We start from the raw sequence: 57,671 nt of genomic DNA on the forward strand, positions 1-57,671 counted from the left end.
GTTTGAGTTGGTCACAACCTTGCCTAGATACTGATAGAGATAGATGAGTTTTTTGCTTTGAGTAAGCGCTGAATTGACATTTTTGAGTTGCTGATAAATGTATTCTTGAACGGCAATTACTTGTGCAGTTTTGTTTTTAATATCGTCATACAACTGTTTTTGCTTTTCATAAGAATTTAAAAATGCTTGTTCGCTTCCCATTCTTACCGCATGATCTTTTGTCATTTGTGCAAAAAGCTTGTCATTGAATACTATTTGTTGGCTTTTGATTAAAATTCCAAAAAATGTCAATAATCCAAAGGTTACTATTTTTTTGCTCATTACTTTATTATTTTCTTAGTAAGGTATTCACGAAATGTATTCATCGACTGAAAGGAGATAATCTTCGATTTCATTTCTAAAAAGATTTAATATTTTTCATAATGCTTTCTACCACTTGTTTATCTCTGTTGACATAATATTGGAAAGCCCTTTTGTTGCGTAATACTTTGGCTTTGATATCTCTGATTTTTAAGAGCATATGGGTAGAATTTCTGCTAAGTGTTTTGACTTCACCCAATGCGTAATCCAATAAAATTTTGCGTTCTGATTTTTCCATTTGATTAATAGCTCCATAAGAAATCACTATTCCCATGATTAACCGTGTTACCATTTGCAAATCGTCCACAAACTGTACTTGGGATGGCAATACTGCAATAATGGAATAAGGAGCTGAATTGATTTCATTGATAATGTCTGTCTGATTTTGAGTAATTTTATTAACTTCTCTACTCATTGCTATTCCCGTAGGAATTGCCTGAATGGCAAATGAAACAATCCTCAATCTGTCTTGAACTTTAGTGACTTTGTCTTTAAAGTTGTTCCATTGGGTTCTATTGGCGGTTTCTATGGTAGCATTGGCTGTTTGTTTTTGCCTCATTTCTTTTTGCCTTTCATTTTCTTTCATTGTCGCATTAATCTCAAGATTCATCATTGGAAAGGAAACATTTTCCTGCTGCCAAGCTGGTGTGGAACCACCTCCGGAAGAAGTTAACACAACATAAATCAATGGTATCAATAGGATTTGAGAAAATTTCTTCATCGTAAGATTTTTAAAAATTTCTTTTATATCGGTTCATTATACTTTCCACAATGCCTTTATCAGTATTGATGTATCCTGCAAATGGATTAATGGAATTCCAAAATCCTAATCGGTTGGCTTTTTCTAATCGCAGTTTGATTGCCAAAAGCCACAATTTTAGATTTTTTACATTTTCTGAAATATTATGCAGGATTTTGTAACGGTCTCCTGCAGTAGCCAAATTGAGCTCTCCAGATGCCAGAATATCAGAAACATCGGTAACAATTTTTAGACTTTGCTCGTAGGTTTTCTGTGAAGCTTTAACTCCAAATATGGCATATTGCGGATGTTGTGATGCCAATTGTACCACTTGTGAGGAATAGGTATAACATTTATTCAATTCAGAATAAATTCCTTTTACCTGAACTCCGTTTTGTAAGGTTCCTGAAACTTCTTTCAGCCCCTTCAGTATTTTGTTCTGAATATCATTGGCAGCTACCATCTGTGTTCCTACCCACTCTTGTGCATCTTTCAATTTGGAGGTTTCGTCAATGACTTCATTCTGTTTGGCTTTCAAATTTTCTGAATACAAAATCATAGCAGCCGTTACAGTCGGGTCGATGTAAGTGTTTTGGGAAAAGCTCATTATTCCCCAAAAAGAGAAAAGCAGCATTACTATTTTTAGACTAAACTTTTTCATATAGCTCTTGTTTTTGTTTGATTAATTCTGAAAAACTGATGTTTTGATCTTCTAATTCTTGCAAAATAATTTTGAACATATTTTTTCCTTTGTGTTTTGTTTTCATCAATCTGTAAAAAGAATTTATTTTATCATCCAAAGGATTTTGGTAGAGATTCACGAGCGAAACCAAATTTTCAAGGCTGTCCCCGAAATTTTTTAAATCATCAACAATCTTGCATAAGGCTTCATCATAGTTTCCGTATTTCTGCACGTAATATTCAACTGTAGACTTTTCGGGTTTTTCGGTTGTGTAGGTTAAATATTGTTCTAATGATACTTCATTTCCATAGACTTCTCCTTTAGAACCTCTTTTCAGGTAAAATTCTTTGAATCGGCTTCTTCCAAATTTGTTGTTCAAGTTGTTAATGGTGAAAATTTTATTCTGTTCCACCTTATTTAAAGAAAGTAAAGCAGCAATTCGGTCAAAATTGTCCTTAAACTTGGTCTGATCCAACAAAATGAACGTATCAGAATTGTTGATGATGGAGTCTTTTACTACAGCATTTCCAATAATATCATCGAGTTCCTGAGTTACCACGACAGCCTCTCCCCAAAATTTTCTAACCGTTTTGTAGAGATAGAGAATATATCCTCCCATCAGTTTACTTGCAATGGCTTTCCACGCTTCTTCTATGATTAAAGCTTTCCTGCGGTCTTTTCTTAATCTCATTTTCTGAATGAAGGTATCCATAATAATGAGCGTTACAATCGGAAACAATTTGGGATTGTCCTTTACATTGTCAATTTCAAAAACAATGAATGGTTCATCAAATAGACTCTCGTCTGCTTTATTATTTAAGGTGGTTCCATATCTTCCGCCTTTGTAAAAGTCCTTCAGAACAAATAAGAAAGTACGCAGGTTGAATTCTTTTTCGTTGATTTTGTGCTTTTTATTGTTTAAGTAAACCGGTAGGAACCGGTCGCAATACTCATAGAATCCATTGAAAGAAAGTTCTTTCGTTTCCAGTTTTTCTTCGAGTTCCTTAATTTTTTTGATGATGGCTTTTCTAAAGGATTCGTTCCATTCTTCTGCAGATTTAGGTTGTCTAATGATTTCATTGGATTTGATAAGAATGAGTTGTGTTTCGTTATAAATTTTTCGCTTTTCTTCGTCATTCAATGTTTCATACACTTCATAAACCTTGTAGAATTTTTCGCTGTCATAGTCAGGATTATTTAAATTTTTATCGGGGTGATACTCAATTGCCAACTTTCGGAAGGCTTCTTTAATCTCATCAGATTTGGCATCGAATGGAATACCTAAAATATCATAGTAGCTTCTTTGCTTATTGGTTTCATTCTCATATTCTGTAAATAGATCTTCTTCGTGAATGTTATATTTATTCAGATAAAGAATCAATTCTTCTGAACTTTTATTTTCATACCAGCATGTTCCCGAATTAAAATATTGATGATAATAAGACATCAGTACGTTATCTAGTATAGACTTTTGTGCGGATGACATTACCGCATCGGGACCTTGCCAAATCAAGAAAATCAAATTGGTTAAAAATTCAATTTTCTCAATATTAAACTCTTCTTTGTTCATCAGAAATGGGTTCATAGTAATGGGTTTTTCTTCGGTGTATTGAATATATCTTCCTCCCTTATACTTGCAGGTTCCTGAATAGGAATCTCCTGTATCCACAATGACTACGTCATAATTATACGTGAGATATTGCTCGATAATATTATTCATCAGAAATGATTTTCCCGAACCTGATGGACCTAAAACGAATTTGTTTCTGTTGTTGATTCTTCCTGTTTTCATAGGTAAATCTGAAGGATCTACTTTCAGTGGAACACCTTGTCTGTCCGTAAATCGTAAATAAAAATTCGATTCTTCGTTCACGGGGTAACTTTCTTTAAAAAAAAAACACAAGGCCGCTTCGCTTGTCGTCATAAATAAATCATATTCCCTTAATTCCGTTGCATTTCCTGGAATGGCTGCTCGAAAGAGTTCCAACTGGTTGTAAGCATTTTTGGAAACAATTATACCTTTGGTAAAGAGTTTATTTTCAATCAGGGATTGTGTCCCCTCCATTTCTTCCAGCGTATTTGTTGAAAATAAAATCGAAAAATGTGCATTCACAACGAGTTGTCCATCAACAGCGATATTATGAAGTAGGGTTTGAATTTCTTCTGCAATGATGGCATTACTCGGAGAATTGTTGGCTGCTCCTTCGTGCTTTTTCTTTTTTTTATCGAGTTCTCTTTGCTGTGGTGCTTGTAGTGGAATGGTAATAATCTGATTATAAACAATCGTTTCATAGTCTTCCAATTCATTAATGAAGGTGAAATTATCGACGGCTGTTTCTGATGCAGCTCCGTTTCCTCCCAAAATAGAATAGGGTTCTATTTCTGAAGGCAAATCAATATTTTCTACATCGACATAAGAAATGTTTTTTACAAATCTTTTGCCTATTTTCAGATATTCGTTGGTGCTTTTGATATTATCAAATGTTGGTACCTCTGAAAATTTCATCGACAAAACTCCAGAAATGTAATACTCAAAATCCTTCTCCAATAAAAATTGTGGTTCGCAATCGCTCTGTTTTAATAGCATAAAAACTTTCTGGCATTTATCTCGAAGTTCTTTGTAGCCTTTTTCCGAGTGGTTGTACTGCTTGTTTTTCTTTTTCAGTTTGTCATCCACAATATCGGTAAACAGCAATACCGTTTCAATGGTTTTAAAAAGCCTTCCATCAAAATGCTCTGAATATTTTTGTTGAAGAAACTGATGAGATGGTTCTGCTATATATTTCTTTTTTGAAAAAATATCGAGTTTCTGAACAATTCTTCCTTCTCCAATAATCGAAACAACTTGATTTAAAATGGTATGAAAATGGAGATAATTATCAGGATCGGCGGAATATTGCTCGACCATATTTTTTATCTTAATTCCAATAATAGGGTTTCCATACTGTCCGAAAAGAACATCAAAATCCCAATTGAAATCTTTCCCGTAATCGTATCCGATAAAAGGAATATCAAATGCTTGTTTCTTTTTTGTTGCCATGTTGCAAAAGTCTTTTGTTGTTAAATCTTTTTGGAAAAATGAATATTTGATTGAAATTTTTGGTTTTGTCGTACAAACCGTACTTGTCCTGCCTTTTGAAGATGAAATAAACACCTCCTGCAGTAACTACCAATCCTAATAATGAACCGAGTAAACCGAATTTGGAGAGAATCAATGCGGCTATAACTCCGCCTCCGATGACACCAACTGCATAAAAGATGTATTTCCCTTTGAGTCCGAAAAATACAAGGGGTTTTTTAAGCCCCTTGTAAAGGTAAAATCCCATTTTAGGCAAAAAATGCGGTGACGAATTCTGGAACGACAATGAGGAAAATCATTGCTCCTCCATAACCGAGAATTTCTTTGTTGACATCTTGGTCTCCATTCGTCCATTTATTATACACTCGAAGACCGCCAATGAAACCAACTAGTCCGCCCACGGCTTTTAAAATCAGCTTGATGGGATCCCAATAATCTTTGATGTCACTTGCTGCGTTGGAAATGGCAGTGGCACCTCCTTGTGCAAAGGCTGGAGAAATGGCTAAAAGAAGGATGAAAGCAGTAAATACTTTTTTCATCATTTGGTGTTTTTTAAATTTTTGATTCATAATACATAAGGTTTTAAAAAGGTTAATATTGAATTTGAGGGGTTAAGATTAGAGCATAGGATACCCTGCAACGGTTTTTTAATACGTTGTTTTTGAGCGCTTTAAATATTTTTATTGTAACTTACATAATGGAATGATATATCTTATATCCGTCATTATGGGAAATCATCTGCACGCTGGTTTCTGCCAGATTGAGCAATTGATGCCACTTATTTCTGTTTGATTTTTGAATGGATAAACCTTGTTCTTCTTGAATATGGTTTTGATGATTTTCGTTATTTTTTGACTGAATAGCTTCTATATTTTCAGTTGTATTTTTTATTGGTTCTTCCAACTGGTCAAAACCATCCAAGTCTTGTTCGGATTCAAATCTTCTTCTTAATTCTTCCAAATCGGGGTTTTCTTCAAAGGTGTTTTGAGCTTGAGCTGTCGGAATTTCACTTTTCAAGAAAGATTTTGGAGTGCGAATATTTTCTACATCTTCAATTCCGACTGAACTTGGAGGAAGGTTCTCTGACTGCGCAAAATCAGCAAGTGAAAATTCTTCTGTAGCATCGGTAGGTATGGTTTTCTCTTTTTTTAAAAAAAGGTCGTAAACTATGTTTCCAGCATAGTACAGGAAATAGGCTCCTAGAAGGATAAGTGAATATTTTAACATTTGTGTTTTTATTTAAAGGGTTATTTTTAAAATGCTGTTTATTTGGTCAATAATTTCATTAAAAGGCTTTTTTACGGCATATTTTTGTTCGTAGGTCAGCTTTCTGGTATCTATGGTTTGAAGGCAGTTTCTTTTGAGTACAGGATTTTCAATGAGTGTTCCATATTTTGAAATTTCTTCATCCATTTCCTTTTGGTTAGGGTATTTGTAGCCTTTGTCGTATTTGGATCTGATAAATATTCGTTCTGCTTCACTTTCCAGTAAGCCTAACAGATTTTTAAATACCAAAGTTGATTTTACCGATACATCAGAATATTCAAAAGGAATGATGATAAAATCGCTGTAAATGAGTAAATCAGTATATTTTTGGTCGAGTGTTCCTGCCAAATCAAAAAGGTTGATCTCTTCACTTTCCTTCATATTAATGAGGGTTTCAAAATCGGAAAAAGGTTGCTCTTCGTCTTCGCCAATGGTTTCTACTTCATAAAATTTTGGAAGGTCTGACTGTTCGTCTTCTTTCCATTTGTAGTAGAAGGATTTTTGAAAATCGAAATCATATACCTTTATTTTCCTTTCTGATAAAGCAGAAATGTAATTAGCAAAGGCAATGGCAAGTGTCGTTTTTCCTGTTCCTCCTTTTTGCGTGGCAAATGTGATAATCATAATTTCTTTCTTTTTTTTCTTTTTTTGAGTTCTTCTTCCGCAGGGTCTTTTGATGTTCCTGAATGTTTTGTCCATTCAAAAAACATTTCATTTACTGCTTTTGATAATTCTTTTGCTTCATTACTTTCAGTCTGGTTTATTGTTTTAGCTTCATTGGTTTGATTTGGATTTAAAAATTTTTGATATTCCTTTTCTCCAATTAATGATTGAAGTTCTCCTACATAATGCTGTTTTGCGTTAACTGCATAATAGATTCCTTCTTCTGATTTTATAATTTTAACGTTATTATTGCTTTGTGTTTTGAGATAGTTTCTTACCTCATTTTTTATCGAATTGAATACTTCCTTGCTCTTTCTTTTCTTGTTCTCGAATAGCATAAAACCCTTGGGAACATTTTCCGGATTCTCCTGCTTCAGATATTCTATCAACACTTGTTTAGAAATTTCATCTGATAAATTGTAATCTTTTAAGCTTTCAAATAGTTTCTTATCCATTACTTCGGAAGTGAATTCAAACAAATCATTCATTTTCAGAATATCACTTCCTTTGTAAATCGTTTCGGTTTTATGGTCAATTAAAGTGTAACCAAAAGGGCGGAGTCCGCCTTCCGATTTTTCTTTGCTTTGAGATTTTTCATCGACTTGATGAAAAACTACATCAATTCCAAACACTTCTCTGAGCTTTTTCTGAAGCTCGCTTTCAAATTCAATTTTAGGCTTCCAATTTTCTTTTTGTTTTTCTTCAGGAAGCATTTTTTCTAAATGTCTCCGGTCTTCCACTTTGAAAACCTTGTTAGAATATACCTCTTTATATTTATTCAAAATCGCCTTGATTTGCTTTGTTCTATTGTCATTTTTAACATTGCTGAAAACGAGCTGATTTCCATTTATTGTTTTCTCTCGAACTCCATTTTTTAGAATATCCAAAGCATTTTTATCATTTTTGTTCTTTGCCAACTTGAATCCGTTTCTTTCCATTAAGATTTCCAGTTGCTTCAACGAACTTATATTGTAGCTCAAAAGTTTGCTAATAATCTCTTCGTTGTTTTTGCCATAAATCCTTTCCTTTACATCGGTCAGCGCTTTTTGGGCTTTGAGTTTTTCATAGCTGTCGTTGAGCTTTTTCCCAGTCGATTTATCAACTCTTGTGGAAATGATGTGCACGTGGTTATTTTCGGTATCATTATGAAAAATCACGATGAACGGTTGGTTTCCGTAACCCATTTCCTGCATAAAATCTTCCGCAACTTTTGTTAATTCCTCTTTGCTGTGCTGTTGAAATTTTGTTGAAATTACCGCGTGGAATTGTGGCTTTTTTACTTTTTCATTTTTTGAAATGGATTTGAGATAATTTCTTACTTCTTCCTGACTGCTGCTTTCATTAATGAAGGAAGGAAAATTTTTCATCAGCATTAATTCACCAGCCCCTTTCTCTACTTTTTTATCATTATACTGTACACCATGAAAATTGGAACTTGCCGATCCTAAAATCTTAACTATCATCAGCTATTAAGGAGTAGATTTTGAGAAAAATTTCGTTTTGCTTTTCTTTCAGTTCAGTAATGGTTTTCAGTTGGCTTTGGAAATAATTTAATTCCTTACTGCTGATAAATTTTTGAGCGTTTGCAATTCTGGCAATCTGATTGATGTTGGTCTCAATTTTTATGAAGATGTTATCTTGTTTTTCAATGAACGTCAATATCTTTTTTCTCTCATCTTCTAAAATTCTATTTTCAACTGATGCGATGATTAAGTTGGTTAGAGTGATGTTTTTTTCTTTGCAAATTTTTTTCCAGTGTTGTTTTCTTGTTTTGGATATCCTAATTTTTATATAGTCTCTTTTTTCCATTTTTTATCAAACTCCTTGTAGCTATTTTCTATGGCAAATAAGGTTTCCTCCAGTTGGAGTATCCTTGAACTTCTCCGTAAGTATAATAGGAAGTGGACATTGCATTTAAAGAAGTCTGCGGAATTTGTATGGCATAATTTTCGAGTAAGGCAGGAAAATACTGCGTAGAATTTTCGGAATGTAGCAGAGCAATCTGATTCGGAATATAGCCTATATCGCTGTATATATTAGCAATGCTAATAAAAGCATCTCCAGTGATAGGGGCAGAATCTGAGGATCTGTAGATTTGAAAATGAACATTGACAATACCTTGAATTTTTCTGAATGTTATAGCTCCCTTTAATCCTCCGAAATTTTTGGTTCCGATGGTATAGGATTTTGAGGCGGTCAGATATGTATTAGTATTTCCCCAATAGTTCACTGGTGCAGACCATACCGAAGTTGCTGTTAGTCCAGCTGTACTGTTTGGATCTAACGTTAATACAATATAGTATTCAATAGGAGCTATCTCTTTTGAAAAAGACTGCCATAAGGTTCCGTCAAAATAATAAGGGGCTGCTTCGGTAATGTTTTTAATCTGACCTGTCAAATTTGAAGGAGGAGATGTTGCATAAACCACTGCTCCTTGCTTAGCAGATGAATACGCTTTGGCTGCTAATTGATTTCCTGTAATACGTGGTGGAATAATTCCATCATAATGACTAATATCGTTTGGCTTTCCTACAACTTCTAAAGTAGTCTCTGGAGTTTGGGTGTTAATCCCAACTTGTCCGTAAATTAAAGTTGTAGATAATACGAATAAAAGATAGCTCGATTTTTTCATCTCTTTTTGATTAAAATTCTGAGACAAAATTGAGCGTTAAAAATCTTTAAAACAATAGTATTCAAAGGGCTTGGGCTAAATAAGAATAGTTTGGATTAATCTGGATTCTCTAAAGATTAAAAAAGAATATTTTGGACTAATCTGGAAAATTAAATCCTATTTTAATGAAATAAAAAAAAATTCCGAAAGTTTATTTCTTCTTGTAGGAAGGGCAAAAGCATCTCTGTTTTTACTTTCTCAAAGTAGCGAAATTGATATTTTAGAAAATTAAAAATATTTTCAACGTAATGAAGCATATACATTGCATTTTCTAAATTCTTTTTTTTAATTATGCAGAATTATTATTTTTACTCAAATTTCATCTTTATTAAAAATGAAAATTTTAATTTATGAATTATAAACTTGAACTCAACAAACAAGGAGTTGTTCCTAATATTATTTTTCACAACATTATATTTGATTTTTTCAAAGTTAATATTGTAGAAAGATATCCTAAATCTATGGCTTCAACTCTGTCTCCAGATTTTGTTATATTCAAAGTTAGAACTTTAAATGATGAAATTATAAATACCAAAAAAGGAAATGGTCGAGTAAAATTAAAAGGAGATACTTTACTTACTTACAAATAAATAATAAAGGTGTTAAATTCTTATGAATACCAAAATAAAATCATCAATAGAGAAACTGCCAAACAAAAATTTGTTGATTTTATTTTAGGCCTAGTAGTTTCTAACTACAAAATTAATTGATGTTTATTTTTTAGTCATTAACGAAAAAATACCGTTTTTTATTTGCTATTATATCTAGCTCTATTTTAACAAAAAACAAGTTCCGCAGTTTTTTCCCCTTTTTGTAAAAAAAGGCAAGAGAGTCTTTGGACTCAAAACTTGAAAAGTTTGTGGGTACAAAGACACATCTTGCCAAACAAAAGGTCATAATTTTCAGAGCCCTAAAAATATTTCTATAATATTGATAATTAGATGTTTTAGAGATTTATTGCTTTGAAAGAAAAAATTTTGAGTAAAATATTTTGAGCCTGCGTATTTTTTACTCAGGTACTTTAATAAACCATACAGAAGTTATGCAGGTTCTTGTAATAACTGAATATAATTTATACAGGTTTAGCAGTAGAATGTTCTTTTTTACACAGGGTTAATTTTGATAGAATGTTTGCTACATTTTTACAAAAGTATAAGCAGAAGGTGTGTAAAAATCACACAGGTTCTTGTTGTAGCTAAATATAATTTATTTAGGTTTAGGAATAGAATATGTCTTTTTTATGCAGAGTGAAGTTTGATACAGTTCTCCATAACATCTTTACGCAAGTAACTGTCTGTTTGTAAGTTTAATACTCAGTTACAGCAAAAATCTGTGTCTTTTTGTGCGGGTTGAGTAATGAAAAATACTTATTTATAAATAGGTGAAATGATAACTTGTATAGAATTTACTTTTATTTTTATTATAGTTGGGTAAATTTTATGCAGGTTTTGTAAGCGGATTTTACTTTGATTTGTAATGATAATTAATTCCTATTATGATTGATACCCCAATAATTTTCTAATTTGATAGAAAAAACGCTCAATTAATCTTAAATCTTGGGTTACAATTTCAGCATTTCCTTTTAGTTCTTTATCAAAAGGAAGATTTTTATTATATGAAGTTTTAAGACCATTTGGAAGAAGAACATCTACATAATAATTACCTTTTTCATCTGGTGTAAGAGAAATATTTTGAACTCTACCTTCTACAATACCAAATTCTTGGTATCGGTAATTATCTAGTTTTATTAATACTTTTTGTCCTGAAATTACTTTTCCAGAATTTACAGATGGAATAGACATTCTGCCTACTAAAGCTTCTTTATTTGTTGGTAAAATAGATAGTACTGCTTCATCTGTTTTTACAAATTGGTTTTCTCCCAAAAATTGCTGAAAACTCACCGTTCCATTTGTAGAAGAAATAATCAAATAGTTTTGTTCCCATTGCTTCAAAGATTTTCTCAATTGTTCAAAAAGTTGTAGGGTCTGAGAAGAATAATTGATTTTATCCTTTTCAGAATTTATTGCTACACCACTTTTTGTTTTATTTAAATTATTAAGAGACTCTTCTAATTGAGAAATTGAAAGCATTATACTTTTTACATTTTGTTGGGCTTGAAGATATTTTATTCTTTCATTTTCCAATTCCATCTTAGCAATTACTCCTTGATTAAAGAGTTGTTGAGAACGTTCATAATTTTTCTTGGTTAAATCAAATTTAGCATTTTCTAAATTCAATTGTTGTTGTAATGTGGCAATTCTTCCTCTACTTTCTGATAGGCTTTGGCTAGTTGCAATATCTTCTGGAGCATAAGGCTTTAGTCTTGAAAACAACCTTTCATCCTGAAAAGCTTTTGCAAAAGAATTGTAATCACTTTGTAAATCTCCTAATTTATATTTTGAAGTTTCACTTAATGGAAAATTTAATATTTGATTGGGTGAAATAGAATCAACAATTTTTTTGAGTTTTAATACATCATTATAGTTGGCAGTTGATTGTAAAATCATTAAAACATCACCTTTTTTAACTTCTTGATGATCTTTAATAAATATTTTTTCAATTTTAGAATTTGTCCTTGTCAACAGCTTTTCAGGCGGATTTTGGGAGGTTACTATAATTGGAGCTGGTACAAATTCTGGATATTTAATGAAATAACTCATCAGCAATATCATTAGTAAAATAATAAATATAATTGTATTCCCCCAACGAATCATCCAATGTGGTGGTCTCGTAAGAATGTCTTGAACACTTTCTGAACGAAGTTCTATATTATCTAATATGTCTTTTTTAGCTTCCAAGTTCCAACTGATTTTTAACAAGTCTATAATATTCTCCTTTTTTAGCCACTAATTCTGTATGAGTTCCTTCTTCTACTACTTTTCCTTTATCCAATACAATAATTTTATCTGCATGTTTTACGGTTGAAAGACGATGAGCAATCACTATAGCTGTTTTCCCTTTAAAGAATTGCTCTAAATTTTCCATAATGATTCTTTCATTATTGGCATCTAAAGCAGAAGTAGCTTCATCAAAAAAAATATATTCTGGAGATTTATATACTGCTCGAGCAATGAAAAGTCTTTGTTTTTGTCCACCACTTATTCCGATTCCTTCATTACCTATTTTAGTGTTATAACTTAACGGTAATTCTTCAATAAAATCTTTGATGTTTGCAATTTCCACTGCTTTTCTAAGTTTTTGTTTATCAATGTAATCTTCCCCGACAGCAATATTTTCAGCTATTGTGTCATTGAAAACATAACCATCTTGCATAACAACACCACAATGTTCTCGCCAAAATCTAGGAGAAATGTTTTTGATATTGGTGTTTCCTATTTTTATTTCGCCTTTATTAGGCTCATAAAATTTCATTAATAATTTGAGTAGAGTAGTTTTACCACTTCCACTAGCTCCCACGATTGCTGTGGTTTTTTGATGAGGAATTGTGAGGTTTAAATTTTCAAAAACAAATTGGTCAGAACCAATATATCTAAAAGAAACATTTTCGATTTCAATATCTTTTTTAGGGATTTCAGAAGCATAATGTTCCTCAGTATTTTCTTCATCTTCTTTATCGTGAATTTCTGCAAGCCTTTCCAAAGAGATAGATGCATCTTGATATTGTCTAATGAAATCTATTAATTGCATTAAAGGACTATTTAATTGCCCAATAATGTATTGTACCGAAAGCATCATCCCCAGAGTAAGATTACCACTTAAAACCAATTTTGCTGAAAGAAAACTCACTAAAATGTCTTTCATTTGGTTGATAAAGTTTCCTCCAGCTGATTGCCATTGTTCCAAAGAAAGTGATTTGATTCTTAACTTAAATAATTTAACTTGTAGAAACTCCCAGCCCCAGCGTTTTTGCTTTTCGGCATTATGCATCTTGATTTCCTGCATTCCGTTGACTAGTTCAATCACTTTGCTTTGTTCTTGTGAAACCTGAGAAAACCTTTTGTAATCTAATTCTCTTCTTTTTTTGAGGAAAAATGAAATCCAACCTACGTAAGCGACAGCGCCTACTAAATATATGAGAAAAAGACGATAGTCATAAAATAAAAGGACGATGTTGTAGACTACTAAATTGACCAGTGAGAATAATGTGTTGAGTGAAGAGTTGGTAAGAAGTTGTTCAATTCTATGATGATCATTGATGCGTTGCATGATATCACCCGTCATTCTTGTATCAAAAAAACTGATGGGAAGTTTCATAAGTTTGATGAAAAAATCGGAGATAATAGAAATATTTATTCTCGTAGAAAGATGAAGTAAGATCCAACTTCTTATTAACTCAATACCCATTCTACCCAAAAATAACATTACTTGAGCCAAAAGTACCAAATAAATAAAATTTAGATCTTGGTTCTGAATCCCTACATCCACAATACTTTGAGTGAGGAAGGGAAGAATGAGCGATAATAAACTTCCTGCAAATAAACCAATAGTAAGTTGAAAAACAAATGATTTATATTTTAGTAGATACTTGGACAGAAAAGAAAAGCTGGCTTTACTTTCTTCTTCTTCAAACTCGTTTTGGTAGAATTCTGGTGTTGTTTCTATAAGTAACGCAATACCTTCTTCGGTAGTTTCATTTGCATTATTACCAATCCAGTGTCTTATAAACTCTTCTCTTCTATAAGATATTAAACCATAACTTGGATCCGAAACGTAAACTTTTTCTGATTTATCAATCTTATAAACAACTACAAAATGATTCTTATTCCAATGTACTATACAAGGTAATGGTACTTCTTCTGTTAAAGTATCAAAATCTATTTGAACTCCTAAACTTCTAAACCCTAGACTCTCAGCAGCATCACTTAACCCCAGTAAAGAACTCCCTTGTCTTGTGGTCTCACTAATGTTACGAATCTTTTGCAGAAGTATAGATTTACCATAAAATTTGCTTACAATACGTAAGCAAGTAGGGCCACAATCTTTTGCATCAGGTTGCCTATAAAAAGGAAATTTATTTAACATTGGTTTTTTCTCTCAATTGCCATTTTAGACTTATAATAGCGACATAAAAAATCATAACAAACCATTTCATGTATTCTATTTTTTGATTTAAAAACACGATTCATAGTCATGTGAATATGGCTAGAAATAAAGCTGTTTAAAGGAACTTCTAATAATTTATTAAAATTTGAAAAAACAGGTTCATTGGAAATATTAATGTTTCTACTATAAATTATTTTATATAAATCCTTGTTCTCATTTTTTTCTTCTATAGCATTTTCTATCAGTGTTCTATTCTTCCTGTATTTGTCACTTAAATTAGAATTTAGAATTTTTGATGTACCTATTTCATTTTTAAAAGATGTACTTAAAATCTCCATTAAATTAATTTTTTCAACCAACTCGTATTTAAATAAGTCTAAAAAAGAATCAATAGATTTTAATGCAAAAAGCCACCTTAAATTTTCATCTTTAAAATTGTATAAAAATTTTGATACCATTAATGTGTCGTAATAAAAAACTTTCTCTGAAAACTCCATTGTATTTAATCCATACCTCTCAATTTCTCTATTATAAGTATCAATTTGTACCTTCCAGATAATAAATTCCTCAATTAATGGACTTAACAAACCATGCATAGCGACTAATATACTACCTAAATTTTTTATATCACAATTAAATCTGATTCTTAAATGAAATTTTGGATCATTATATCGAATAAAAAACCAATGATTAATTATTTTTTTTTCTATCATTTCATTTGCAAAACTAAAAATGGTATTATTAAGTATATCATCAGCTGATTTTGTACCTACATATATTTTATAATAAATCCATTCACCACCTATAATATTATAAACATTTAATCTTTTCATTTTTTATCATTGATTTTTGTAAATGTCATAATTACTTCATTTGTAAAATGATTTCCTTTTTTATCTTTTACTATTGAATCTTTGCTTAGGAATATAAACTCATTTAGTTTAATAAATAATCGGTTTTTAATTACATCAACAAACATCTTTACATAACTTATATTATTTGTATTTATCAAAAGTTCATTATCACCATCTGATAAAAGGATATAATCTGGTAAATTAAATTTCGATTTCAATTTTTCTATTTCGTATTTTAAATCAACTATATTTTTTGAATTAATTAGTGATTTATAATCATCAGCTTCTAAAATCCATGTAGCATATGATAAAATAACATTATTGTACTCTATTCTTGGTATAAATTTATATAAATTTTCAAAAACACTTAAATCAAAGAAAACCCCAGTTAAATTATTTACTGACTGCGACTGCAAATCGCATAAAAAGTTATAGATAGGTAGAGAATTAGAATTAGAGTAATTATGTGCATTGGTTAATTTAGGTATAATTTCTTTGTTATATAACTTAGATTTTAAAAAAATCTTATTATTTTTAATTGACACCGTAATATCGTCCAAAGAAATTTGATTCTCTTTTGGCTTTAATGATCTAGCTAGATAGGGAATTTCAAAACTTCTTAAATCTGGTCTTGAAAGAATATTTCCAACTCTAGCCTCAGGTAAATGAACAATTTCTGCTATTATTTTATCACTATTATTCTCAATGCTTATTATTTCATTTACATATTCATGAATTTTTTGATCCGCATGACAAAACCTAGCAAGCAAATTTGCTCCACTTCCTCCGCCCCCACCACTGAATTTAATCTTGTGATTGTTTTCCTCTTTAATAATCTCTAACATGAAAGAAATTGTATCAGGTAATTCATCAATTGAGATGTCAGGTAAAAAAGAAAAATCACTGTCATCAATTTTAATTACTTGTTGATGTAGTTCAATACTTTTAATTATTTTCTTTTGGATTATTTTATCAATAGTTGACCATTTAATTTCTTGAGCATCTTTATAATCAAAAGGTTGAGAAATAAACAGATCATCTATTAAAGGATTATCATCATTTGATTGAGAATTTTTGCCATATCCTATTCCTATTTCTGGGTCCAAAACTTGTAAAATAGGTACTTCATGACCTTCATATCTTTCATAAAAGGATTCCTTAAAATTGTCTAAATTACTTTTATTTCTTTTTTTTCTAATTTTATTTAAAAAATAAATAGTGCTCAGCACTTCTTTAGTAATAATCCTATTAATTGTATTTTGTTCGTTTGATAACACTAAATCACATTGAAATAAATATTTTAAATCATATTTATAGTCTTCTCTTTCTTGAATAATTTGACTTATGTCAATATATTCATTAATATCATTTCCAATGTTCAAGTCAATATTTTTTAATTTTTCCTCAATGGTATTTATGAAATTTAAATATAAATTATTGGGGGCTCTTTCATTTAATATATTGCGTAATTGAGAAAAAAATTCCGTGCCAGTTACTGAAGGCTCTAATTCACTGACTAATACTTGAGAGTCAATTAGCTCTTCAATAAATTCATATGCTGTTTCATTATCTATGTCCTTGTCAGTAATCAATGCTATAGCTTCTTCAATAAATAAACCATTCTTACTATTTTGGATGATTTTATCAAGATATTGAGATGCTTCTACAGCAACAATATCATAATGCCTATTATTTTTTTTATAATAATATTCAATATATCTATATTTATCGTTTACCTTATAAAGACTTGAATTAGGAAAAAATTTAAGTTTCTTTTTTATATCATCATTTTTTAGCATTTCATAAGAAAGAAATACAACATAATTCATATCAAGTCTTGTGTGGCGCATATATTTTTGATTGTTACTCAGTAAAATATTAGTTAAATCTGAATACTCACCGACAGAACACCCTGCAAATAATCCGTAAGGTGTGCAACGTGAACACATGCGAGAAATATATTTTAGTACGCTATTCTTTAAACGTTCTTTTTTATCTATACTTGTAATTTCATCTTTTAGAAACTTTTCAATTTGAAAATATAATGTTGGAGAAGCCAAAAAAATACCTTCAATTATCTTTTTATCTTTTAAAATCTCTTTAAACTTTTCATCAGAAATTATATCTGGGGAAGATGATAAGTCAAAAAAATAATTAATTGGTAAAAGAGGGGTTCGTAATATATATTTGTTAGTAGGGATATATTTTTCCTTTTTCATAAATTTTGCTTTATTCTAATAAGAATATAGATTGCCAATTAAAATTAGATTTTTCTTTTAAAATATTATCTAATAAAAAAACACCTATGCCAGTAATTCCGTCTAAGATCCCTATCGCTTGAACTAACTCTCCTTCTCCATTATATTTCATAAACCCAGCTAAACCATCATCATATTTAGCTTTTAAAAGGGTTTCTTTTGTAAATTTCACATAAAGATCTTCAAAATTTTTATCTTTAGTAATTTTATACCATTTACAATGATTGTACGCAACACTTGCTGTACCATGACAAAATCCAGCATCATATCTATCTTTATTAATTAAAGCGGACTCAATATCATTTCTTTTTAATGTAGATAAAGCAATTTGATTTGACTTATCAATTAAGAAATCATCTTTTAACAAATTTCCAGCTTTATATAATGCGTAAGAAACAGATTGATCACCATAACACCATCCTAAATGAATGTTATAAAAAGCCGTTTTTTTATTTACTGCAATACTTGGAAATTTGCAAAAACTTTTATCATTATCGTTTTCAAATAATAATATTGTATTTGTACTTTCAATAAGCGCTTCACGAACTTTTAAATTCTGAGGGAATTTTTCTAAAAATTTTATTAAAATTAATATATAAGAAACATGTCCATGTGCTAAACCTAAGTTAGTTTTCTGAAAACTTTCAGAAATTTCAGTTACATCTCTCAGATCATAAGCATTTTGTCCGTCAGATATAATTATTTCAGAAATTTTTTCAAATAAAGAAACAATTTTGTTTTTTTCAGAAATTTTTTCGAATCTTTCTAATGTATAATAGGCTATACCTAAAACACCATGTAGAAAATCAATCTGTTCAACCTTTTGTTTATGCTCTAAATTGTCAATATAGGAAAGAAAATAATCTACTGTATCCAGCAATATCTCATCAATTATTAATAAATTATCCTCTAAATCTAAATTTTTAAAGTTACCAGTTTTTTCTAAAATATTTAGCATGAAACCAATACCTGAAACACCAGAGCTAAAAGTTGTTCCAATTTTTTGATCACTTTCATTTATATGTTCAAAAATATATTCAATTATTTTTTCAATATACTCTAAATATTTTTTTTCATCACTATATAAATAAAGCATATAATAAAATAAAGGAATTCCGCTTAAACCTGTCATTAATGAAATGTCACTTCTAAATGGTTGTTTTTTCCAATTTATATATATAGAATTTTCTATTTCATAAATTTTTTCTTCAATTTTCATACAATTAAAACAAAAGAAGTTGTCACAAAAGTCTATGACAATTTGAATAATGCTAAGATCATTTCTTTCGAGACAACTTCTTATTTGAAATAAAACAATTAGTTTATTTGCTCTTGATAAGTTGGAGTCATAGGATCTACTGGACAATTATTTGTTTTAGATGGTCCAGCACTACCACTAGTACACCAACAACAAGTAAAATCGTGCCATGTGCTACTATCTGAACCTCCTCCTTGAATTGAAGCAGATTGTTCTTTTGTAAGTTTTGTAATTTTCTCTTTGTTTAATGTTAGTTTTTTCTTTTTCATAAAATATAAATTTAATATTAAAATGTTTATTCTATCTTTGTAATATCTTGTGATGTACATGTATTCCAAGAATCCTTAGTGTCATCACCAGTAGTACACCAACAACATGTAAAGCCATTATTTGTACTATACGCAGAACCTGTCGGTCGCTCGTTTCCACCTTGAATGATGGCAGATCGATCTTTTGTTAATTTGGTTACTTTCTCTTTGTTTAATGTTAATTTTTTCTTTTTCATTATAAAAAATATTAAGGTTTAGTTAATTTTAATTATTTGACTTCTAATTGCTTTCAATTAATTTTTATTAGCCAATTGCTTCTACCGTCCATGGTTTAGGTCCATCATCACCTCCTGTACAAAGACAACATGTAAAATCATGATTTGTACTTTTTTGTGAACCACCTCCTTGTATTAAAGAAGATTGTTCTTTTGTAAGTTTGGTTACTTTCTCTTTGTTTAATGTTAATTTTTTCTTTTTCATTATAAAAAATATTAAAGTTTTTTTGTGTAGAGACTTGAATTAATTTTAATTACTAAATAATATTTCAATCTAATTTGCTAATTCTTCTGTTGACAAACAAGAAGTTCTTGAAGGTTCATAATCACCTCCTGTACAAAGACAACATGTAAAATCATGATTTGTACTTTTTTGTGAACCACCTCCTTGTATTAAAGAAGATTGTTCTTTTGTAAGTTTGGTTACTTTCTCTTTGTTTAATGTTAATTTTTTCTTTTTCATTATAAAATATATTAAAATTTTTGTGTAGAGACTTGAATTAATTTTAATTACTAAATAATATTTCAATCTAATTTGCTAATTCTTCTGTTGACAAACAAGAAGTTCTTGAAGGTTCATAATCACCTCCTGTACAAAGACAACATGTAAAATCATGATTTGTAATTTTTTGTGAACCTCCTTCTTGTATAAAAAAGATTGTTCTTTTGTAAGTTTGGTTACTTTCTCTTTTTCTTAGTAAAATTTATTTTATAATTTTTATGTAATACTGTAGTTCTCCAGATGATGTACTATTATTTCTTGCTCGTACACTCCCTCCAGTATTTATTAACAAAATTTGATTTTTCAGTGAACTCTCCTACTTTTGTTGACTCAAAAATTAATCTTTTATAGTTTTACTTATTCTTAGATTTTAGTATTATATTTGTTATTTTTAATACTTGATAGATTTATTTAAATCAATTGGATTATTATATTTTTTAATTAAAGATCTCAAATTTTCATTTTTTTCTCTTTCATTTACCTTATTTACTTTGGTTCCATCATTTAAAAAAATATCCGAACCAATAGACGCCCCAACATTATTTCTAATAAAACCAATTGGCGAAGAATAGTATGAAAGCTTTATAGACTTATATTTTTCCCAGTTTACAGATACACTCAATTTTTTTGACATGTCTATAAATTGATTAACATAATTATTTTTTAAATTTTCAGATTTGACTAAAGAAAATTTATAGTTCCCTTTAATATCTTCTAATTCAACTATTAACCCTGGTAAACCATGAAATTTATATGGTCCTTCTTGAAATGGTATTGATTCTGTAAACCAAGCAATCCAATTTCTGCCACCCCATTTTGTTGTAGCTTTTTGTATAGATAATCCGTTGATTGTCTTTTTTTCATTTGTAAGTATCCAATCTTGAGTGTCTATAGTTTTTAGATTTAACACAATATTTTCAATTATATCATATTCTTCAAAATTATTGTTACCTTTTTTATGTGATACAATATTTGAAGTGTTGAGTTTTATATTTTGGGAGAAAGGAAGATTATTAATTATTAGAGAATCTGCGATAAAAAAATCTCTTGTATAATAATTTACTTCCTCACCATTAATATCTAAATGATAATTTTCCTTAGTAATTAAAGTTAATGTTGAATCTTTTCTGGATTCTACATCATAGATAAAGCGATATGTTTGAGAAAATATAAAGTTACTAATGATTACTGTAAATAAAACAATACTATTTTTCATATTCTTTCTCATTTATAAATTCTTTTTCACTTTCAGATAAAAGGATTGTAGTATCATCTTTGTTTATACTAGTTTTTAAATTACTCCATATTCTTTTATTTAAATCAACTTTATTAGTCAATTCTAAAAATTTAGATTCTGAGAATTTATTAAAAATAAGTTCTCTACTAAAACTATTTTTATGTTTTTGGTTATTTATTGTACAGTAACTAAATCCTTTAGTTCCAGCAATTGATGGAATATATTTATTATCTTTTCTGTAAAAATCAAAATATATAGTACCATTACCAACTTTAAAATCATATTCTAAACCATCTTTTGATTTTCTTTTATACGAAGGGTAATTTGTTTGATCATAATCTAATTGATAACGAAGTATTACTTTTTCTTTTTTATCATATATTAAATTTCCTGAAACAATAATAGTTGGAGAATCTATCTTAAAAATGATGTTTTGTTCATCACCAGATTGGGATATAATTTTCCCAGAATATTTTGCGTTCTCTATCTTAAAATAATCATTAACTCTATTAAGTTCATAATTAAAAAATAAATTACCTATAAAATCTCTAGATTGATTAAGAGATTGTCCTTTACAAATCTCATTTTCAGAAATTGAATTTTTAAAATATTTCACATCACTTAACTCTAATTGTATAAAATCATCGTACTTCCTATTGTAAGCACTTTTATAGTTATACATATTTGACATTGTCCACATTTTCCCCTTAGAAATTAGAAGAAAACTTAATTCATCATCATCAATATTTTTCTGTTTATATGTAATGTCATAAACAGATGTCTCATTATAGTATTTCTTTTTATAGTTTTTCAAAACCTCAGAAAATAACTTCTTAATATCAATATTTGAAATAATAACTTCATCTATATTTTTATAAACTGGAGTTAATTCTATTAGATTATTGATTTTTTTTAAACTCTTAGTTTTATAATTATATGCAGTAATTTCAAAGTTGTTAGCAGTTGAAGGAACTAACACATAACCTTCATCGTTTGAGTACAAAACATCCTTTAATAAGATAATTCTAGCTTTAGAAATAGGCTTACCATCTTCACTGTCAACAATCTTAATTTTTATTAATTCTTGAGAATATATAAACTTAGAAAAAAAAAGAAAAAGAATAATTATAGTTTGTTTCATAATGTAACTTTTAAAAGTAATTTAAATCCTAAATTTCATAAAGTTTTTTTTAATAAGAAATTACGTACAGTTATATTTCTTTATAATATTTGATTAAACATTTTATTATATTTTCAGTACTGATTTCAAAAACAAAATCATTTGTGTTTTTATTTTTCTCAAAATTGAAGATTTAAGGATTAATTATCAAAAAAAGCATGCCGAAATTGATAAATTTTAGTTAAAAACAAGTTGTTTATTTATCTTAACAAATTGATATTATATATTTTATAAAGTCTCAATAAATAATCATATATAATCATTTCAAACAATCTTTGTTCGGAAATAAACAATCTATTGACATGCATATGGAATATACTTTGAAAAAAATCTATCATTTCTACATTCAAATACTCTTTCTTGTCCAATTCTAAAATTTTTTCAATAATAATATGAATCTCTGAAATATTATTTGTAATTAATTTTCTAATGCCATTGAACTCATTTGACTGGATAAATTCAAGATATTTAGGCTGAAAATCTTGATATTTTTTCTTTAGTTGCTTATTCAAGCTTTTGTCAGAATTAAATTCTATTTTAAAAGAATTATCATAATTCTTAATCCAATTTGTTTTTTCTTCACTTGATAATCCTAATTCAGATAAAATACAATCAATATAAAATAAAGCAACTATTATTTTTTCTTCATCATTGTATTCTAAAAACTTTAGAATCAATTCACTGCTTCTAAAAAAGAGTTCCTCTGCATATTCTATTGTATTTTCTCCATACCTTTCAAGTTCTCTTTTATAAGTATCAATTATTACGTTCGAAATCTCTCCAGAATTCAAATATTCTCCAAATAGAGAATTAATTTTTTCCAGAATATAATTATAGTTGTTAAGGTTACTAATATTAAATCTTATTCTTAAATGTGGTTTCGGATCATTGTATCTAATAAAAAACCATTTTTTAATCACTTTTTCATTCTGAAGTTGCTCAACTAATGGCTTTATCACTTCTAAAAGAAATATATCAGAAGTTTTAACTCCTGTATAAATCTTAAAATATATCCATTCACTTCCTGGATAAAATATTCTACTTTCAGACATTTTGTTTATAAATCTTTATAGAGTGAAAACACGAATTGATGAACATAATCAGACTTATCATTACATAAAAACTCTTCAATAATAATTTCTTTTTCATTTTTAACGGATGAAAAAAACATTTGAACTAAATCGAAGTTTTGTAAATTAACTACCAAAGTATTATCTCCTTTTACCCATTGAATCCATTGTGGAATTTGTTTTAATTTTCTCCACGCTTCAATTTTTTGAAACAAGTGTTCTATATTTTCAGATAGAATAATTGAATTAAAAATTTTAATTTGCTCCGAATTAATTTTCCATTGAGCTTTTGAAAGGATTATATTTTCATATTCAACTCTTGGCAAGAAATCATAAATTTGAGATAATCCACCCCAATCAAAAAACAAACTTGCTCTAATTTTTTGATTACTATAGTCACACAAAAAATGGTAAATAGGCAAAGAGTTATTAGAATAGTTGTGAGCATTAGTCAAATGAGGAATAACTTCTTTATTGTGTTTTTTTGATCTTAAAAATAACTTATCATTCTTTATTGAAAGATACAAATCATCTACTGATATTTGATTTTCTTTCTCTAAAGTAGAATTAGCTAAATAGGGAATTTCATAATTTCGTAATTGAGGTCTCCTTATCACGTTTCCAATTCTTGATTCTGGAAGATGTATGATTTCAGCTAAAATTTTTTCTGGATTTAATTCTTGTTCTTTATCCGAAATTTGTATTACAAAATCTTTTATTGTTGACTTTTCTGAACAAAATCTTCCAAGTAACCTTCCTGCATTTCCACTAATATTGTTAATGTATAATTTTTCTTGTTGATTATCAAAAACTATTTCTCCAATTAACGATAAAGTATACGACAAATCATTCCAATTTTCTTCAAAATCATTAAAATCATCTTCTGATAATTTTATGACATAATCATTATTCCAATTGGCATTTTGTAATTTTTGATTCAAAACAATATGAATTGGATTCAATTTTATTTGAAGTTCTTTTTTTTGTTTAGAAGAAGCTAAGACTATATCTTCTAAATACGGATGAACTCCTTTTGTTGGAATATTTTGTAAATAGTCTATCCCAATTTCAGAATCTAAAGCATAGGAAAGGGAAACCTCTTCATTTTCAAATCTTTCGTAAAATGCTTCTTTAAATTTTTCTAAAACAGTTTCTCTATTTAAGATAGTAATCTTATTTAAAAATGAAATCCCCTTTTTTAGTTGTCTTTTCCATTCATATGATAATTTTATTTTGCTATCATAATATAAATCCGTCTGAAAGAGATACTTTTTATCATATTCTAAATTGAGATTATTAATAAGTTCTTCAATTTCAGCATACATGTTTTCTGAATTTCCAAAATTTAAATCGAGCTGCTGCATTTTAATTTTTATGGCAACCAAAAGGTCTCTTTCTTCGTTAGCTCCAATTCTTTCTAAAATTGAAATGATTGAATCTAAAAAATTATTTCCTGCTACATTTGGTTCTAGTTCACTTACCAAAACCTGATTTTCTATGAGTTCATTGATAAATTCTCTAGCTTCTTCTAAAGATATCTCTTCATTAGTAAGTACTGATGACAGCTCATCAATTGTTTTACCTTCTTTAGAAACAAGTAATATTTGTTCTAACTCTTCAGAAAGAGGAGCAGAAGAAATTATGTAATCTCTTTTTCCCTCTTTATTTTCATATTCTACAAAACGGATTTTATTTTTCCCAATTTTATAAATGCTATTATTGGGAAAGTATAAAATGTTATTTTTAATATGAGGTACTGAATTAAGATGCTTTGATAGTTCAACCAAAAAATGCATATCTAGCTTGGTATCTCTCAATCTTTCATTCTCTGAAAACGATTTAGGAAAATGATCTTTTTTATCAAATTTACTTAAGCTTACTCCAGCAAATAATCCAAATGGGGTATAACGTGTACTAGCTCTATTGTAATATTTTAAAAGCGAGATTTTAGACTTTTCACTAATTTTACTCTTAGTCTCATTATACAAAGAAAGAGAAGCTAAATAAATGGCTTCTCTGAACAGACTGTCTGCGAAAACTTCTAGTTCTTCATGGTTTATTTTTTTGCTTGAAAAAATAGTTTCAAATTTTTTGTAAGGTAATATTGGTGTTCTGACAATATAATTGTCAAAAAATTGAAAAGGAAAGCGTGACATTAATTTTTTGAAATTGGGATTTTTATAAAACTATTATTGTAAAATTTTATCTCTAATGGTTCCTCTGCATCTTTTATTGTCTCTTCACTAACATCTTTTCCTGTTCCATAATTTATTTGCATAAATGGACTTTTAACTATTCCCAAAACCAAAACTATTTTACTTCCTTTCTCTAATTTTTTACTAACAAATTCGTTGTTTGTGAGAGCCATAACTGTTTCTTTATTTTCACGAAGTAATTTTCTTTTCTCAGGATTTTTGGCATAACTCGCCCTTCCATAGTAGGTAGATAATAAAAAATATTTACCTTCTTTGTTTTGCTCATACACTTTCATATATAAATCAACATCTTTTTTATTTACTGAAAATTTTAGATTTCCTTCGAAATTTCCTGTAAATTCAACTGGCTTTTCAAATGTTTTTGATGAAAAAGTAATTGCATCTGACTTGTGAATTATAGTATCTAGTACATTATTTGTCTGTTTGATCAGTTCATCACCATCGGAACGGTTTTTAAAATCAATGATAACTGATGAAAAATCTTTTTTTTGCCTCTTTTCTAGAGTAAGTTCATTTGAGGATTGAATATAAAATTTCAACGTTTTCTTTTCAAAATTATTAATACTATTTGTACTTTTCCATTCATTTGTACCCATTACTTGATAATTGATTTTATCCTTAAGAAATAATGGCTTTTTCTTGTTTTTTAAAATGTAATCAAACCACTCAAAGCTAATTTTTTGTATATCAATATTTGCTATTGAATCAATTATATAACCTTTTAATTCATTCTTAATATATCCTTGAGCGCCAGAATGATCATATGGTCCAATTATAACATAATGATTTGCGTTTTTTTTGTATTTTAAGTGATTTTTGTAATAATATAGTGCACCTAATTGGTCAGAATCATAATATCCTGTAATAGTCAAAATAGGAATATTTATTTTATGAAATTCTTTTTTATATGGAGCCAATTTTTTCCAATAATGATCAAATGATGGATGTTCTAACCAATGCTGAAATATTTCATTCTTTTTACCTGTAATAGAATCTAATTTATTAAATGCTTCTCCACTCTCATACCATTTTTTATATATAGAATTCCACTTATCTTCATCGTTAAAGCTAGAGTCAAGCATTTTATTATTAGTAACATAGTTTAGCCAACGAAGAGAATAAGATGAAAATATGTTGTTATTCATAGGAAAATCCATTGTCCCAATTCCTACTGAGGCCTGTGGAATTATCGTTTTAAGAGCTGGATGAATTTTTTTGGTTGCTGCCCATTGACTAAATCCTAAATAACTGCCTCCGTACATACCAACTTTTCCATTACTCCATGGCTGTTTTACAATCCAATCAATAACGTTATTTAGGTCTTCTGCTTCATGTTCAAAAGGTTGAACTTTGCCTGAACTATTATATTTACCTCTAGGATATACATAAATTGAGTTATACCCATAACTCGCCATTTCTTTTTGGTCATTTATATCATCTAAACTTGGGTATATTGTATTCACTAAAATAGTAGCTTCAGGATATCTAATCTTTTTGTTTAAAACTACCCTTACACTTACTTTATTATTTATCAAAATACTATCTTTTATATCATAATTTAAGAAATCCAATTCTTTTAGATATTTATTAGCGTAATTAAAAGAACTATTAGAAACCATAAATGAGGTATAGTTTCTACATAGTAATAGAGCTTTTTTTATATCAACACTATCCTTGTTTTCTAAATCATTTTTTATTGAAGATATAATATCTTTTTTGGTTTTTTCAATATCTACATTAAAATATCTAGGAAGTAATATTCTTGATTTAATGGATAAACTTTCGTATTTTTTTAAAAATTCAACTTTGTAACTATCTTCAAAATTTTTCTTACTGTTTATATTATATAAAGTTTTAATGTATATTTCATATTGACTTCCCATCGCCTGTGCTATACTAGGGTTGCTTTTCATATAAACACTTCTAACAGAATCTATTTGAGACAAAGCTTTATCATAATTTTTATTAATAATATTTAACCTAAAAAGATTGTCATATTTAACCGCCTTGTTTTTTTCAGCATACTTTTTTTGAATTTCATAACTAATGTAATTCATTAACGGATCTAAATCTTCAAATTTATATGAACTAGGTTGTTTTACAGGAATCTTTTGACAAAAAATTCCTGTAAAAATTAAGGCAAATAATATTATGAGTATTTTTTTCATAAAATAAAAAATCAGTAATTTTCAAAATTACTGATTAAATATTAATAACAATTAGATTTAATTAGTTAGCGTTAACACATCTTTCGTAGTAGTTGTATTGTCTGTTTTATCTTTAATTGTATCATTGTCTCCTGTAGCTCCAGTTCCTCCTCCTTCACTACCTCCTTTAATAGAATTCAATCCTGTTTTTATTTTAGTGATTTGAAGTTTGTTTAATGATAATTTTTTTTCTGTTGTTTTCTCCTTTTTCATTTTATATCGTTTTAAATTGAGGCTACAAAGGAAAGCTATAAGTATGTGATTGTAAATATTTACATGTCGAAATTTATCAATTTCGACATGTAAAATGGAATACAAAAAGTTAGTTATTTAACGTTTTATTTTCTTCATTTAAAAGTTTTATAAAATAAGAGGGTAGAGTTCCAGTTATTTTTTTAAAAGCATTAGTGAAAGATTCAGAATTATTGAAACCAATATCTTCAGAAATCGCAGCAATTGTATATTTTCTTATTTTTTCATTTGATTTAAGTTCAGAAATTATATAGTTAATTCTAAGCTCATTTATGTATTGTGAAAAGTTTTTTCCTTTTAATTCATTAATTAACTTTGAAAGGTAATCTCTATTGGTGTCTAACTCTTTAGACAGTGTATCTAATGTGATATTTTTTCTTAAAAAATCTTTATTTTTTTCAAACAACTCTATTTTATTGATAATAAGTTGAAATTTCGGATTAGAAGATATACTTTTTTTGTTATCTACATCATCTTGCTTATTAGTGTTTGAGAGAATATTTTCATTTTCTTTAGAGGAACTTTTCCTATTTTCATTTTTTTCCAATAAAAGTTTTGCTTGCTTCTTATAGGTTTTTATTTTTTGTCTATATTTTTTTATGATGTAAATGAATAGTGCAGAAGTTATCAATAAAAAAATAATCAACCAAGAGAAAATTGAATTCTTGCTATTCAAATTTTTAATTAGTCCCTCCTTTTCTTTTATTAGTAAAGGAGTATCATACTTTTTAAATATTTCTTTGGAAAGATTTTTTTGAGTTTCAGCAATTATACTATCACTATAAATTAATTTGTCAATAAATTTTAATTGATTATTCAAATCTCCTTTTTTCTTGTAATAATCAATTATGATTTCGTAACCATCTCTCTTAATTGGTTCGAAATTCTTATTTGCAAAAGAAATTGAATCTGATTTAATAAAATATGTTATTGCCTCTTTTTCCATATGAGATTCATACTTTACTCTCCCAATAAAATAATATAAAATTCCAAGATTTGTATAGTCCTTGTTTTTTCTTAATGAAGCTTCAACTGATTCCAAATATCCTAGAGATAAAGATAATTTTTTTAAATAAAAATAGTTGATTCCCTTAAGCATTATCAAGTAATAATAATTGGAATAGTTTTTATATTTTTTACATTCTTTTATTCCTAAATCTGCAAATTCATTACTTTTTTGATAGTTTTTACATTTAGCATAAATATTGGATAACGAAAAAATAGAAGAGAGATAGTCTTTTTCATTTTTATTATTTGAATTTATCTTATTTTTTTCGTATAAATAATATTCAATGAAAAGAGGTAATGCTTCTTTGTATTCTTCTGTTGCTGTTTTTAAGATGGCAATTAATTTTTTTATGTAATAAAATTGTTCTTGGTTTTCATTTTGGTTCAATTTTAAGGCTATTGCATATTGTTCTAAAGCACTTTTATAGTTTCCCTCATTATTATATAAAATTCCTTTAATAATATAAGCTTTAGATGGATAATCTTTATAAATTTTATTTTTCACTAATGCTATTAAGGAATCTGCATAAGGATGTCCGTTTTCACCTTTCAAATTTTTTATTCGTGCAATATTGTAGTAACCATCATAAATTAAATTCTTCTCATTTTCAATTTTTCCTTTATGCAAAATAATATTAGCATAAAATTCGGCTTTTTCATTGTCAATTTGAAAGACCTGATTATATGCATTTTCAATATAATTTATGTTTTTATTTTTTAAAGAATCTGGAATTTTAAATCCGTTTATACTTTGAGAAATAAATAAAACAGGATAAATAATATACAGAAATAAATAAATTTTCTTCATAATTCTAATTAACGTACAAATTTATAAAATATTAATGTTATATAAGAAAATAGCACTATCACTTGATTATGAATAAAATTACAGAAACTCATATTTATAAAAGTTATTTAATAATGGTCGATATTTATCAATTTTGGCTGTCTTTGTTTGTGTCTTATCAAAAACCAATTGATATTTGTTAATCAAAAATTTATTTTAAATAACATCACAATTCGAAATCAACATGTATTAATAACTTATCGTAATTCAGCTAATTAAAAATCAATCAAGATTACAAGTCTAGTTTGCGAAGATTTATTTTTTCTTTCGTGACTTCGAAATACGCTACCCTACAATTACATTATTTTTTCTTGAAAGAACCCTTCAAATTACTTAATACTATCATAATTTATATAAAAACAAAATGAAAAAAACAATCTTATTTTCTTTTTTTTTAGTATTTCTGTTTACAGGATACTTTAGGTCACAAGTTATTTTTAATTATGACGATGCAGGCAACCAAATCTATAGAGGTACCACTTCTGGCACAGGCAGAATGGTAAGTAATACAGAGAGCACTTCTACTCCTACACTAGCCGACCAAGTAGCAAATAAAATACAAGCAGCTCCAGTTCCGGTAAAAACTTCTCTTAATATAATTTGGGAAAAAGATATTAAAGACTATATCGTTAAGATTGATCTTTTAGCCTATAACTCATTCCAAATTATGGAGAGTATTGATATCATATCACAAAAGGGAAATTCTTATGTTTTTAATATGAATAATTATCCATATGGTGTTTATTATTTGAGATTCTATTTATCAGATGGAAGCGTTTACAATAGAACAATAACCAAGAACTAGAAAAGTCATATGAAAAAATTATATCTACTATTGCTCTTAGGAATTTATAATTTTCTAATAGCTCAAACTAATTTTCACGATACCACAGGAAGCATAGAGGTAAATGGAGGTGGTCAACTTCAATATACTTTACCTATTGCTTTACCTCCAGGGGTGAAAAGTGTTGCTCCACAAGTAAATCTTGGCTATACAAGTGGTACAGGAAACGGAATTGCTGGATATGGTTGGAATATTTCTGGAATCACAAGTATCACCAGAATGAGCAAAACTATTGAAAAAGATGGTGAAGTAAGAGGAATTCAACTTAACAATTCTGACTTTTATAGTTTCAACGGGCAAAGATTAATTCTAAAATCTGGTAGTGGAACAAATGGAGGTAATGGTGCAGAATATGTAACTGAGAAATATTCTAACATAAAGATAAAATCATTAGGCGCAATTTCTGGGCAAGTTTGGCAAGGCCCTGAATATTGGGAAGTTACTTTTGAAGATGGTTCGCAAGCTTGGTATGGTGCTACCACTACAGGAACAAGTAGTGCAAGAACACCTATTGAATACAATATTGTAAAATGGAAAGATGCACAAGGCAATTACATTACTTATAACTACACCCAAGCTAATAATGTTGCAGTAATAAGCAGTATTCAATGGGGAGGAAATGAAACTATTAGCAAAGCTCATTTTAATCAGATTATTTTCAACTATGCAACAAGAGATTTAAAAGAACAATCTTATGTAAATGGAGTAAGCTTTATCCAGGATAAAATTCTGTCTAATGTCGTAGTAAATGCAAATGGCTCGCAATTTAAAAAGTATCTCATTGAATATACGAAAGATCCTAATGGTAATCAATATCAGTTTGTAAATAAAATTACCGAATATAATGCCGCAAATGAAGCAGCAAATCCTGTAATTTTTGAACAGCAGAAAGATAAAAGCACTTCTACACTAGGAAATAATAATGCTTTTAACTTTGATGATGTTAAGTTGTCTGGTGATTTTGATGGAAATGGAGCAATTGATAATATTGTTTATGCATATTCTAAGCAGATAACCTGTTATAGCCCTGCTCCAGGAGTTTGTTATTATAGTAGTGGTACTACAACCGTTTACCAACCAGGCTGCGGTAGCTGTGGTACTTCTGTAAACTATAGCGCTGCTGGTTATTATGTACAGATGGGTGGAACTTATTATTTGGGAACAACTGATATTTTCAAAGATGCAACCGTTATTACCATAAAAGATACGCAAAATAAACTTCTTAATAACAAAGGATTTGCATATTATAAGATAGATCCTACGACTAAAAACATTACGATTTATTATTATGCAATAGATTTATCGAAGAAGATTTCATCACAAAGTGATCTAGTAAATCCCCAAAATGCTTTACAATTAATATCCACCAAAGTAATTACGAAAGCAGAATATGATGAAACAAATCATATGAATGATGGTTCTTATATGTCTGATACTTTTACAAGCATTGGTAAATTATATGAATATGACGTAGAAGCAGATGGTGTTCCAGAATTATTATTATTAAAACAAAATACAACAACAGAAACAGTTTGTAATGATGGAGGTAGTGGACTTCAATTATATAAAACTGCAAAAAGTAAACAAAAACTTAAAAGCAATGAATCTATAACCCAAAGAATAGCACCAGGAGGCGACTGTCAGTATTACGACTATAACTCCTATTATTATATTTTAATTAAGCAAGACAGTAGCTTTCCATATACACAAATGTATTCCAGCTCCAGTAAAGATGTATTAAAGGATGCTGTATATGGTGATTTTAATGGAGATGGAATTGTTGACATTGGTAGTGTTTCTACTACAAGTTCTAAAACTCCATATAGTTATATCGTTAATGAGTGCCAATATGATTATTATGGTCAACAAGATGTTTGTAATGATGTTACTTATACAGACCAGGTTCCCATAAATAATATAACAAATTACAATATTGTAAAGGATTCTTATGGAAATTATTCATTTTCTTCGATTGCAAATTACCTGTTTGAGGGAAGTGATAGTGACTTACAAGTTGGTGATTTTAATGGAGACGGCAAGTCAGATTTATTTGCTAAAACTTCGGTAGGAGGTCATTATATAATTAATTTAAGTAAAGGAAATGGTTTTATTGCGTCAGAATACTTTAATCAATTTTATTCAACATACAATATTACTGGCTCTGATTATAGAAACTATAGTATAGCAAAAGCGGTTGATATTAATAATGATGGTAAAACAGATATTGTCAATTTTTCAACTTATTATAAAATTAATAAACCTACCAATTATAGCTTGAGAGTAGATGAAGCAAGCGGTTATGACAATGGAAAAATATTATTTACTCCAAAAGAGACCATTAGTAATGGTAATGCGGGTAATTATATTTTTCAAGAAGTTTTAGGTAATTTTATATATAGACAATACAATACAAGATTCTTAATATATGGTAAGTCTCAATCTTCATCTCCAAGTCAATTCTGGGCATATGACCATAAATCTGATATTCAAAGTAATAAAATCATAGGGATAAATCAAGGAGATTTAAAAACAGAAATTGCTTATTCTACATCAAGTTTTATTCCTGTAACCAATACTCTTACCTATCCTTACCTAGAAAGTTCTATACCTGAAAAATTTGTAGTAACTGGCTTAGGTCAAGTCCTCGCAACCAATTATGGAACTAATACTTATAGATTTCAATCTTTCTTGTACAAAGGTTTTACCGCTCATCTACAAGGAAGAGGAGTTATTGGCTTCCGTCAAACAGCACGTTCTTCTTGGTATGCAACTGGTTTTGAAAATACCATAGTGTGGTCAGGAACTGAAATAGATCCTCTAAATGAAGGATTGCCTATCAAAGAATGGTCTATCAAAACCAATGATGTTACCAAAGTATTCCCTGCTAACATTGACATAAATAACACGAGTCTATTATCTGTAAAATTAACCACATATGATATTAGCACTTTAGCAAATGGCGTAAAAGTAATTCTTCCTAAAACTTCTACAACAAAAGATTTTTTAAAAGACGTTACTTCAGTTACCTCTATGACTTATGGTAACTACTACTTACCAACACAAACAATTACCAATGTTAATAATAATTACTCTATCTCAACCACCGATTTAGCTTATATTCATAATTTTACGGGTATAGGAAAAGATTATTACATAGGCAGACCTAGCTCCAAAACAGAGACGGCATATTACCACCCTACCAGTGACACTAAGTCGGCTAAACAAGAATACACATATAATAGTAACAATCTATTAGAAACACTTAAAACGTGGAACAGAGACAATTCGGGTTGGTTATTAGAAACTTATACCTATGATGCTGGAAATGCTACTGGTTTTGGAAATATAACCAAAAAAGTAACTTCTAATAATGTAGATACCAATACCATTACCGAAGAAGCTACTTTTGACACTTTGGGTAGATTTGTAATCAGCAAGAAAGACAATCTAGGATTGATTACCAATATCACTTATAATGATTGGGGACAAGTTCTCACCCAGACCGATCCTTTTGGCGTTGTTCTTACCAATACCTATGATAATTGGGGGAAAACATTAACCTCCAAAACCAATCTTTCTGCTACAGCAACTTATGCTTACGAAAAACTTAGCAATGGAGATGCAAAAGTAACTAAAACAGCTACTACTGGGGAACAAAAAATTACCTATACCAATAAATTAGGTCAAACCTATAAAACATCTACCAAAGCATTCAAAACAGCAGGTTCTTTTATCTCTGTTGAAAGTCAGTATGATGCTATAGGTAGAAAAATAAAAGATAGTGAACCTTATTTTGAAGGTTCAGGAGCGTCTAAATGGAATACTGTAGAGTATGATGATTATTCTAGACCTAAAAAAGCAACTTCTTTTACAGGTAAAATAGTAGAAACTACCTACAGTGGTAGAACGGCAACCGTAACAGAAACCAATGCTACTGGAAAATTTAAAAAACAAACAGCAGATGCTGTGGGTTATATTATTTCTACCGAAGATAAGGGAGGCGTTATTAATTTCAAATATAATGCTGCAGGAGAAAATACAGAAGCTAAATACGACACCAATGTTGTAACCAATACTTATGATGCTTGGGGCAGGAAAACAGAATTTTTTGACCCATCAAATGGTAAATACACCTATGAGTATAATGATGGCTTTGGTAAACTCACCAAAGAAACCAGCCCATCTACAGGATATAAGCAATATTCTTATAACAACAAAGGACAACTAGATACCCAAACGGAATACCTTTCTAAAAATGGTGTAATCCTTACCAATAAAACTATTACTTATTCCTATAACGCTAAAGGTCAAATTACAAGTAAATCTGGTACTTCTTTAGGTAAATCTTTCAACTCATCTATAACGTATGATACCTACGGAAGACCTACTGCCAGCATAGAGAATAATACTACAGATAGTAAATCTTTTTATAAAAACAATGTAATTTATGATACCTATGGTAGGGTTACCTCTTACACCAAAGGATTAACTTCTTCTGGAGTGACTACCGATACCAACATAGAACATGCTTATGATTCTTGGAGTGGAGCTCTATATCAGGTTAAAAATAAAACTAATGGTGCTGTTCTTTGGGAGCTGCAAACCACCAATGCAAGAGGACAAACTCTTACAGAAAAGTTAGGAGCAACCAACATTACCAATGTTTATGATGCTAATAATTTCTTAAGCAGTATCAACCATTCTTCTACTATTAAACCAAATATACTCAGCATTTCTTATTCTTTTAATGCGATTAAGAATGAACTGAACAGTAGAACAACTGGAGGAGATTTTAGCATTACCGAGTATTTTACTTATGATGATAATAACAGATTAATTAACTGGACAAATCCTAGAACAGGGCAACAATCTATTAACATCTATGATTCTAAAGGAAGAATTCTTCACAATGATCAAGTCGGAGACATACAGTACAGCAATAGCCAAAGTATTTATAGACCTTCGGGGATGACACTTAATGCAAATGGTATTGCCAATTATGATAACCAAGGGACACCCACCAGTACACTAATACAAAGCATTACGTATAATGAGAATAATGACCCAATAAAGATAGACGGCGTAAAAGGAGATTATGCTTTTGATTATGGCTTGTCAGAAAGCAGACAGGTAATGTACTATGGCAACAATTTTACCAGCAACTCTGGAGCAAGGTACATTAAATACTATAACGAATCTGGTGACACAGAAATTATACGAGATACACAAACTGGTAAAGAAAAGCACATTCTCTACATAGGTGGTACGCCATATGAAAGTAATATTGTATATTTGAAAAACTTCCAAGAAGCGCAGGCGAAATTTGTATTTTTACACAAAGATTATTTAGGTAGTATATTGGCTATTAGTGATGAAGTTGGTAATAAACTTGAACAAAGACACTTTGATGCGTGGGGTAATATTACCCATCTTAAAAGTGGGAGTAACGCCACCATTACCGATAGAAACACCATCAAAAACACAGAGTGGCTATTAGACAGAGGTTACACCTCTCACGAACATCTGAAAGATGTGGAAATCATTCATATGAATGGTAGATTGTATGACCCTTTATTAAGGAGATTCTTAAATGCAGACGAAAACATACAAGACCCTAATAATACCCAAAACTACAATAAGTATGGGTATGTTATGAACAATCCATTGATGTACAATGATCCAAACGGAGAGTTCTTTGTATTTCTTGGACTTGGGGTGCTATTTTGGAAGGCTGTAATCATTGGTGCAGCTGTTGGACTAGCCTCTTATTCAATAGGAGTAGCAATCTCTGGACAAAAATGGACTATTGGAGGAGCATTGAAATCTATGTTTTTTGGAGCGGTTTCTGGAGCGGTTACTTTTGGTATTGGAGACTTGTTTCAAGTCGGTTCTATCGTCAAGGCAGTTGGAAATGCTAAATTTTTAGTCCAAGGAATGGCTCACGGAGTTGCACAAGGTGTTTTATCTGTAGTGCAGGGCGGTGATTTTTGGAGTGGAGCAGCTGCGGGATTTTTAGGACATTTGGGAGGAGAATTGTGGGGAGCTACAATGAAAGGTGTTGGATTGGATAAGTTTGCTCAAAGCACAATGGGAATGGTTACTTTTGGAGCTATTTCAGGTGGTATTGGTGCAGAATTAAGTGGAGGAAATTTCTGGCAGGGAGCAGTAACTGGGGGTATAGTAGCTGGACTTAACAGTGCTATGCATAAAATAGATAAACCATTAAGTGGGAGTCAGGATAAAAATTCTAAAGATGGTGGAGAACCTCCTTATAAGTATAATGGTAAAACCTATAATAGTAAAGGAGAATTATATGGTGCAATTTTATTAGATCAAACTGCTGAACAGTTTGGAATTAAAGATATTTTATCTCTAGCTGCAGCTTTAGACAATCAAGGTTTATTGAGTAAGCCATTCCAAATGGAAGGTGCATCAACAGGAACATCATTTGCCTCAAAATATGGGTCAAAATTAATGCCTTGGGAGATGCCTAAAAGATTACCTACTCACTTTAGAAGTGGATCATTAAGGTATACAAAAGTTTTTGGAAGGTTTGTTGGAAGAATGGCAGGACCAATAGGTTGGGGCATTTTAACATATGATGTTGGAATGACACTTTACAATACACAAAAGATTTATAATAATATAATTAATGGAAAATAAAAATTATAGTCTTATAATAGATTACTTGGCTAAAGAATTTAATTTAGAAAAAGATAAATTAAATTTGAATACATCTCTTTCAGATATTGGATTGGATGGGGATGATATTTTAGATTTTTTAATTAAATTTTTTAAAAATTTCGATGTAGAATATCAACAAACTAACTATAAAGATTTTATTCCCGAAGAATCTGGATTCTTTCTAAATACTATTCTTAGTTTTTTAAAAATAAAAAAAAATCAAAACAAACAAGAAATTTTCATTAAAGATTTAGTTACCTCTTTGAATAAAAAAATATGGTATAAAAAATTATAAATGTCAACTAATATCAGCTTGTCTCTGAATATTTAATCTCCCCTATTTTCGTTTGAAAACTCACCGAATATTCAACCTCCCTTGTTTTCGTTCGAAAATATGATAAGAGGTATAAAAATTTAACCACGCTTTTGGGCGTGGTTTTTTCTTTTTTTATAAATAAAAACAGAATTTTCCCTAAAAATATTTGCATTCACATTTTTCGACGTTAAATAATTCATATTTTTGAAATGAATAAGCAGCCAAATGTTTTAATCTCATTTATACTTTGTCTTCATTAATATGTATAAGATTTTAGACTTATTATAATTGATTTAGCTTTTAAATTTAGTGATTTTTCAAAATTTCAGTAAAATTTAATTTTATATTTGAGTATCTAATTAATACATTAAACTAGAACATGTAACAATAAACAAAAATGAAAAAATTATTAATATTATCAGCAATCTCAATTACATCATTAGGATTAAGCCAAACTAATTGCGAAAATCTAAAAAAAGAAAACGAAGTCCTTCAATCAACAAATAAAATTTTGACTTCAGAAAATGAATACCTGAAAAAAATAGTTGAAATTAATAAACCAATTTCAGAAACAGAGAAAGATAACTCTACATTTAAAATAACAAAAGTAATTGGAAATAAAGCCGAAAAAACTATTGCTATTATCTTTCTTGTAGAAGCAAAAGACGAGAACAAAAAAATGACAATTGAGGATATTTCTATTGTTGACATTGAAGGAAAAGAATATGAAATTGATATTTACAAATCCAGCAGACCATATCCTGAATTGGCATTGAATACTCCTATTAAATTAACTTTTTCTTTTAAGAATATAGAAAACGAACCCCTTTTTATAAAACTTTTTAGATTCAAAGAAACTTCACAGCCTATAAGAAACTTATTTGAAGATACAAAATCAAGTCTAGAATTTAAGGACTTGAAAGTAAATTGGAATTAATTTTTAACTAAAAATTTATCAACAAAAACACCACAACCTCTTTTCAAAAACTTTAAATCGCAACAGAAAGGAATGTTTTTGACATGTGGTTGCTCCTTTTTCTGCAAAAATGCGTTTCCGGCCGAAGTGAGGAATTGCATTTTTGCCACCCAATTTTTCATAAGGTGACAAAAACTACAAGTTGATAGGTTTTGAATGAAAATTTTTCAGATTAAGAAAAAAACCTCTGTTTTCAGTCAATCCATTACGGAATAAACTCCAAAGCAAAGAACTCCCCATTTGTGCTAGACTAGAATTAATGTATAAATCTTGTTTTTCTAATGCTTCCGCTAAACTACAACTTGGAGTATTATCTTCCGCTTCTGAAATTTTTAAAATTCCTCCAAATTCATCAGTAATAAAAGGCAAATTCTCCACCGTTTCATATTTCTCAGAGTTGGGTTGTTTGATATTTCCGATGGTAGAGAGCAAAACCTGTCCTGTAAATTGACTGTTACCAAAATCAATCCAATATTTGCATTGATTTCTGTAATATCCTTCATCAATCTTCAATTCATTTAAAATTTCTGCAATGTCAAAACGAGATTTTACACTATCCACACAAGAAATATAAATTTCTGATTTCATATTGCTTTTTAACTCCCCTAAATCATCTTTTTCAAATTTTTGAGTTTCAGCTTTCCAATTCGTTCCGAAAAATCTGTTTACACGATTGATTAATGCAACAGACTTGTATAATTCCAATTCACTTTCTGCGAATAATTGTCTGCCTAAATTCGCTTCTGTAATCACATCATCATCCCATAATCTCACAGATAAACCAGCGTGGTTCAGTTTCGTTAAAGCGTGATTCATTCTTGCTAATGCAGTTAAAACCTGCGAACCTGTTCCACCAGCTCCAATTAAATTAACTGTAACGGGATTTGTTGGATTGATTAAAGCATTATCCGTAAAATGGACTTTGGCTTTGATTTCTCTATTTTTATTTATTTCTGAGTTCATTATATTAGACTTTTTAAAGTTCTGTTTGCTTTTTTTAAAGTTTCTTTTGGAAATGGTTTATCAACATTAATAAGGCTTTTCCACAGGTTTACACAATTCCCTTTTACTGGATTGTGTTCATTCATCAAATGGCTGAAATAAGAATTAAAAAAATAATTTTCCCAATTTTTTATATATTCTTCTAAAGAAGTAGAGTTTTGAATATGAACATCTACCGTTCCCATACAAACATTTCCATTTTCATACACATTGAAAAACGGTGCATAAAAAAGCGGTGTTTTTTCTGTTGGTCTTTGATTACTTGAAAGTGCAAAAATCTTAAGACTTCTTTTATTAGCAAACCATAACATTGCAGGTACCTCTGCCCTTCCGTTTGAAATTTCTAGATTTTCAGTAAAATAGAGTTGTTGTTTCCTTGATTTAGTAAACCATAAAACTGAACCATTTTCACTAGGATTGATTTGAAGAATATTTGTGGGTAAAATTCCTTTCGGTTTTAGAAAATCTTTATTTTTTTCTTTTTGGGTTTTTGTGTTAAGTGCTTTTACCAATGTTTTTGCTTCTTTCTCTGTCAAAGGGTGTGCGTTGATAGGATTCCCATTTTTATCCATATCAAAGTATTCCACATAAGTTTCTTTAATTCTTTCATTGGTTTGGAAGAAAACTAATGCGGATGTAGGGTGGTAAAGTTTACCAAAATCTTGGGTAATATCTTTCATTTTCAATTTATTTAAAAGTTGTTCAGAATGCAAATCAGTTCTTCAATCAAGGGAAATAATCTATTTTCAAAGTCGAGGTTATTATTTTTGATAATACTTCCATCAAATTTTTTAATGAGTGTAGGCTCTTCCATAATAGTACATTCCTGGAACTCGGAGTTTACTGTTTCAAAAAGCGTTTCAAATAGTAAGCCTTTATCATCGGCACAAAAAGAAACGTATTTGTCCATTGATACGATGGAATCATTCTCATATTCCTTTTCTTCTGTATTAGTTAGCAAGTTTTGATAAATAGTAGCATTTGGATATTGCTCATAAAGAAAAAATATTTTCCTTGCCAACATAAAACAATCATTGTCAAAACTATCTTTGGCTTTAAAGTTTTTTAAATGTTCTTTAAAATGGGTTAGATTATGATGATTGTAAATCTTTTGCTCCATAAAATCTCCTATTTGTTCCGCTTGTTTAATTTCAGACAAGTAAATTGGGATTTCTTCGTTTTCATCATCAGAAGTGAGCCATTCTTCAACCATTTCGTACATCCAAAACAAGTAACTATCCTTTTTTCGATAATAAGGGACGTTAGCAAAATGATACAAATAAGAACATACGGATTGTAAAAGTTGTACGGATTGTTTCCGTTTTGGATTTTTAGATAGTCGGTACAGCGGAACTATTGGAATATAATATAAAATTGCTCCAGTATTGAATCGTTCCTCGCTTGTAAAATAGGTTTTTCCTTTTTCTTCAATCAATCTAATTTCTTCCCAATCTTTGACTTTATTTTTCAATTGTTTTTGAATATCATCAATAGCTATTGCAATATTGTAAGGATAGCCCAAATGCTTTGTTTCCATTGGATTTAAACCATAATGTTTAGCCAATTGGGAAAGAGATTGATAAAAATCTCTTTCTGTTTTGGCGTTTTTCCTTTGAATTTGAATTAAATTTTGTTCATCTGAAGCCAATTTATGAACATCATTTTCCATTAATTTTGGAAAAAAAGTACATTTTAGAAAACCATTGGAAGTTGATTTATCGGAACTGATTTCCGTTTGTCTTTCCGAACTTCCGAAGCGTTTTTGCTTTGTTTCATCCACTCTGTAAATTCTTCTAATTGTCGGTGTAGCTGTTTTTGCTTTTGTCTTTCGAGAATTTTTACTTTTCCCGATATAATATTTCGTTGCATTCATTTTCATTTAGGTTGTCAGTTATTCGGTTGATGATTGTCGGCTTTTAGTTATAAATTCTGTCAACAAAAAAAACATCATTTAAAATTTATCCCTTTGTTCCCATTACACTTTCAAATTTATATTGAACTTTATCGTCCTTAATTTGTGGTGCAGAAACTTTGGCGGTGGTTAGAATTGGATAAGTATTAGCGTAAAAATTCATTACAGCTTCCACACTCCATTTTGGTTCGGGGTCTGGCAAATTTATTTCCTGTCCGTTGTCTTTGAGTATAAAAACTCTTTCTAAATGAGTTGCGAGTAACATATTTTAGTATTTAGAGGTTAGTTTTAGGATTGATTTTCATTAAAAAGACTTGGAGCGAAGTGCCTTTCATATTCGTCTTGCTTTTTACGGATATTTTCTGCAAAATCGGGATATTCAGAAACCTTTGGTAAAGACGACCACGCTTCTTTGTATCTACACTCTTTCTCCAATTCTTCGGCTTTTTGGAATGCTTCTTTATATTTCTTCTCTTTGACTTCTTTTTCTTTTTTCTCTCTGTCGGTTTTTTCTTTTTCCATTGCAGATTTCTTTTTGGCTTCTTCAAGTTGTTTCATGAAATTTTCCATATCCACCATTAATCCAGATGCGGTTTGTAGTGGTATAGAAATACTTTCAAAAAATCCGTTGTCTAATTCTTCCGCTGTTCCTCGAAGATGAAGTGGCGGAATGAGTTTTCTCGCTTCATCTCCGCATTGCTCGTTATTGAGCATTACGGAAAGGACAAAACGATTTTCTTTTGTTGGTCTTAGTATTATTTGTAAATCGCCTGTAAGATTCATATTGGCGAGTTGTCTAAAAAAATTGGTTTGCATAATTTTATTTTTTTGTTTTTCTTTCTTTTTGAGATTTTATCTTAAGTAGCTTTTCATATATATCCGTCCAGTATAGATTGAGCTTTTTGTCTAATTCTGAAAAACCATTGTTTTCGTGTTCATATTGTTTGTATCGTTTGGTTATTTGAATTGCTTTATTGAGGTCGGCAATTCCAATAGTACACCCATTAATGTCAATGATTTTCATAATTTTCAATTTTCCTTTTTAGTAATATTTCTAAGATTTCATAATCACTTTCATATTTTTCTTCCTCGAAAAAATAAGTGTCTGTTTCTTCTTGATAATCATATTGTTCAAAGTCTTCCTCTTCTAAACAAATTTCCTTGAGTTCGTTGTTAGAATAGACTGTAACGCCATAGATTTGATTGCCTATTTCTTCATAATAGTAGATAAAATCCACTTTATAATATTCGGCAATGAGTAATAGAATTTCTGTATTGGGTGACCATCTTGTTTGGTAATTGAAGTTACAACCCCCATTTTCCAACGAGACATCAAAAAAATATCCTTTATTTTTATCTGAAATAAACTCAGGAAGTTGCCCACAACTTTCTTTATTTTCACGGAGTTTCATTTTTAAAAATTCTAATCTCACTTGTTCTAAAGCGGTATCGTTGCCCTCAAAAGCAACCGCATTGCTACACCAGTTTGCCATAATTTTTATTTTTTTTTAAAATTTCATTTTGTTCATAAATGTATGTTCCACTTGTCTTTAGCGGTTCTTTGCCCTCTGTCAATCGGACTTCAGAATGAAATATTTTAGAGAGTATTCTCGCATAACGTATAGCAGTCGTTCTGTCACAATGGGTTTTATAATACACATCTATATCCTCCCATTCTCTATTATCATTTCGGTGTCTTAATTGAAAATTAAATTGTGTTTCCATAATTTTGAAAATAATTAAAATGGCAAATCGTCATCAGTTTCATCTGAAAATGGATTGCTATTGTTATTTTGTGGACTTGCTGTAGGTTCATTATTCAATTCAGATTTTTGTTTTCCACCATGCAATTTGATGTTTGAAGTATGGAAGTTTAGTCCAGACTTTATTTCTCCGTCTTTTCCTATCCATGCACCACTGCTTATTCTTCCTGATAATTCTACCAAAGTACCTTTGGTCAGAAATTTTCCTATTTTAGCATTTATCCAATAAGAGCAGTTGTAATAAGTAGTTTGCTCCTTTCTTTCGCCTTGTTTGGTTTTGTAGCTATCATTAATAGCGATTGAGAAATTCACGACTTTTTTGTCATTTTTCAAAGTGTTGATTTTTGCATTTTGGGTAATTCTCCCTACGATAGTGTTCATAATATTTTGATTTTATTTGTTAAATTCTGTCTGTTATGGATTGTCATTTTTGAGTGAATTGATTAGGTATCGAGGACACTCGGTTTTTCTTTTTTTACTAAAGTTTGAAAAAGGTATTCTTCATAGTTTTTTAATTTTTCTAATGATTTTAAAGAGCGACTGCTTTTGAATTGATTCGTACAACTGAGGTTCCGGCTTTTTCTTTGCCGATTGATCATAGGAAAGTATTAGGCACACAAAACCCGGTTCAATTCCTGTAATTACTTACAAGTTTTGAATCGGGCTAGAAATCTTTTTGTCCGAAGGATTTAGGAGTGTCTGAAAAATTATTGGAACTTGTAGAAAGAATTTTTATAGAAACCCAAAAAGATTTTTTTGAGTGAATAATGCTATCCTAAATTTGCAATAGTAAAAAGACTAACAAAAGTTGGGAAGATACTCAGCAAAGTTTCTTTCAATGAAAAAAATGAAAAAATCATTAAAAATTGTATCTCAAATATAATTGAATATAAATTTCTATTTTAATTTGATATTAAATACTGAAAAACATTCTTTCAATAACCCTATACAAATACTTAGAAACCGCTATATTTGCACCCCATTTAATATTTATACATTATGAAAGAACTAATTGAAAAGATTAATGCTGAATATGAAGCATTTTCTAAAGAAGCAGAACAACAAATTGATAAAGGAAACAAAGCTGCAGGTACTAGAGCAAGAAAAGCTGCTTTAGAATTAAGTAAATTATTTAAAGATTTCCGTAAATTATCAGTTGAAGAATCTAAAAAATAACAATCAAAACCGATTTTCCCTGCTATTAAGCAGGGAATTTTTTATTAAGCTCTGATTTTAAAATTCAAAATAAAATCTTAAATGCGTTTACAATTATTACCACAATACCATTCATTCAAATCTTTAAAATTGTGATAGATCCACGAACAATCTTCTACATTTTTGTATTGATTTTGAAGTTTTTCTTTAAACGATTTTCCATTGGAATCATTATCAAGAAATAGTGATATCTTCTCATACTTTTTCAATTCATCCTTTGCTTTAAAAAGCATTGCTGTAGAATTGAGAATAAGATAATCTGAATTAATATTTTGTTTTTTTTCTAAATTCCTAAAAGTCAAATAATCGAAGAAACCCTCAAAAACCAGAATTTCATTAGAAATATTTAACTCATTTTTTATTAAAGTCACATCCTTTTTACCCAAACATATTTTAGAATATTTATTTCGGATTTCAATTCCTCCTGAATTATTGAAAAAACCAATTCCGAAATATTTTTTACCATTCAATTCATACTCAATTTCTTTCACTAAATCTTTTTGTTCATATACTTTTCGAGATTTTAAATATTGAATTAAAGCAGGATGTTGAATTTCACGAACCATGATAATTTTATATTTTTTTTCGTGTAATGTTTCTTCACTTTGAAGTTTATTATAATTAGAAAAATCAAATTTTTCTAAATATCTCAGCGCTTCAGAAATTGAACATAGATTCATTTGTTGAACAATTGAAATCACATCATAACTTTTTCCCGTTCCAAAATCAAACGCTTTATTTTTAGCAAAGTCAACCGACAAACTAGGAATTTTTTCTTCTCTGTCGAGCGCAAAATAAAACGCCGTATTTCTATTTTCTTTTACAGGAAATAAATTGAACGATTCTAAAACCATTCTTATACTTATTTTTTCTTTTATTTCTTCACAATTCATTTTTTCTTTTTTAGAGCACATTTTTTATTCACATTTTCCTTTTTAATAAAAAAAGACTTTTTAATTATTTTACATTACTTTTAATGAAGCTCCGAATCGACTTTTAGAAAGGGATTTGAGCTCTTTTTTTGGTGAGTGCAATTCCGAATTCTGGTGAGTGCAATTCAGAGAAAGGAGTGAGTACCATTCCGAAAACTTCCTTAATTATGGTGAGTGCGATTCCGAATTCATTTTTTAATTCTGTTTTAATATTCTTAATTATTCGCGATTTTTGATGTTTTTAGATATTTTTAAAACGCTTTAAATGTTTGAGTGAGTATCATTCCGAATTCTAGATTAAAAAATCTGATATTTTAATAATTTTTAACATCAGTGAGTACAATTCCGAATTATTAGTGAGTACAATTCCGAAATCATACAATTATTGGATAACCATTCGGAAATAGTTTTCCCATTTTTGTAGACTGATAGATTTGAATGATTAGTTCTTGAATTTCATATAAAAATTTCTTTCCTTGAAATATTGTTGATTTTATTCTTTTTAATCGGTTAATTCTAATAAACTCTCTGAAGGCTTTTTCTATTAATTCTCTGGTTTGGGGAATGTTTCTATACTGATGAGAAAACTGCAGGATTTGATTTTCTTCCAAACCATATCTTTTCTTGAAATAGATTAATCTTCGGGTAATTTTTTCAGCAGGGACAGCATTTGTTTCACTTGAGTCCAATGGATTTTTTATATTGATGGATAAATTGTCCTTCAAAGACAAATTAGATAAAAAAGGAATAATAAAAATTGAATCTTTTTGGTAAGTATAATTGAACGAAAGTGTATTGAATGTATTTAAACTAATCCTTACGGGTTTTAAAAATTTGAAACAAAAATCCTTAGTTGTTTTATAGTTCAATCCAAACTTTTTGTTGAGAGTAGAAAGTTTCAAAACCGTTCCATTTTTAGGCAATTTTGAAAGCCAAATGGCAAATATAATATGTTTGTTGTTACGTACATTGTAAACCAAATTATACAAAACATAGTTATATTCAGGAATTACCAATAGTTTTTTTAGCCAATAACTACTGACTAGAAAAGTTGTATAACCTCTTTTATCGTAACTGGGTGTAGAAATCAATCCGCCGAAAGTTTTAATTTCTTTTCCTTTAGAATTCACAGATTTATACCAACCCATTTTGAATTTTGCAAGAAACTCATAAGCCTGTATAACTTGTTTTGTCGATCCGCTTGGAGAAATCCTGCTATTTTTAATTTTTATAGAAGCAAAAATGTTGTTTTCTGTTTCAAATTCTTCATCGAAAAGAGAAAGTTGTTTTGGTCGGTCTTGCGGTCGGAACTGTTCGTTACTAATAATGGAAATAATGTTAAATATAACACGAAGTGCATTAATTGGAATATCCGCAGCTTCAGAATCATCAAAAATAAAATCATCTACAAATTGGTTTCCCAATCTTATCCTATCGGAAATCACTTCTTTTTTATTTTCAAATACTTTACGGATAAGCCGTAAATCTTTTTCCGAAACCGCCATAATTCGTTCAGTCTTTTGGAGAAATTAAATTGATTAGAATAATATTCAGATTTGACAGATTTTTATAACAGTCTTATTTTTTCACTTTTCAGGGTTTTAGAACCTTCGTTTAGACTGTAATATTTATAAATATTTATCCCTTCACATTGAAAAACTCTTTTTTCGACTTTCCCGAAATTCGATAATCTTACTTTTTGGATGCCTTTGTATTCTGCCAACATTCCATTGATGCTTACTTTTTGCCCAGGTTTTAAATCAGATATTTTCATTGTTTTGTTTTTATTGTTTATAGATTAGTTTTTTGAAGTTTATCTCTTATATTTTGAAGTTTATATTTTTTTGAAATTTGTTTTAACAATTAATTCTTTAAGATTCTGGACGTTTTATATTTGGTATATTTTGCAACAAAGAAGTATTTTCTACATTCGAATTTTTAAGATAAGGCAAAGTACTTTTTAATGTAGATTTCCAATTACTAATAGGACGATTAGAGGTGTTTTTCCAACCGTTATTGTTCCAAGTTTCGTATTTTTCACTAATACTTAAATCCAATTCGCGCTCGTAGCACTCCAATGATCTTGCATATTCCATAAATTCATCCAAAGAAGGAATTTTTCTATTTTTAAGGTTTTGTAGTTCCTGCTCCTGTTCTTCTTCCCGTTCATACTTTTGTATATATTTCAGCTCAAATTTTTGATTTTGGGATAATTCTGGAAAAATCTTTCCATCATTATTAATTTCAATTTCTTGTAATACTTGAAGTGTATTTGGAGTAGAAAGAAATATTTCAGGATAAATTATTGAATTTTTTGATTTTCGAGGTTTTTCAACATTAGTGCTTTCTTCTATTTTGATTGACTTTTCAGCATCAATTTTAAAGGAATAATTTAGCAACAAACGGTAATGACAAGGAACTCCATTTTTACATTGAAACAAGATTAAGCCTAATTGTTTGAGTTTCTCTTTTGTTGATTTTATCGTTTTTCGGGTAAGTCCTAAATCTTTTCCCAATTTAACATCAGAAATTTTAAAATCATAACGATCATTATCGTATCCAATTTTCAGCAAATAGAAATACAAAGAAATCTCTGTAGGACTAACTTTAGTTGTTTTATTAAACTCCCAAAAACGTTGTATTAATTCTAGATAATACATCTTATTTTTTGGCAAAAAGTTGTAATGCCTTTTCTTTATCTATAATAATGATATTCCCATTTTGAATAATGGCTTTATCTAATATTCCAGTAGATTTTATTTCAGATGCTTTTGAAACAGAACATCCAAGAATTTTTGCCAAGCCTTTGAGGCCATATTCATATTTACTTTCTGTGCTCAAATTTTTAGAAATTGCTAAAAACTCTTCAACAGTAAGCTTCCAAATGGGAGTTTTGGGATCTATCTTTTTCATTTAATATTATTTTACTCTTTATTAAATTGAGCTAGCTTTCATTCCACAGAGCGAGCCTTCTGTTTTATAAATCCAATTCCTTGCTGCAGCCCTCCAATTCTTCATCAATTTTTTATCACTTCGTTTCCATTGGCGAGATTCATAGAAAGAGTAAAACTCATTTGCCTCAAAAGATGGCAAATCCCTTTCATTAAAGTATAATTCAACTTCGTTAAATTTCGGAATAGAAAAGATATTTTTCATTTCTGAAAAGCAATTTTGTTCTTGAACTGATTGTATTTCTAATACTTTATTGTTTCCCAAATCCCTAATTTCAATCAGGCTACCTTTATAGGAATTATAATTCGGACAGTAATTGATATAACCTGCGTGATGCAATTCTCGAATACATTTATGATAAGTCGCAAAAGATTTGATTTTACTTAATTTCATTAGCTCTTTTCGACAAATACGGAAAGGAGTTCTAAATTCGTTAATTCTCCATAATTGAATAAGAGAAACATACATGCTTATATGAGAGGGGAGCAAACAATTATCCTGAATTACACAATCAAAAAAGCTATTTATATTTGTTGTATATTTCATCATTACTAATTAATTATTAATGCTTTTGCTCCATTAATAGCTTTTGTATGTCATTATAATTGTAATATAATGTACCTCCTATCTTGCTACAAGATAAAGTCCCATTAATTCTTAAATTTTGCAAAGTCCCAGAAGATATATTCAGAAGTGACTTGACTTCTGAAGTTCGTAACCACAACTTTTGCTCAGTTGTCTTTTGTTTTATTAATTGTTCAATTCCTTCTAGGAGTTCAGTTTTAAATTGCTGAAGATCCTCTTTTGTAATAATTGATATTGACATAATTGAAAATTTGTTTTATTTGACAAAGTTTCAAAATCCAAAAAAAAATCCTTCGGTAGTTTTTCGTTACTACCGAAAGATTTCACTGTACATCCTATCAAAAGGAATTAATCATTAACCCAATAATTAAATTTTAACTAATAGGACACAGTTTAGTACTAAATTGGAAGAGTCTGTAATGAATTTGATTACATCATTGCAAAATAATTCGTTTTTATACTCTTAAAGACTAGGTATATTTATTATTCATCCAAATCATTCAGATATTGATCCATATTTTGGGTGAGCAATGACAAAAACTTAGTTCTGTCAGTTTTTCTAAGTCGAATTTCACTTAAAGTCTTATGATAATTACCTAAACTGATATGTAAAGAATTTTCAGCCCAACGAAAGATTTCAGCAAGGTCAGCATGACCAGCGTTAAAACATTTCGTCTGATGAAGCGAATATAATAATTCAATCAAGGCGACTTTTGGTGCTGTCCATTCCATATTCTGCATTTGAGTGATTGAGTTTTTCCTAACTTCTTTTGAATCAATTTTATCGGTTAAGTATTGGTCTAAAAGGTCATTTGCAAGAATTTGAGAAACAATATGGTCATGAGATGTTGAAAAACCTTCATCATAACTATACAGTTCAGGGCTGAGTTTCAGTTTGAAATCAAATTTGAAACGAATAAAATATTTTTTATCAAGGTAGGTTGACTTCCTACGATAGTAGCTAATAAATTCTTTTTGTTCGTTATAAAAATAGAGAAGATTTCCTCTTTCGTTTTCATAATATGCTTTTAATGCATGAGCATCAGCATAAGGCTTGGAAGCTTCAATTGCCAAAACCTTAGAATAGTAAATATAAATTGCCACGAATTGTGGTTTTGTTTTTTTGAAAAAAAAAATCTCATCACTCCAATCCAGAAACTTATATTGTTTTAATAAGTCCTTTAGCTTTCTAATGGTAAGATCTGTTTCCATTAGAATTTCTTCCGCGCGAATGACAATATCATTATCACTTCTGTTGATTTGATCTATCGATGAGGTAAGTTCCTTCCATAGTTGATCTACTTTTTTTCTGAAATTTTCTCGATTCATACGTCTATTTTTAGTTAATATCATTTTTAACGTAAAAACCTGGCTGTTGGTAAAATTTCAGAATTCTTTCAATTCCTCTTTTCTCTTCCTGATAAAATCACCTGGTCTCATACCAGTAATTTCCATAAAATGTTTTGAAAAAATTTGTCTGTGTGACATTCCACATTCTTCAGCCAGACTATCAATGGAATAATTAAGGTATTTGTTGTTTTCCAATAGTAGGTTGGTAATGTATTTAATGCGTAAAATTTTTAAATACATTGTAAATGTCATCTGATAATGTTCATTGAGAACATATGATAAATGAGTCCGGTTACTTCCAATCATTTTAGCAACGGTTGAAAGCGTTAGGTTTTTCTTTAAAAACAGTTTTTCCTTTTCAAAAAGTTCCAGCTTAGCCTTGACATCATCAATAATTTCTTGACTGTATAAGTTTTTCTCTTTTAAAGAAACAATAGATGCATCTTTAAAAGTATCATTTTTCTCAGGGTTATTCAATTTTTTGAGTAATTCTCGATACTTGGAAGTAATTTCATTTTCTCTCTTTCTAGAATTTCTGAATTTCCAAATTGAAAAACTTAGTAATAAAAAGGCACTGGCCATTGAAAAATATAAAAACAAAAGACCGTTCTTATGTTGACTTTCCAATTGCTTCTTCTCTTTCAGTAATGTACTCGTGTCATATTCCCGGTGAATTTTTGACGATAGCAAAGCAAAATCAGCATTAATGATAGAATCTGCTTTTAACAGTTGATTGGTATAGTAGAGTTGTTTTTCTTTATTTTGGCTCTGTTTTGCATCCTTAATTAGATATTCATAACTTTCTCTTATCTCAGGAGTAATAAACCAAAATTTACGAACCAATGAATCTGTTTTATTTAGATACTTTAATGATTCTGTTCTATTTTCTCTCTGCCAGTACAACTTCCCCAAATAGAAATACACCGTATTCAATGATGCATCATCCTGATTATGACTTAAAATATCCTTTGCAAGTATAAAATGCTCTAATGCCTCTCCTGATCTTCCTTCTCTTAAGAGTTGAATGCCTTTACCTTTATGAAAATAACCATACTCTATGGAAAACTCATTTGTATCTTTTAGTCTTTCCAGCCCGATAGTAATCAGGGAGTCTTCTTTACGAAATAAACGCAAATTTCTATAACAGGTACTTAAGCGATAAATACTATTGAAATATCCAGATTCATTATTGAGTTTAAGATTCGGATGAGAGTTTTCTGATATTTTGCTCTCAAAATAATGAGCAGTATTTTCAAAATGTTTGGATGCTTCCTCGTAATACCCCAAATAGCTTTTAACCATCCCTAAATGATAAGTTATTTTATTTTTCAGATACTCATCTTTTGAATCTTCTGAAAATTTATATGCTTTGAGATATTGAACCAAAGCTGGTTTATACTGCCTTCGGTTATAATAGTAAATAATTCCTTTTCCAAGATAAGCTCTGGAAATCTGGTCTTTATCATTGTACTTTATAGCAGTGACAATACAACTGTCTGCAAAAGATAATTTCCGGTCAATATTTTTTGTATAATAAATTGCTTCCTCATACCCCTCAATCAATTTTTTTAAATTTTGTTCACTCTTTGCTTTATGAATATATCTATTAACAAAAACCATTGCCCTATCATCATTTTCTGGATAAGACTCAAATAAGCCATAAATTTTTTTGTAAGATTCTTTGTAATATTTCCCCTGTCGTTCCTGACCTTGTACCGAGAACAAAATCAAATTAAAAATAATCAATAATAATTTATTATTACGGAACATAATTTAAAAATAAGCTCAAATTTAATAAAAATCATCAATTAAATTATTTCTTTTAGCATTTACATGCAATCCTTTACACTACCAATTGATTTTCAATGCTGTAGTAGTTTTTTTTAATAGGATTAATGTATCAATTATTCCCAATGAATTGATACATCAGTCCCAATAAAGTTTTTTTCAGTCCTCAAACCCCTATAATTTAGCCATAAGAATTCTAATAAAATCCGGCCGGGATAACTTTTTAAAACCCTTAATTAAAAATTATGAAAAAGTATATCTCACTTTTAAGTATAGCATCTGCATTCCTTATGCAGTCATGTGAAAGATCCGATTCTGATGTAAAAATTACTCAACAAAGGAATCAAAATATGAAAACTTTGAGCCATAAAAAAACTGTTAAAATTGAAGAGACCAATGCTACCGCAACAAGCGAAACAGACACTAAGGATGATGAACCTAAAAGAGACAAACAGCATTGGAGAATTATAAAGGATACCATCTTATAATTTAAAGTAATCTTATTTAAACTTTAAAAGCAAATGGAATGGAAAAGCAAAAAGTAGTTCTAGTCACTGGAAAGAAATGTACTGTTAGTGGAGAATGGGAAGTTGAGGGCACAATTAGTACAGTTGTTTACATCTCAAAAGGAGAAACTATGCCTGCATATTGTGGAAAGAGTGTAAAATGGATTTTAATTAGAAAAGGATAATAAAGCGATGCATCACATAAAAGCAAATTTCAAAGCCTTCATTAGCTATTTTTTTATATTGTTGTTCTGCTATGCAGCAATCAGTAAAATAATGGATTTTGAAAAATTTCAGATTCAGATGAAAGATTCACCATTATTAAGTCCATTTTCAGAACTCCTACCACTTTTTATTATTGCAGTTGAACTTTTTTTGGTAGGATTGTTATGTTATCAGAAAACTCAAAATATAGGACTTTTAGGAAGTTTTATCTTAATGCTCATTTTCACAGTATATATTGGCATAATGCTCGTCACCTCTGAAAATCTTCCTTGTTCTTGTGGTGGAATTTTAGAAAAAATGACTTGGACTCAGCATTTTTATTTCAATATAGGATGTGCTGTTCTTGCTTTTCTTGCTTTAGTCTCTAATAAAAAATACAACAGGCCTGTTGATGGAGATAGAAACCATAGTTAACTGTGGAAGACTCGACTGAACGTTAGTTTTTTTGTTTAACCTTAAAATTAGACCGTCGAAAGCGGTTTAATCATCCGAGAATTTAAATGTATTTATTAACAACCATTTGTTTGAGAATACTAATTCTTAGACAGGTCTCTAAAGTTTTTAAGGGAATCTTTTTTGATGTATAAAAAGACCAGTATCATGAACATACCATCATTTTTAAAAAACAATGTTATAGGTATTGTAACCGTTTTATTTGCCCTCATCCTCATGTCTTTTAGTTTGTGGAAAGAGGACAATGCTTCTATTACTTATTTTTATAACAGCAATGATATTTCGGCAGGAGCTTTTGCTGAACCCTCTCATTGGCAAACCACGAATGCTTCGGCATGTGAAGAAGAAGGAGAAAGACCATGTAGTATTGTGGTCCCTGATGGACAGACCTTGAATGACGTCTTGTCTGGCAAGACCAATTCACAGGTGCTCTCTATGAGTCCGAACCGTAAACCATAGGATTTTATTCGGTGAAATCTTTTTTGATGCATCAAGGATGGCTGGTCTACGACCAGCCATTTTTTCTTTTATATTTTGTTTTTAAATTTTCTCTTTTTCCATGTTTACATCAATCTCTTATCTCGGGTTCTGAGGCATTCCTGTTAGGGCAATGATATCCTCGGGAATCGCGATGGCATAGCGAGGGTCATTAGGAGGCAATGTATAGGTTTGTCCATTTACGGTTCTGGTGAGGGTTATTTGGTCTCCATCTCTATTATATCTTTTGATATCCGCCCAACGGAGACCACGAAACAAAAGTTCTTTTTTTCTTTCTTCTTTTATTATTTGCAAAGCTGCTTCTTTTGTGGTAGAGGTAAAAGGAACAAAAGTTCCTGTTTTCCATCTTGTAATGAGCAGGCTATTGAGCATCTTCATTGCATTAGCAACATCATTGGTTTTGGCATAGGCTTCTGCAGCAATAAGGTATAACTCATCTGTAGTTATAGCAGTTAATTTTCCTGCAGACCCCCCCGTATAATTTCCTTTGAAGGTTACTTCACCGTTTGAGCTTAATCTAAAAAAGACAGCTTTTCTGAGGTCATTGACATGGTAGGACTGGTAAATGCTTACGGGTACTTTTGCCACTGCAAAGCGAACGGGCCCAGAGATGCGCATGGTAGCTCTGAGCAATACTTCTACATTCATGTTCTCTATAGGGTAAGATGCTGAAACATTAAGGTTATTAAAATTTAATAACGAGTTTTGTAAACTTAACGCCTCTAAACTATAGGATAAAGCCTTCTCATCATCTCCCATGAAGAGGTAGGTTCTTGCCAAAAACCCTAGTGCTGTAATTTTTGAAGGTCTGGTAGCCGCCACTTGTTTTACGGGAAGAAGCTTTACTGCTTCGTGCAGGTCTTTTAAAATTTGATCATAGGTCTGCTTTACCGAAGATCTGACGGAGGGGATGTTCATATCAGGATTAAGGCGAAGGGGCAAACCTAAGTCTTTGTCTGCTGTGGTTTTATTATAAGCAAGACACCAAATTTGAGCCGCGTCGAGATAACGAATTGCTCTTAATACTAAAGCCTGACCTCTCACATTCTCCGCACCCGCAATAGCATAGGTTTCTAAATTATTCAGTACAGCATTTGAAATATAGATACCACTGTAGGCATAAGCCCAATCATTCCCTACTCCCTGATTGGTAGAAACATTATCTTCTTGCCAAGTGTAGAGTCTTTTATCTTCTTGATATTCCATGGCGTTAAAATCCGCATCTGATAAATACATTTCGTCACTGGATGCCATTCCGCTAGAAGCAAAATTGGACAGCACATCCGTCAAACGGTCTAATAATGCCTGATTGTCTTCTAAGGTCATGGGAACAGCTAGATTGGAGTCTGACTTTTCCTCCAAAAAACGGTTACAACCCGTTAACAACATTACTGCTAACAAAAGCTTTGTTAATTTTATTATTGATTGTTTCATTTTATATTTTTTAGTTGTGAAATTATACGATTAGAAATTGGCACGTAGCCCAATGGAATATACTGGAGGAGATTTTAGTCCAGAGCTCTCGAAATTAAAATCTGGGTCTATACCACTTTTATTGGCTTTCCAGAGTATTCCTAGGTTGCTAATATTCATGAATATATTCAGATTTTCAAACACTTTTGATTTTCCTGAGCCTTGGTCTACCTGATAATTGAAGTTTATATATTGCAGGCGGATATGGTCTGCTTTTTCTACAAGCACACTTGAGCCATTGTAAAAAGCATCTCTATTGGAATTGCTCAAAAAGGTATTAGAAGGAACGTTGGTAAAAGTTTCATCTCCTGGCTTTTGCCATCTGTAGGCAAAATCGCTGTGTCCTAACCAACTGGTGTATAAACGAGTATAGTTTATAGAACTTCTTCTGAAGTAATAGCCGAGTTTATAACTCAATCCTATATCTAGACTCAATTTTTTGTAGTTCCATGAATTGATGAAAGAACCATATACAGTGGGAATTGCTGAACCAAAGTATTGCAAGTCATTTACTTTAGTTCCTGCTCCTACTAATAAAGCATAATCTTTGCTCACTGTTCCATTTATAATCCCCATGGGGTCCCCAGTATTAGGGTCTAGACCTGCCCATTTATAGGCAAATATAGAATAGACGGGTTTACCTACTACCCCACCAATGGGAACAGCGCTTCCGTTGCCTATAAACTGACTTGCTAAAGCATCTGCTAAGTAATATTGAGTTACCTTGTCGTGATAGGTACTGAAGTTCACTATGGTATTCCACTTTACCGTTTTATCTATGTTGAGCGTATTAAGTGATATATCTAAACCATTTCCTTTCATTTCTGCAACATTTGAAAGCATGTAGCCTATACCTGTAGTATAATCCATCTGTGCATTGCCAAAGAGATTGCTTCCTTTTTTGGTAAAGTATTCGATAGTACCAGAAATTCTATTATTTCGGGAAGAAAAATCCAAGGCTAGATTGATCATTCTAGAGGTTTCCCAACGGAGCTGAGGGTTGTAATAATTATCAAACCTTGCGGTAGATGTTCCTGTGTATCTAGAATTGTCTATATCATACGCAATGGTACTTACTGCTACCATAGAAGGGTCTATATTTCCGTTGAATCCATAAGAACCCCTAAGTTTTAGATTTGGGAGCCCCTCTATTTTATAAAAATTCTCTTTGGAGATTTCCCACAGTCCCCCTACCGACCAGAAGGGATTCCATTGGTTATTGGTGGTAAGTCCGAAAAGGTTGCTAGCATCTCTTCTGATACTTCCTGAAAGGGTATATTTGCTATTAAAGGTATAAGCAGCATTGGCAAAAAGAGAGACAAAACGAGTGGTTCGTTTCCCCTGAGATTGCAGTCTCTGTATAAATTCTGTTCCCCCGCTCGGAAGTAAAGGATATTGGTGGGTATAGTCTATCCCTGTTGAAAACATTCTGTTTTCATCATATCCGTAGGCGCGGTTAGCGCTATATGTTCTTACGGCATCACGACTTTCTGCCCCTGCGATTGTGGAGAGCTGATGCTTATCCCATTTACCCGAGTAGCTCAGTTGCCCTCTGAGATTATTGATGACCGTTACCCCATTTGAAATGTCTATTATCCCACCTTTTGGAACTATGAAAGTAACATTACCATTGGTCTCCAGCTGTGCAAATCTATTGATATAATTGCGTGCATAGTAACTTTCTGCGGTATGAAGATTGGTGGAGTTGTCATTCTGACGTTGATACTGGTATTTAATATCTGCTTCTAGTCCTTTTACAATTTTATAATTAACACTGGTGTTAATCATCACTTCAGAAACTTTTGTTTTTATTTGGTTAAATTTCCAATCGGTTAGAGGATAGTAATTCCAGTCGAGGAGTTTACCTGCTCCGAAGCTTTCTTTGTAGTTTTGGTCATAGTCTTTCACTACTACTAAGGGATTCCCGTAATCATCTGCCAATTGCATATAAGGAACAAAGGCATTTCTGCCCATTATGACTGCTCCATAAGCGGTTCTACCGTTCTGTGTAGCACTTTCTGTGTAGTATATTCCGCTTGATATTTGAAGTTTCTTAAGTGGCTTCCAGACATTTTGGAAACGGAGATTGGTTCTGTTGTATTTCTCGCCAAGGTTACCCGAATTATCATCATACCCGAATGAGGAAGTCCATGAGAAGTCTGGTGCACCACCTGTGAGCCCTAGATAATATTGTCTTTTTTCTGAGGGCATATACATGTATCTACTGAACTGTTCTTTCGCATTGATATTCTTAAGTTGCTCCAACTGAAAGTTGGCTTCTTCTGAAGAAATGAGTCCGT

General features: G+C 30.1%; 57 protein-coding genes (2 of these 57 only partly in view). 10 read left to right on the plus strand and 47 right to left on the minus strand.

Annotation, left to right across the window (positions count from 1 at the left end):
- The 11 genes from N7277_RS11555 to N7277_RS11605 form a co-directional block, all read right to left on the minus strand.
- On the minus strand, positions 1-321 hold the 5' end (the start) of the coding sequence (locus N7277_RS11555) for a hypothetical protein (RefSeq protein ID WP_274779681.1). The gene continues 348 nt to the left of window position 1, outside the view; only the first 321 of its 669 coding nucleotides appear in the window; it begins with the start codon at positions 319-321; its stop codon lies beyond the left edge, outside the window.
- 76 nt (positions 322-397) lie between these two features.
- The gene (locus N7277_RS11560) at positions 398-1,081 is read right to left on the minus strand and encodes a hypothetical protein (RefSeq protein WP_274779682.1); all 684 of its coding nucleotides are present in this window, start codon (positions 1,079-1,081) and stop codon (positions 398-400) included.
- 10 nt (positions 1,082-1,091) lie between these two features.
- Entirely contained in the window at positions 1,092-1,760 is a 669-nt protein-coding gene (locus tag N7277_RS11565; protein ID WP_274779683.1) for a hypothetical protein, read from the minus strand.
- Positions 1,747-4,821, minus strand: a complete 3,075-nt coding sequence (locus N7277_RS11570) for a TraG family conjugative transposon ATPase (protein WP_274779684.1) — start codon at positions 4,819-4,821, stop codon at positions 1,747-1,749. The genes N7277_RS11565 and N7277_RS11570 overlap by 14 nt, the downstream gene beginning before the upstream one ends.
- Positions 4,793-5,107 (minus strand): DUF4133 domain-containing protein, encoded by a 315-nt coding sequence (locus N7277_RS11575; protein WP_274779685.1) that lies wholly within the window; start codon positions 5,105-5,107, stop codon positions 4,793-4,795. Before N7277_RS11575 ends, N7277_RS11570 begins: the two co-directional genes overlap by 29 nt.
- 1 nt (position 5,108) lies before the next feature.
- Positions 5,109-5,429 (minus strand): DUF4134 domain-containing protein, encoded by a 321-nt coding sequence (locus tag N7277_RS11580; RefSeq protein WP_274779686.1) that lies wholly within the window; start codon positions 5,427-5,429, stop codon positions 5,109-5,111.
- A gap of 121 nt (positions 5,430-5,550) precedes the next feature.
- The gene (locus N7277_RS11585; protein ID WP_274779687.1) at positions 5,551-6,087 is read right to left on the minus strand and encodes a hypothetical protein; all 537 of its coding nucleotides are present in this window, start codon (positions 6,085-6,087) and stop codon (positions 5,551-5,553) included.
- A gap of 12 nt (positions 6,088-6,099) precedes the next feature.
- A complete protein-coding gene (locus N7277_RS11590; protein WP_274779688.1) occupies positions 6,100-6,750 on the minus strand; it encodes a ParA family protein in 651 nt (216 codons plus the stop codon).
- Positions 6,747-8,252 (minus strand): relaxase/mobilization nuclease domain-containing protein, encoded by a 1,506-nt coding sequence (locus tag N7277_RS11595; protein WP_274779689.1) that lies wholly within the window; start codon positions 8,250-8,252, stop codon positions 6,747-6,749. The genes N7277_RS11590 and N7277_RS11595 overlap by 4 nt, the downstream gene beginning before the upstream one ends.
- On the minus strand, positions 8,242-8,598 hold the full coding sequence (locus tag N7277_RS11600; protein WP_274779690.1) for a hypothetical protein: 357 nt from the start codon (positions 8,596-8,598) through the stop codon (positions 8,242-8,244). The genes N7277_RS11595 and N7277_RS11600 overlap by 11 nt, the downstream gene beginning before the upstream one ends.
- 28 nt (positions 8,599-8,626) lie before the next feature.
- The gene (locus tag N7277_RS11605; protein WP_274779691.1) at positions 8,627-9,421 is read right to left on the minus strand and encodes a hypothetical protein; all 795 of its coding nucleotides are present in this window, start codon (positions 9,419-9,421) and stop codon (positions 8,627-8,629) included.
- A gap of 389 nt (positions 9,422-9,810) precedes the next feature.
- Here N7277_RS11605 and N7277_RS11610 point away from each other — a divergent pair, with 389 nt between their 5' ends.
- On the plus strand, positions 9,811-10,050 hold the full coding sequence (locus N7277_RS11610) for a hypothetical protein (protein WP_274779692.1): 240 nt from the start codon (positions 9,811-9,813) through the stop codon (positions 10,048-10,050).
- 903 nt (positions 10,051-10,953) lie between these two features.
- On the opposite strand, the gene N7277_RS11615 is transcribed toward N7277_RS11610, so the two are convergent.
- The 16 genes from N7277_RS11615 to N7277_RS11690 all read right to left on the minus strand — a co-directional run bounded on the left by N7277_RS11615 (position 10,954) and on the right by N7277_RS11690 (position 29,858).
- Positions 10,954-12,258, minus strand: coding sequence for an HlyD family secretion protein (locus N7277_RS11615; protein WP_274779693.1), 1,305 nt, complete (start codon positions 12,256-12,258; stop codon positions 10,954-10,956).
- Entirely contained in the window at positions 12,248-14,443 is a 2,196-nt protein-coding gene (locus N7277_RS11620) for a peptidase domain-containing ABC transporter (RefSeq protein WP_274779694.1), read from the minus strand. Before N7277_RS11620 ends, N7277_RS11615 begins: the two co-directional genes overlap by 11 nt.
- Positions 14,437-15,297, minus strand: a complete 861-nt coding sequence (locus N7277_RS11625) for a thiopeptide-type bacteriocin biosynthesis protein (RefSeq protein WP_274779695.1) — start codon at positions 15,295-15,297, stop codon at positions 14,437-14,439. The genes N7277_RS11620 and N7277_RS11625 overlap by 7 nt, the downstream gene beginning before the upstream one ends.
- On the minus strand, positions 15,294-17,537 hold the full coding sequence (locus tag N7277_RS11630) for a lantibiotic dehydratase family protein (protein ID WP_274779696.1): 2,244 nt from the start codon (positions 17,535-17,537) through the stop codon (positions 15,294-15,296). The genes N7277_RS11625 and N7277_RS11630 overlap by 4 nt, the downstream gene beginning before the upstream one ends.
- Positions 17,538-17,547: 10 nt before the next feature.
- Positions 17,548-18,795, minus strand: coding sequence for a lanthionine synthetase C family protein (locus N7277_RS11635; protein ID WP_274779697.1), 1,248 nt, complete (start codon positions 18,793-18,795; stop codon positions 17,548-17,550).
- 98 nt (positions 18,796-18,893) lie between these two features.
- Positions 18,894-19,103 carry a class I lanthipeptide gene (locus tag N7277_RS11640; RefSeq protein WP_274779698.1) on the minus strand — a complete coding sequence of 70 codons (210 nt, stop codon included), beginning with the start codon at positions 19,101-19,103 and terminating at the stop codon, positions 18,894-18,896.
- A gap of 26 nt (positions 19,104-19,129) precedes the next feature.
- On the minus strand, positions 19,130-19,339 hold the full coding sequence (locus tag N7277_RS11645) for a class I lanthipeptide (protein ID WP_274779699.1): 210 nt from the start codon (positions 19,337-19,339) through the stop codon (positions 19,130-19,132).
- Between the two features lie 67 nt (positions 19,340-19,406).
- The gene (locus N7277_RS11650; protein WP_274779700.1) at positions 19,407-19,583 is read right to left on the minus strand and encodes a class I lanthipeptide; all 177 of its coding nucleotides are present in this window, start codon (positions 19,581-19,583) and stop codon (positions 19,407-19,409) included.
- Between the two features lie 69 nt (positions 19,584-19,652).
- Positions 19,653-19,841: a class I lanthipeptide gene (locus N7277_RS11655; protein ID WP_274779701.1), complete on the minus strand. Its 189-nt coding sequence runs from the start codon at positions 19,839-19,841 to the stop codon at positions 19,653-19,655.
- A gap of 430 nt (positions 19,842-20,271) precedes the next feature.
- Positions 20,272-21,096 (minus strand): GLPGLI family protein, encoded by an 825-nt coding sequence (locus N7277_RS11660; protein WP_274779702.1) that lies wholly within the window; start codon positions 21,094-21,096, stop codon positions 20,272-20,274.
- A complete protein-coding gene (locus N7277_RS11665) occupies positions 21,086-22,258 on the minus strand; it encodes a hypothetical protein (protein ID WP_274779703.1) in 1,173 nt (390 codons plus the stop codon). The genes N7277_RS11660 and N7277_RS11665 overlap by 11 nt, the downstream gene beginning before the upstream one ends.
- A 239-nt stretch (positions 22,259-22,497) precedes the next feature.
- Positions 22,498-23,349, minus strand: a complete 852-nt coding sequence (locus tag N7277_RS11670; protein WP_274779704.1) for a thiopeptide-type bacteriocin biosynthesis protein — start codon at positions 23,347-23,349, stop codon at positions 22,498-22,500.
- Positions 23,350-23,354: 5 nt separating this feature from the next.
- Positions 23,355-25,523: a lantibiotic dehydratase family protein gene (locus N7277_RS11675; protein ID WP_274779705.1), complete on the minus strand. Its 2,169-nt coding sequence runs from the start codon at positions 25,521-25,523 to the stop codon at positions 23,355-23,357.
- The gene (locus tag N7277_RS11680) at positions 25,523-27,751 is read right to left on the minus strand and encodes a CocE/NonD family hydrolase (protein ID WP_274779706.1); all 2,229 of its coding nucleotides are present in this window, start codon (positions 27,749-27,751) and stop codon (positions 25,523-25,525) included. The genes N7277_RS11675 and N7277_RS11680 overlap by 1 nt, the downstream gene beginning before the upstream one ends.
- A gap of 57 nt (positions 27,752-27,808) precedes the next feature.
- Positions 27,809-28,003, minus strand: coding sequence for a hypothetical protein (locus N7277_RS11685; protein WP_274779707.1), 195 nt, complete (start codon positions 28,001-28,003; stop codon positions 27,809-27,811).
- A 109-nt stretch (positions 28,004-28,112) separates the two neighbouring features.
- Positions 28,113-29,858, minus strand: a complete 1,746-nt coding sequence (locus tag N7277_RS11690; RefSeq protein ID WP_274779708.1) for a helix-turn-helix domain-containing protein — start codon at positions 29,856-29,858, stop codon at positions 28,113-28,115.
- Between the two features lie 535 nt (positions 29,859-30,393).
- On the opposite strand from N7277_RS11690, the gene N7277_RS11695 reads away from it, so the two are divergent.
- The 4 genes from N7277_RS11695 (at position 30,394) to N7277_RS11710 (ending at position 38,678) form a co-directional block, all read left to right on the plus strand.
- The gene (locus N7277_RS11695) at positions 30,394-30,702 is read left to right on the plus strand and encodes a hypothetical protein (RefSeq protein ID WP_274779709.1); all 309 of its coding nucleotides are present in this window, start codon (positions 30,394-30,396) and stop codon (positions 30,700-30,702) included.
- Positions 30,703-30,711: 9 nt separating this feature from the next.
- Positions 30,712-37,404 (plus strand): RHS repeat-associated core domain-containing protein, encoded by a 6,693-nt coding sequence (locus N7277_RS11700; RefSeq protein ID WP_274779710.1) that lies wholly within the window; start codon positions 30,712-30,714, stop codon positions 37,402-37,404.
- On the plus strand, positions 37,394-37,720 hold the full coding sequence (locus tag N7277_RS11705) for a DUF1493 family protein (protein ID WP_274779711.1): 327 nt from the start codon (positions 37,394-37,396) through the stop codon (positions 37,718-37,720). Before N7277_RS11700 ends, N7277_RS11705 begins: the two co-directional genes overlap by 11 nt.
- Positions 37,721-38,138: 418 nt before the next feature.
- Positions 38,139-38,678, plus strand: coding sequence for a transposase (locus N7277_RS11710; RefSeq protein ID WP_274779712.1), 540 nt, complete (start codon positions 38,139-38,141; stop codon positions 38,676-38,678).
- A 174-nt stretch (positions 38,679-38,852) separates the two neighbouring features.
- On the opposite strand, the gene N7277_RS11715 is transcribed toward N7277_RS11710, so the two are convergent.
- From N7277_RS11715 to N7277_RS11755, 9 genes are all read right to left on the minus strand, one after another.
- A complete protein-coding gene (locus tag N7277_RS11715) occupies positions 38,853-39,680 on the minus strand; it encodes a PRTRC system ThiF family protein (RefSeq protein WP_274779713.1) in 828 nt (275 codons plus the stop codon).
- A complete protein-coding gene (locus N7277_RS11720; protein WP_274779714.1) occupies positions 39,680-40,399 on the minus strand; it encodes a PRTRC system protein B in 720 nt (239 codons plus the stop codon). The genes N7277_RS11715 and N7277_RS11720 overlap by 1 nt, the downstream gene beginning before the upstream one ends.
- Before the next feature lie 11 nt (positions 40,400-40,410).
- A complete protein-coding gene (locus tag N7277_RS11725) occupies positions 40,411-41,592 on the minus strand; it encodes a hypothetical protein (RefSeq protein WP_274779715.1) in 1,182 nt (393 codons plus the stop codon).
- An 85-nt stretch (positions 41,593-41,677) separates the two neighbouring features.
- Positions 41,678-41,896, minus strand: coding sequence for a PRTRC system protein C (locus tag N7277_RS11730; RefSeq protein WP_274779716.1), 219 nt, complete (start codon positions 41,894-41,896; stop codon positions 41,678-41,680).
- Positions 41,897-41,919: 23 nt separating this feature from the next.
- The gene (locus tag N7277_RS11735; protein WP_274779717.1) at positions 41,920-42,447 is read right to left on the minus strand and encodes a PRTRC system protein E; all 528 of its coding nucleotides are present in this window, start codon (positions 42,445-42,447) and stop codon (positions 41,920-41,922) included.
- Positions 42,448-42,451: 4 nt separating this feature from the next.
- Entirely contained in the window at positions 42,452-42,655 is a 204-nt protein-coding gene (locus tag N7277_RS11740; protein WP_274779718.1) for a hypothetical protein, read from the minus strand.
- Entirely contained in the window at positions 42,642-43,124 is a 483-nt protein-coding gene (locus tag N7277_RS11745) for a DUF1281 family ferredoxin-like fold protein (protein ID WP_274779719.1), read from the minus strand. The genes N7277_RS11740 and N7277_RS11745 overlap by 14 nt, the downstream gene beginning before the upstream one ends.
- Complete coding sequence (locus tag N7277_RS11750) at positions 43,108-43,356, minus strand: addiction module toxin RelE (RefSeq protein ID WP_274779720.1); 249 nt, start codon at positions 43,354-43,356, stop codon at positions 43,108-43,110. The genes N7277_RS11745 and N7277_RS11750 overlap by 17 nt, the downstream gene beginning before the upstream one ends.
- A 14-nt stretch (positions 43,357-43,370) precedes the next feature.
- Positions 43,371-43,775 carry a single-stranded DNA-binding protein gene (locus N7277_RS11755; RefSeq protein WP_274779721.1) on the minus strand — a complete coding sequence of 135 codons (405 nt, stop codon included), beginning with the start codon at positions 43,773-43,775 and terminating at the stop codon, positions 43,371-43,373.
- A 618-nt stretch (positions 43,776-44,393) separates the two neighbouring features.
- Between N7277_RS11755 and N7277_RS11760 the strand changes: the two genes are divergently transcribed.
- On the plus strand, positions 44,394-44,570 hold the full coding sequence (locus tag N7277_RS11760; RefSeq protein ID WP_274779722.1) for a histone H1: 177 nt from the start codon (positions 44,394-44,396) through the stop codon (positions 44,568-44,570).
- 77 nt (positions 44,571-44,647) lie between these two features.
- Here N7277_RS11760 and N7277_RS11765 read toward each other — a convergent pair whose 3' ends face one another.
- The 9 genes from N7277_RS11765 to N7277_RS11805 form a co-directional block, all read right to left on the minus strand.
- Positions 44,648-45,502, minus strand: a complete 855-nt coding sequence (locus tag N7277_RS11765) for a toprim domain-containing protein (RefSeq protein WP_274779723.1) — start codon at positions 45,500-45,502, stop codon at positions 44,648-44,650.
- Between the two features lie 413 nt (positions 45,503-45,915).
- Entirely contained in the window at positions 45,916-47,046 is a 1,131-nt protein-coding gene (locus N7277_RS11770) for a hypothetical protein (protein WP_274779724.1), read from the minus strand.
- Positions 47,047-47,108: 62 nt separating this feature from the next.
- On the minus strand, positions 47,109-47,315 hold the full coding sequence (locus N7277_RS11775; protein WP_104794532.1) for a hypothetical protein: 207 nt from the start codon (positions 47,313-47,315) through the stop codon (positions 47,109-47,111).
- A 97-nt stretch (positions 47,316-47,412) separates the two neighbouring features.
- The gene (locus N7277_RS11780; protein WP_274779725.1) at positions 47,413-48,201 is read right to left on the minus strand and encodes a hypothetical protein; all 789 of its coding nucleotides are present in this window, start codon (positions 48,199-48,201) and stop codon (positions 47,413-47,415) included.
- A gap of 1 nt (position 48,202) precedes the next feature.
- Entirely contained in the window at positions 48,203-48,454 is a 252-nt protein-coding gene (locus tag N7277_RS11785; RefSeq protein ID WP_104794530.1) for a DUF3853 family protein, read from the minus strand.
- A gap of 21 nt (positions 48,455-48,475) precedes the next feature.
- The gene (locus N7277_RS11790) at positions 48,476-49,042 is read right to left on the minus strand and encodes a hypothetical protein (protein ID WP_274779726.1); all 567 of its coding nucleotides are present in this window, start codon (positions 49,040-49,042) and stop codon (positions 48,476-48,478) included.
- Between the two features lie 13 nt (positions 49,043-49,055).
- Entirely contained in the window at positions 49,056-49,319 is a 264-nt protein-coding gene (locus N7277_RS11795; RefSeq protein WP_274779727.1) for a helix-turn-helix domain-containing protein, read from the minus strand.
- Between the two features lie 242 nt (positions 49,320-49,561).
- Entirely contained in the window at positions 49,562-50,407 is an 846-nt protein-coding gene (locus N7277_RS11800; protein ID WP_274779728.1) for an RteC domain-containing protein, read from the minus strand.
- Positions 50,408-50,464: 57 nt separating this feature from the next.
- Positions 50,465-52,198 (minus strand): helix-turn-helix domain-containing protein, encoded by a 1,734-nt coding sequence (locus N7277_RS11805; protein WP_274779729.1) that lies wholly within the window; start codon positions 52,196-52,198, stop codon positions 50,465-50,467.
- Positions 52,199-52,566: 368 nt separating this feature from the next.
- On the opposite strand from N7277_RS11805, the gene N7277_RS11810 reads away from it, so the two are divergent.
- The 4 genes from N7277_RS11810 to N7277_RS11825 all read left to right on the plus strand — a co-directional run bounded on the left by N7277_RS11810 (position 52,567) and on the right by N7277_RS11825 (position 53,859).
- Positions 52,567-52,704 carry a hypothetical protein gene (locus N7277_RS11810; RefSeq protein WP_274779730.1) on the plus strand — a complete coding sequence of 46 codons (138 nt, stop codon included), beginning with the start codon at positions 52,567-52,569 and terminating at the stop codon, positions 52,702-52,704.
- Between the two features lie 38 nt (positions 52,705-52,742).
- Positions 52,743-52,907: a hypothetical protein gene (locus tag N7277_RS11815; protein WP_165785785.1), complete on the plus strand. Its 165-nt coding sequence runs from the start codon at positions 52,743-52,745 to the stop codon at positions 52,905-52,907.
- A gap of 7 nt (positions 52,908-52,914) precedes the next feature.
- Positions 52,915-53,361 (plus strand): MauE/DoxX family redox-associated membrane protein, encoded by a 447-nt coding sequence (locus tag N7277_RS11820; protein WP_342455284.1) that lies wholly within the window; start codon positions 52,915-52,917, stop codon positions 53,359-53,361.
- 267 nt (positions 53,362-53,628) lie between these two features.
- Positions 53,629-53,859 (plus strand): hypothetical protein, encoded by a 231-nt coding sequence (locus N7277_RS11825; RefSeq protein ID WP_274779732.1) that lies wholly within the window; start codon positions 53,629-53,631, stop codon positions 53,857-53,859.
- Positions 53,860-53,976: 117 nt separating this feature from the next.
- On the opposite strand, the gene N7277_RS11830 is transcribed toward N7277_RS11825, so the two are convergent.
- Together N7277_RS11830 and N7277_RS11835 are read right to left on the minus strand one after the other, a co-directional pair.
- Positions 53,977-55,224 carry a RagB/SusD family nutrient uptake outer membrane protein gene (locus N7277_RS11830; protein ID WP_446715113.1) on the minus strand — a complete coding sequence of 416 codons (1,248 nt, stop codon included), beginning with the start codon at positions 55,222-55,224 and terminating at the stop codon, positions 53,977-53,979.
- A gap of 138 nt (positions 55,225-55,362) precedes the next feature.
- Positions 55,363-57,671 carry the 3' portion of a SusC/RagA family TonB-linked outer membrane protein gene (locus tag N7277_RS11835; protein WP_274779733.1) on the minus strand. The gene runs 889 nt beyond the window's last position, so the window shows 2,309 of its 3,198 coding nt (coding positions 890-3,198); its start codon lies off the right edge, out of view — the gene reads right to left on this strand; it ends in the stop codon at positions 55,363-55,365.

Origin of the sequence: Cloacibacterium sp. TD35, assembly GCF_028864635.1 — a bacterium.
In the GTDB taxonomy this organism is placed as follows: domain Bacteria; phylum Bacteroidota; class Bacteroidia; order Flavobacteriales; family Weeksellaceae; genus Cloacibacterium.

Bases quoted from the DNA above. Each gene is read 5' to 3' on its own strand.
- N7277_RS11560 (WP_274779682.1), bottom strand. From the start codon at position 1,081: ATGAAGAAATTTTCTCAAATCCTATTGATACCATTGATTTATGTTGTG.
- N7277_RS11565 (WP_274779683.1), bottom strand. From the start codon at position 1,760: ATGAAAAAGTTTAGTCTAAAAATAGTAATGCTGCTTTTCTCTTTTTGG.
- N7277_RS11570 (WP_274779684.1), bottom strand. From the start codon at position 4,821: ATGGCAACAAAAAAGAAACAAGCATTTGATATTCCTTTTATCGGATAC.
- N7277_RS11575 (WP_274779685.1), bottom strand. From the start codon at position 5,107: ATGGGATTTTACCTTTACAAGGGGCTTAAAAAACCCCTTGTATTTTTC.
- N7277_RS11580 (WP_274779686.1), bottom strand. From the start codon at position 5,429: ATGAATCAAAAATTTAAAAAACACCAAATGATGAAAAAAGTATTTACT.
- N7277_RS11585 (WP_274779687.1), bottom strand. From the start codon at position 6,087: ATGTTAAAATATTCACTTATCCTTCTAGGAGCCTATTTCCTGTACTAT.
- N7277_RS11590 (WP_274779688.1), bottom strand. From the start codon at position 6,750: ATGATTATCACATTTGCCACGCAAAAAGGAGGAACAGGAAAAACGACA.
- N7277_RS11595 (WP_274779689.1), bottom strand. From the start codon at position 8,252: ATGATAGTTAAGATTTTAGGATCGGCAAGTTCCAATTTTCATGGTGTA.
- N7277_RS11600 (WP_274779690.1), bottom strand. From the start codon at position 8,598: ATGGAAAAAAGAGACTATATAAAAATTAGGATATCCAAAACAAGAAAA.
- N7277_RS11605 (WP_274779691.1), bottom strand. From the start codon at position 9,421: ATGAAAAAATCGAGCTATCTTTTATTCGTATTATCTACAACTTTAATT.
- N7277_RS11610 (WP_274779692.1), top strand. From the start codon at position 9,811: ATGAATTATAAACTTGAACTCAACAAACAAGGAGTTGTTCCTAATATT.
- N7277_RS11620 (WP_274779694.1), bottom strand. From the start codon at position 14,443: ATGTTAAATAAATTTCCTTTTTATAGGCAACCTGATGCAAAAGATTGT.
- N7277_RS11625 (WP_274779695.1), bottom strand. From the start codon at position 15,297: ATGAAAAGATTAAATGTTTATAATATTATAGGTGGTGAATGGATTTAT.
- N7277_RS11630 (WP_274779696.1), bottom strand. From the start codon at position 17,537: ATGAAAAAGGAAAAATATATCCCTACTAACAAATATATATTACGAACC.
- N7277_RS11635 (WP_274779697.1), bottom strand. From the start codon at position 18,795: ATGAAAATTGAAGAAAAAATTTATGAAATAGAAAATTCTATATATATA.
- N7277_RS11640 (WP_274779698.1), bottom strand. From the start codon at position 19,103: ATGAAAAAGAAAAAACTAACATTAAACAAAGAGAAAATTACAAAACTT.
- N7277_RS11645 (WP_274779699.1), bottom strand. From the start codon at position 19,339: ATGAAAAAGAAAAAATTAACATTAAACAAAGAGAAAGTAACCAAATTA.
- N7277_RS11650 (WP_274779700.1), bottom strand. From the start codon at position 19,583: ATGAAAAAGAAAAAATTAACATTAAACAAAGAGAAAGTAACCAAACTT.
- N7277_RS11655 (WP_274779701.1), bottom strand. From the start codon at position 19,841: ATGAAAAAGAAAAAATTAACATTAAACAAAGAGAAAGTAACCAAACTT.
- N7277_RS11660 (WP_274779702.1), bottom strand. From the start codon at position 21,096: ATGAAAAATAGTATTGTTTTATTTACAGTAATCATTAGTAACTTTATA.
- N7277_RS11665 (WP_274779703.1), bottom strand. From the start codon at position 22,258: ATGAAACAAACTATAATTATTCTTTTTCTTTTTTTTTCTAAGTTTATA.
- N7277_RS11670 (WP_274779704.1), bottom strand. From the start codon at position 23,349: ATGTCTGAAAGTAGAATATTTTATCCAGGAAGTGAATGGATATATTTT.
- N7277_RS11675 (WP_274779705.1), bottom strand. From the start codon at position 25,523: ATGTCACGCTTTCCTTTTCAATTTTTTGACAATTATATTGTCAGAACA.
- N7277_RS11680 (WP_274779706.1), bottom strand. From the start codon at position 27,751: ATGAAAAAAATACTCATAATATTATTTGCCTTAATTTTTACAGGAATT.
- N7277_RS11685 (WP_274779707.1), bottom strand. From the start codon at position 28,003: ATGAAAAAGGAGAAAACAACAGAAAAAAAATTATCATTAAACAAACTT.
- N7277_RS11690 (WP_274779708.1), bottom strand. From the start codon at position 29,858: ATGAAGAAAATTTATTTATTTCTGTATATTATTTATCCTGTTTTATTT.
- N7277_RS11695 (WP_274779709.1), top strand. From the start codon at position 30,394: ATGGTAAGTAATACAGAGAGCACTTCTACTCCTACACTAGCCGACCAA.
- N7277_RS11700 (WP_274779710.1), top strand. From the start codon at position 30,712: ATGAAAAAATTATATCTACTATTGCTCTTAGGAATTTATAATTTTCTA.
- N7277_RS11705 (WP_274779711.1), top strand. From the start codon at position 37,394: ATGGAAAATAAAAATTATAGTCTTATAATAGATTACTTGGCTAAAGAA.
- N7277_RS11710 (WP_274779712.1), top strand. From the start codon at position 38,139: ATGAAAAAATTATTAATATTATCAGCAATCTCAATTACATCATTAGGA.
- N7277_RS11715 (WP_274779713.1), bottom strand. From the start codon at position 39,680: ATGAACTCAGAAATAAATAAAAATAGAGAAATCAAAGCCAAAGTCCAT.
- N7277_RS11720 (WP_274779714.1), bottom strand. From the start codon at position 40,399: ATGAAAGATATTACCCAAGATTTTGGTAAACTTTACCACCCTACATCC.
- N7277_RS11725 (WP_274779715.1), bottom strand. From the start codon at position 41,592: ATGAATGCAACGAAATATTATATCGGGAAAAGTAAAAATTCTCGAAAG.
- N7277_RS11730 (WP_274779716.1), bottom strand. From the start codon at position 41,896: ATGTTACTCGCAACTCATTTAGAAAGAGTTTTTATACTCAAAGACAAC.
- N7277_RS11735 (WP_274779717.1), bottom strand. From the start codon at position 42,447: ATGCAAACCAATTTTTTTAGACAACTCGCCAATATGAATCTTACAGGC.
- N7277_RS11740 (WP_274779718.1), bottom strand. From the start codon at position 42,655: ATGAAAATCATTGACATTAATGGGTGTACTATTGGAATTGCCGACCTC.
- N7277_RS11745 (WP_274779719.1), bottom strand. From the start codon at position 43,124: ATGGCAAACTGGTGTAGCAATGCGGTTGCTTTTGAGGGCAACGATACC.
- N7277_RS11750 (WP_274779720.1), bottom strand. From the start codon at position 43,356: ATGGAAACACAATTTAATTTTCAATTAAGACACCGAAATGATAATAGA.
- N7277_RS11755 (WP_274779721.1), bottom strand. From the start codon at position 43,775: ATGAACACTATCGTAGGGAGAATTACCCAAAATGCAAAAATCAACACT.
- N7277_RS11760 (WP_274779722.1), top strand. From the start codon at position 44,394: ATGAAAGAACTAATTGAAAAGATTAATGCTGAATATGAAGCATTTTCT.
- N7277_RS11765 (WP_274779723.1), bottom strand. From the start codon at position 45,502: ATGAATTGTGAAGAAATAAAAGAAAAAATAAGTATAAGAATGGTTTTA.
- N7277_RS11770 (WP_274779724.1), bottom strand. From the start codon at position 47,046: ATGGCGGTTTCGGAAAAAGATTTACGGCTTATCCGTAAAGTATTTGAA.
- N7277_RS11775 (WP_104794532.1), bottom strand. From the start codon at position 47,315: ATGAAAATATCTGATTTAAAACCTGGGCAAAAAGTAAGCATCAATGGA.
- N7277_RS11780 (WP_274779725.1), bottom strand. From the start codon at position 48,201: ATGTATTATCTAGAATTAATACAACGTTTTTGGGAGTTTAATAAAACA.
- N7277_RS11785 (WP_104794530.1), bottom strand. From the start codon at position 48,454: ATGAAAAAGATAGATCCCAAAACTCCCATTTGGAAGCTTACTGTTGAA.
- N7277_RS11790 (WP_274779726.1), bottom strand. From the start codon at position 49,042: ATGATGAAATATACAACAAATATAAATAGCTTTTTTGATTGTGTAATT.
- N7277_RS11795 (WP_274779727.1), bottom strand. From the start codon at position 49,319: ATGTCAATATCAATTATTACAAAAGAGGATCTTCAGCAATTTAAAACT.
- N7277_RS11800 (WP_274779728.1), bottom strand. From the start codon at position 50,407: ATGAATCGAGAAAATTTCAGAAAAAAAGTAGATCAACTATGGAAGGAA.
- N7277_RS11805 (WP_274779729.1), bottom strand. From the start codon at position 52,198: ATGTTCCGTAATAATAAATTATTATTGATTATTTTTAATTTGATTTTG.
- N7277_RS11810 (WP_274779730.1), top strand. From the start codon at position 52,567: ATGAAAACTTTGAGCCATAAAAAAACTGTTAAAATTGAAGAGACCAAT.
- N7277_RS11815 (WP_165785785.1), top strand. From the start codon at position 52,743: ATGGAAAAGCAAAAAGTAGTTCTAGTCACTGGAAAGAAATGTACTGTT.
- N7277_RS11820 (WP_342455284.1), top strand. From the start codon at position 52,915: ATGCATCACATAAAAGCAAATTTCAAAGCCTTCATTAGCTATTTTTTT.
- N7277_RS11830 (WP_446715113.1), bottom strand. From the start codon at position 55,224: ATGACCTTAGAAGACAATCAGGCATTATTAGACCGTTTGACGGATGTG.